General features: G+C 52.4%; 55 protein-coding genes and 2 pseudogenes (1 of these 57 cut by a window edge). 31 read left to right on the forward strand and 26 right to left on the reverse strand.

The annotated features are described in order from the left end of the window. Window positions 1–320 precede the first annotated feature (320 nt). Window positions 321–842, reverse strand: a complete 522-nt coding sequence (locus tag HMPREF1028_RS00345; RefSeq protein WP_009310854.1) for a thioredoxin family protein — start codon at window positions 840–842, stop codon at window positions 321–323. After that, window positions 839–1141 carry a hypothetical protein gene (locus HMPREF1028_RS14280; RefSeq protein ID WP_156798024.1) on the reverse strand — a complete coding sequence of 101 codons (303 nt, stop codon included), beginning with the start codon at window positions 1139–1141 and terminating at the stop codon, window positions 839–841. The genes HMPREF1028_RS00345 and HMPREF1028_RS14280 overlap by 4 nt, the downstream gene beginning before the upstream one ends. On the opposite strand from HMPREF1028_RS14280, the gene HMPREF1028_RS00350 reads away from it, so the two are divergent. Together HMPREF1028_RS00350 and ruvC are read left to right on the forward strand one after the other, a co-directional pair. Further along, entirely contained in the window at window positions 1140–2672 is a 1533-nt protein-coding gene (locus HMPREF1028_RS00350) for a helicase HerA-like domain-containing protein (protein ID WP_009310855.1), read from the forward strand. The two genes, HMPREF1028_RS14280 and HMPREF1028_RS00350, sit on opposite strands and share 2 nt — an antisense overlap. A 265-nt stretch (window positions 2673–2937) precedes the next feature. After that, window positions 2938–3480 carry a crossover junction endodeoxyribonuclease RuvC gene (ruvC, locus tag HMPREF1028_RS00355; RefSeq protein ID WP_003759384.1) on the forward strand — a complete coding sequence of 181 codons (543 nt, stop codon included), beginning with the start codon at window positions 2938–2940 and terminating at the stop codon, window positions 3478–3480. A 170-nt stretch (window positions 3481–3650) separates the two neighbouring features. On the opposite strand, the gene apaG is transcribed toward ruvC, so the two are convergent. The 4 genes and pseudogenes from apaG to HMPREF1028_RS00380 form a co-directional block, all read right to left on the reverse strand. After that, window positions 3651–4019: a Co2+/Mg2+ efflux protein ApaG gene (gene apaG, locus HMPREF1028_RS00360; protein ID WP_003759386.1), complete on the reverse strand. Its 369-nt coding sequence runs from the start codon at window positions 4017–4019 to the stop codon at window positions 3651–3653. A 90-nt stretch (window positions 4020–4109) separates the two neighbouring features. Then, complete coding sequence (locus tag HMPREF1028_RS00365; protein WP_003759387.1) at window positions 4110–4598, reverse strand: phosphatidylglycerophosphatase A; 489 nt, start codon at window positions 4596–4598, stop codon at window positions 4110–4112. After that, window positions 4591–5546 (reverse strand): annotated as a pseudogene (thiL, locus tag HMPREF1028_RS00370) (thiamine-phosphate kinase). The gene HMPREF1028_RS00365 and the pseudogene thiL overlap by 8 nt, the downstream one beginning before the upstream one ends. 364 nt (window positions 5547–5910) lie before the next feature. After that, window positions 5911–6711 carry a competence/damage-inducible protein A gene (locus HMPREF1028_RS00380; protein ID WP_009310857.1) on the reverse strand — a complete coding sequence of 267 codons (801 nt, stop codon included), beginning with the start codon at window positions 6709–6711 and terminating at the stop codon, window positions 5911–5913. Window positions 6712–7155: 444 nt separating this feature from the next. On the opposite strand from HMPREF1028_RS00380, the gene argG reads away from it, so the two are divergent. The 3 genes from argG to HMPREF1028_RS00395 all read left to right on the forward strand — a co-directional run bounded on the left by argG (window position 7156) and on the right by HMPREF1028_RS00395 (window position 9689). Further along, complete coding sequence (gene argG / locus HMPREF1028_RS00385) at window positions 7156–8499, forward strand: argininosuccinate synthase (protein WP_009310858.1); 1344 nt, start codon at window positions 7156–7158, stop codon at window positions 8497–8499. Window positions 8500–8594: 95 nt separating this feature from the next. Beyond that, window positions 8595–9044: a DUF3290 family protein gene (locus HMPREF1028_RS00390; protein ID WP_009310859.1), complete on the forward strand. Its 450-nt coding sequence runs from the start codon at window positions 8595–8597 to the stop codon at window positions 9042–9044. A 12-nt stretch (window positions 9045–9056) separates the two neighbouring features. Continuing rightward, window positions 9057–9689, forward strand: coding sequence for a DUF421 domain-containing protein (locus HMPREF1028_RS00395; protein WP_009310860.1), 633 nt, complete (start codon window positions 9057–9059; stop codon window positions 9687–9689). A 196-nt stretch (window positions 9690–9885) separates the two neighbouring features. Here HMPREF1028_RS00395 and HMPREF1028_RS00400 read toward each other — a convergent pair whose 3' ends face one another. The 4 genes from HMPREF1028_RS00400 to HMPREF1028_RS00415 all read right to left on the reverse strand — a co-directional run bounded on the left by HMPREF1028_RS00400 (window position 9886) and on the right by HMPREF1028_RS00415 (window position 13502). Then, window positions 9886–10257: a DUF488 family protein gene (locus HMPREF1028_RS00400; protein WP_009310861.1), complete on the reverse strand. Its 372-nt coding sequence runs from the start codon at window positions 10255–10257 to the stop codon at window positions 9886–9888. A 121-nt stretch (window positions 10258–10378) separates the two neighbouring features. Next, entirely contained in the window at window positions 10379–11854 is a 1476-nt protein-coding gene (locus HMPREF1028_RS00405) for a malate:quinone oxidoreductase (RefSeq protein WP_009310862.1), read from the reverse strand. Between the two features lie 375 nt (window positions 11855–12229). Continuing rightward, a complete protein-coding gene (locus HMPREF1028_RS00410) occupies window positions 12230–12817 on the reverse strand; it encodes a GNAT family protein (protein WP_009310863.1) in 588 nt (195 codons plus the stop codon). Window positions 12818–12911: 94 nt separating this feature from the next. After that, complete coding sequence (locus HMPREF1028_RS00415; protein ID WP_009310864.1) at window positions 12912–13502, reverse strand: 5-formyltetrahydrofolate cyclo-ligase; 591 nt, start codon at window positions 13500–13502, stop codon at window positions 12912–12914. A 77-nt stretch (window positions 13503–13579) separates the two neighbouring features. Between HMPREF1028_RS00415 and HMPREF1028_RS00420 the strand changes: the two genes are divergently transcribed. The 5 genes from HMPREF1028_RS00420 (at window position 13580) to murJ (ending at window position 18630) form a co-directional block, all read left to right on the forward strand. Next, window positions 13580–13822, forward strand: coding sequence for a hypothetical protein (locus HMPREF1028_RS00420; RefSeq protein ID WP_009310865.1), 243 nt, complete (start codon window positions 13580–13582; stop codon window positions 13820–13822). A 173-nt stretch (window positions 13823–13995) separates the two neighbouring features. Beyond that, a complete protein-coding gene (gene rpsB, locus HMPREF1028_RS00425) occupies window positions 13996–14724 on the forward strand; it encodes a 30S ribosomal protein S2 (RefSeq protein ID WP_003759405.1) in 729 nt (242 codons plus the stop codon). A gap of 123 nt (window positions 14725–14847) precedes the next feature. Beyond that, window positions 14848–15702 (forward strand): translation elongation factor Ts, encoded by an 855-nt coding sequence (gene tsf / locus HMPREF1028_RS00430; protein WP_003765122.1) that lies wholly within the window; start codon window positions 14848–14850, stop codon window positions 15700–15702. Between the two features lie 432 nt (window positions 15703–16134). Then, a complete protein-coding gene (gene pyrH, locus HMPREF1028_RS00435) occupies window positions 16135–16854 on the forward strand; it encodes a UMP kinase (protein ID WP_003712995.1) in 720 nt (239 codons plus the stop codon). Between the two features lie 237 nt (window positions 16855–17091). Beyond that, complete coding sequence (gene murJ / locus HMPREF1028_RS00440; protein ID WP_009310866.1) at window positions 17092–18630, forward strand: murein biosynthesis integral membrane protein MurJ; 1539 nt, start codon at window positions 17092–17094, stop codon at window positions 18628–18630. Between the two features lie 79 nt (window positions 18631–18709). Here murJ and HMPREF1028_RS00445 read toward each other — a convergent pair whose 3' ends face one another. After that, window positions 18710–20572, reverse strand: coding sequence for an RNB domain-containing ribonuclease (locus tag HMPREF1028_RS00445; protein WP_009310867.1), 1863 nt, complete (start codon window positions 20570–20572; stop codon window positions 18710–18712). A 350-nt stretch (window positions 20573–20922) separates the two neighbouring features. On the opposite strand from HMPREF1028_RS00445, the gene HMPREF1028_RS00450 reads away from it, so the two are divergent. From HMPREF1028_RS00450 to HMPREF1028_RS15255, 21 genes and pseudogenes are all read left to right on the forward strand, one after another. Beyond that, window positions 20923–21279, forward strand: coding sequence for an NADH-quinone oxidoreductase subunit A (locus HMPREF1028_RS00450; protein WP_003741940.1), 357 nt, complete (start codon window positions 20923–20925; stop codon window positions 21277–21279). Next, window positions 21270–21752, forward strand: coding sequence for an NADH-quinone oxidoreductase subunit B (locus HMPREF1028_RS00455; RefSeq protein WP_003677002.1), 483 nt, complete (start codon window positions 21270–21272; stop codon window positions 21750–21752). The genes HMPREF1028_RS00450 and HMPREF1028_RS00455 overlap by 10 nt, the downstream gene beginning before the upstream one ends. A 12-nt stretch (window positions 21753–21764) precedes the next feature. Further along, window positions 21765–22358, forward strand: a complete 594-nt coding sequence (locus tag HMPREF1028_RS00460) for an NADH-quinone oxidoreductase subunit C (RefSeq protein WP_009310868.1) — start codon at window positions 21765–21767, stop codon at window positions 22356–22358. Beyond that, entirely contained in the window at window positions 22348–23604 is a 1257-nt protein-coding gene (nuoD, locus tag HMPREF1028_RS00465; RefSeq protein WP_009310869.1) for an NADH dehydrogenase (quinone) subunit D, read from the forward strand. The genes HMPREF1028_RS00460 and nuoD overlap by 11 nt, the downstream gene beginning before the upstream one ends. Then, window positions 23604–24077, forward strand: coding sequence for an NADH-quinone oxidoreductase subunit NuoE (gene nuoE, locus HMPREF1028_RS00470; RefSeq protein WP_009310870.1), 474 nt, complete (start codon window positions 23604–23606; stop codon window positions 24075–24077). Before nuoD ends, nuoE begins: the two co-directional genes overlap by 1 nt. Before the next feature lie 57 nt (window positions 24078–24134). Next, window positions 24135–25436: an NADH-quinone oxidoreductase subunit NuoF gene (gene nuoF / locus HMPREF1028_RS00475; RefSeq protein ID WP_009310871.1), complete on the forward strand. Its 1302-nt coding sequence runs from the start codon at window positions 24135–24137 to the stop codon at window positions 25434–25436. Beyond that, a complete protein-coding gene (locus tag HMPREF1028_RS00480) occupies window positions 25436–25873 on the forward strand; it encodes a hypothetical protein (RefSeq protein WP_036528821.1) in 438 nt (145 codons plus the stop codon). The genes nuoF and HMPREF1028_RS00480 overlap by 1 nt, the downstream gene beginning before the upstream one ends. Window positions 25874–26115: 242 nt before the next feature. Next, entirely contained in the window at window positions 26116–26427 is a 312-nt protein-coding gene (locus HMPREF1028_RS00485; protein WP_009310872.1) for a GIY-YIG nuclease family protein, read from the forward strand. 324 nt (window positions 26428–26751) lie between these two features. Further along, window positions 26752–29013 (forward strand): NADH-quinone oxidoreductase subunit NuoG, encoded by a 2262-nt coding sequence (gene nuoG, locus HMPREF1028_RS00490; protein ID WP_009310873.1) that lies wholly within the window; start codon window positions 26752–26754, stop codon window positions 29011–29013. A 2-nt stretch (window positions 29014–29015) separates the two neighbouring features. After that, the gene (gene nuoH, locus HMPREF1028_RS00495; RefSeq protein ID WP_002218648.1) at window positions 29016–30092 is read left to right on the forward strand and encodes an NADH-quinone oxidoreductase subunit NuoH; all 1077 of its coding nucleotides are present in this window, start codon (window positions 29016–29018) and stop codon (window positions 30090–30092) included. Window positions 30093–30171: 79 nt separating this feature from the next. After that, a complete protein-coding gene (gene nuoI, locus HMPREF1028_RS00500) occupies window positions 30172–30651 on the forward strand; it encodes an NADH-quinone oxidoreductase subunit NuoI (RefSeq protein ID WP_002216341.1) in 480 nt (159 codons plus the stop codon). An 11-nt stretch (window positions 30652–30662) separates the two neighbouring features. Beyond that, on the forward strand, window positions 30663–31334 hold the full coding sequence (locus HMPREF1028_RS00505) for an NADH-quinone oxidoreductase subunit J (RefSeq protein WP_009310874.1): 672 nt from the start codon (window positions 30663–30665) through the stop codon (window positions 31332–31334). Beyond that, window positions 31331–31636 carry an NADH-quinone oxidoreductase subunit NuoK gene (gene nuoK / locus HMPREF1028_RS00510; RefSeq protein ID WP_002215628.1) on the forward strand — a complete coding sequence of 102 codons (306 nt, stop codon included), beginning with the start codon at window positions 31331–31333 and terminating at the stop codon, window positions 31634–31636. The genes HMPREF1028_RS00505 and nuoK overlap by 4 nt, the downstream gene beginning before the upstream one ends. A gap of 78 nt (window positions 31637–31714) precedes the next feature. After that, the gene (locus tag HMPREF1028_RS15250; RefSeq protein WP_009310875.1) at window positions 31715–32167 is read left to right on the forward strand and encodes a hypothetical protein; all 453 of its coding nucleotides are present in this window, start codon (window positions 31715–31717) and stop codon (window positions 32165–32167) included. 318 nt (window positions 32168–32485) lie between these two features. Further along, the gene (nuoL, locus tag HMPREF1028_RS00520; protein WP_009310876.1) at window positions 32486–34510 is read left to right on the forward strand and encodes an NADH-quinone oxidoreductase subunit L; all 2025 of its coding nucleotides are present in this window, start codon (window positions 32486–32488) and stop codon (window positions 34508–34510) included. A 217-nt stretch (window positions 34511–34727) separates the two neighbouring features. Beyond that, window positions 34728–35033 (forward strand): chorismate mutase, encoded by a 306-nt coding sequence (locus tag HMPREF1028_RS00525; RefSeq protein WP_003741955.1) that lies wholly within the window; start codon window positions 34728–34730, stop codon window positions 35031–35033. 224 nt (window positions 35034–35257) lie between these two features. Continuing rightward, on the forward strand, window positions 35258–35578 hold the full coding sequence (locus tag HMPREF1028_RS00530) for a cupin (RefSeq protein ID WP_009310877.1): 321 nt from the start codon (window positions 35258–35260) through the stop codon (window positions 35576–35578). Window positions 35579–35818: 240 nt separating this feature from the next. Next, the gene (locus HMPREF1028_RS00535; RefSeq protein WP_009310878.1) at window positions 35819–37315 is read left to right on the forward strand and encodes an NADH-quinone oxidoreductase subunit M; all 1497 of its coding nucleotides are present in this window, start codon (window positions 35819–35821) and stop codon (window positions 37313–37315) included. Between the two features lie 9 nt (window positions 37316–37324). Further along, window positions 37325–38767 carry an NADH-quinone oxidoreductase subunit NuoN gene (nuoN, locus tag HMPREF1028_RS00540; protein ID WP_009310879.1) on the forward strand — a complete coding sequence of 481 codons (1443 nt, stop codon included), beginning with the start codon at window positions 37325–37327 and terminating at the stop codon, window positions 38765–38767. Window positions 38768–38894: 127 nt separating this feature from the next. Then, window positions 38895–39194: a DUF2818 family protein gene (locus tag HMPREF1028_RS00545; protein WP_009310880.1), complete on the forward strand. Its 300-nt coding sequence runs from the start codon at window positions 38895–38897 to the stop codon at window positions 39192–39194. Next, a pseudogene (locus HMPREF1028_RS15255) lies at window positions 39166–39383 on the forward strand (hypothetical protein); the annotation flags it as partial. The gene HMPREF1028_RS00545 and the pseudogene HMPREF1028_RS15255, both read left to right, overlap by 29 nt. 56 nt (window positions 39384–39439) lie before the next feature. On the opposite strand, the gene dtd reads toward HMPREF1028_RS15255, so the two are convergent. The 15 genes from dtd to HMPREF1028_RS00620 form a co-directional block, all read right to left on the reverse strand. Then, entirely contained in the window at window positions 39440–39943 is a 504-nt protein-coding gene (gene dtd, locus HMPREF1028_RS00550) for a D-aminoacyl-tRNA deacylase (protein WP_009310881.1), read from the reverse strand. 200 nt (window positions 39944–40143) lie between these two features. Continuing rightward, window positions 40144–41484: an SEL1-like repeat protein gene (locus HMPREF1028_RS00555; RefSeq protein WP_094112962.1), complete on the reverse strand. Its 1341-nt coding sequence runs from the start codon at window positions 41482–41484 to the stop codon at window positions 40144–40146. A gap of 759 nt (window positions 41485–42243) precedes the next feature. Next, a complete protein-coding gene (locus HMPREF1028_RS00560; RefSeq protein WP_009310883.1) occupies window positions 42244–44430 on the reverse strand; it encodes a polysaccharide biosynthesis tyrosine autokinase in 2187 nt (728 codons plus the stop codon). Between the two features lie 51 nt (window positions 44431–44481). Further along, window positions 44482–44928, reverse strand: a complete 447-nt coding sequence (locus HMPREF1028_RS00565; RefSeq protein WP_003759455.1) for a protein-tyrosine-phosphatase — start codon at window positions 44926–44928, stop codon at window positions 44482–44484. 162 nt (window positions 44929–45090) lie between these two features. Then, window positions 45091–46224, reverse strand: a complete 1134-nt coding sequence (locus HMPREF1028_RS00570; protein ID WP_009310885.1) for a polysaccharide export protein — start codon at window positions 46222–46224, stop codon at window positions 45091–45093. Window positions 46225–46311: 87 nt separating this feature from the next. Beyond that, entirely contained in the window at window positions 46312–48204 is a 1893-nt protein-coding gene (locus HMPREF1028_RS00575) for a nucleoside-diphosphate sugar epimerase/dehydratase (RefSeq protein WP_009310886.1), read from the reverse strand. 193 nt (window positions 48205–48397) lie between these two features. Next, a complete protein-coding gene (locus tag HMPREF1028_RS00580; RefSeq protein WP_009310887.1) occupies window positions 48398–49573 on the reverse strand; it encodes a DegT/DnrJ/EryC1/StrS aminotransferase family protein in 1176 nt (391 codons plus the stop codon). Continuing rightward, window positions 49566–50348 (reverse strand): formyltransferase family protein, encoded by a 783-nt coding sequence (locus HMPREF1028_RS00585; RefSeq protein WP_009310888.1) that lies wholly within the window; start codon window positions 50346–50348, stop codon window positions 49566–49568. The genes HMPREF1028_RS00580 and HMPREF1028_RS00585 overlap by 8 nt, the downstream gene beginning before the upstream one ends. Before the next feature lie 21 nt (window positions 50349–50369). Continuing rightward, entirely contained in the window at window positions 50370–51080 is a 711-nt protein-coding gene (locus HMPREF1028_RS00590; protein ID WP_009310889.1) for an HAD family hydrolase, read from the reverse strand. After that, window positions 51067–52041, reverse strand: coding sequence for an ATP-grasp domain-containing protein (locus HMPREF1028_RS00595; RefSeq protein ID WP_009310890.1), 975 nt, complete (start codon window positions 52039–52041; stop codon window positions 51067–51069). The genes HMPREF1028_RS00590 and HMPREF1028_RS00595 overlap by 14 nt, the downstream gene beginning before the upstream one ends. Next, window positions 52028–52645 (reverse strand): sugar transferase, encoded by a 618-nt coding sequence (locus HMPREF1028_RS00600; RefSeq protein ID WP_003769146.1) that lies wholly within the window; start codon window positions 52643–52645, stop codon window positions 52028–52030. Before HMPREF1028_RS00600 ends, HMPREF1028_RS00595 begins: the two co-directional genes overlap by 14 nt. Next, complete coding sequence (locus HMPREF1028_RS00605; RefSeq protein WP_009310891.1) at window positions 52638–53810, reverse strand: glycosyltransferase; 1173 nt, start codon at window positions 53808–53810, stop codon at window positions 52638–52640. Before HMPREF1028_RS00605 ends, HMPREF1028_RS00600 begins: the two co-directional genes overlap by 8 nt. 14 nt (window positions 53811–53824) lie before the next feature. After that, entirely contained in the window at window positions 53825–54898 is a 1074-nt protein-coding gene (locus HMPREF1028_RS00610; RefSeq protein ID WP_003776181.1) for a glycosyltransferase family 4 protein, read from the reverse strand. 13 nt (window positions 54899–54911) lie between these two features. Further along, a complete protein-coding gene (locus HMPREF1028_RS00615) occupies window positions 54912–56189 on the reverse strand; it encodes an O-antigen ligase family protein (RefSeq protein WP_009310893.1) in 1278 nt (425 codons plus the stop codon). Between the two features lie 15 nt (window positions 56190–56204). After that, on the reverse strand, window positions 56205–56345 hold the 3' portion of the coding sequence (locus HMPREF1028_RS00620; protein ID WP_003769122.1) for a glycosyltransferase. It continues 1032 nt past the right edge of the window; only the last 141 of its 1173 coding nucleotides appear in the window; its start codon lies beyond the right edge, outside the window — the gene reads right to left on this strand; the stop codon is at window positions 56205–56207.

The following is a 56345-nucleotide window of genomic DNA, read 5'->3' on the forward strand; positions in this document are numbered from 1 at the left end:
GCTGCACGAATTTGATTTTTGCCTAAACTCAGAAGCCACCCCCATCCTAACCTTCCCCCGCCAGACGGGGGAAGGGACAAGTTGCCGTTGCAGCAACAAGTAGCGTGGGCTTTGCCCACGAAACTTGGCGTATGTCAATTCGAAGGATAGCTGTGTTTTTATTCATTCGTGGGCGAAGCCCACGCTACTTGAGTTATCCCAAGCTTGCGTTGATTGAATAAACGAGGTCGTCTGAAACCAAAATTCCATTTTCAGACGACCTCTCTTCATCCTTCCGCAAAATCTCTAACCCTCAAACGGTGCAATCCCAAACGGGCAGTTTACCGCAAGCCGTTTGCGTCCAGCCATTTCTCCAAGTCTTCGGTGCTGATTTTGCCGCCGTTTTCTTCCAAATCAAGTTTGTTGATTTGTTTGCCTTTGCTGTATTTCGCTAGGACGGGCGTGCCGCCGAGTTGGTATTGTTGGCGGAACGCGGTCCATGCTTCTTTGTCTTGGTGCAGGCGGTGGACGTTGACGAAGTAGATTTTGCCGTTCAGGTTGCGGCTGGCGATGTAGCGTTTGAACATGGGTTCGAAGGCGTTGCAGTCGCCGCAGCTCGGGCGGCCGATGTAGGCGTAAACGGTGTCTCCGTTGGCGACGCGTTTTTTGAAGCTTTCGACGGTCAGGCTGTCGAGGTGGAAGTAGATGTCGGAATAGGTGTCTTCCAGCCGCTTGGTGTTTTCGGCGGAAAGGCGCACGGCGGTTTGCGCTTCGGACAGGCTGTTTTTCAGGGCTTCGGTTTCACGGTCGGCGGTGCAGGAACACAAGAGCAGCGCGGAGGTCAGGATGGGCAGGATTTTCATGATTCGGCTCCTTGGTTGCGATAGGGAAAGTATACGCTTTTCGCGGCGGCGGGGTCGTCTGAAACTCGGGAAACGGCTTTTTTCAGACGACCTTTTGATGTATGGCAATGGGCGGGCGAAGTAGCGTTGTGTAGCGTGGGCTTCGCCCGCGGTGGTTGGGGGAGCGTCGGCTTGCTGCGGGTTGAAGCCATCCCCTGCAAAACGGTAGAATGGAGGCAGTTTGACAGACGGTTTGCGCCGATATTCGGACGCGCCGTTTCTATACCGATATAAACCATCCAATCAAAGGAAACCTTCATGACGACATTCCCCATCGCGCGCGCGGGCGATAAGACACTCGAAATCCAAGGCAAAATGGCGAACCGCCACGGCTTGATCGCCGGTGCGACCGGTACAGGTAAAACCGTGACCCTGCGCCGTATGGCGGAAGCCTTCAGCAGCGAGGGCGTTCCCGTATTTTTGGTTGACGTCAAAGGCGATTTGTCGGGCATCGCGCAAGCGGGTGCCGCCAGCGGCAAGGTGGGCGAACGCATTGCCGAGTTTGGCTTGGGCGAACAATGGCTGCAAAGTTTCCCCGTGCGCTTTTGGGATGTTTACGGCGAAACCGGCATTCCGGTGCGGGTAACTGTTTCGGAAATGGGCCCGCTGCTGCTGGCTCGTTTGATGAATTTGAACGATACGCAGGAAGGCCTGTTGAACCTTGTGTTTAAAGTCGCCGACGATAAAGGCTGGCACATTCTGGATTTGAAAGACTTGCGCAGTATGCTGAAACACGTTTCCGACCACGCTTCGGAATACCGCACGCAATACGGCAACGTCTCCGCCGCCAGTATCGGCGCGATTCAGCGTCAGCTTTTGACGCTGGAGAACGAAGGCGCGGAAAAATTCTTCGGCGAGCCGTCGCTCAACCTGCAAGATTGGATGCAGAGCGAAAACGGCAAAGGTGTCATCAATGTCCTCAATTCGGAAAAACTGATGCGCTCGCCGCGTATGTACAGCGCGTTTTTGCTGTGGATGTTGGCGGAGTTGTTTGAAACCTTGCCCGAAGTCGGCGATTTGGACAAACCGAAATTCGTGATGTTCTTTGACGAAGCGCATTTGATGTTCGACAACGCCGCCAATGCGCTGGTGGAGCAGGTCGAACAAGTCGTGCGCCTGATCCGTTCCAAAGGCGTGGGCGTGTATTTTGTGACCCAAAACCCGCTCGATTTGCCCGACACCATCCTCGGACAGCTCGGCAACCGCGTGCAACACGCCCTGCGCGCTTTCACGCCGCGCGACCAAAAAGCGGTCAAAGCTGCTGCCGAAACCTTCCGCAGCAATCCGAATATCAAAGTTGCCGAAGCGATTGCAGAACTGGGCGTCGGTGAAGCGCTCGTTTCCTTCCTCGATGAAAAAGGTATGCCCGAGCCGGTAGAACGCGCGCTCGTCTTGCCGCCGCAATCTTCCTTGACCCCGCTTGCCGCCGAAGAGCGCAACCGATTGTTCCAAAACGATGATTTGTATCCGACCTATAAAGACATGGTGGACAATTATTCCGCGTTTGAAGCCTTAGCCGAAGCCGACAGTCAGGTCGCGGCGGAGAAAGAGGCGGCAGCGGCGGCAAAAGAGCAGGAAAAAGCGCAAAAAGCCGCTGAAAAAGAAGCCGCCAATGCCGACCCCGGCATACTCGGCGGGCTGCTCGGCGGCTTGAGCGGCGGACGCAAAAAGTCAGGACAGGGCTTGGGCTACAACGTCGCCGACGCCATCGGCAGCCAAATCAACCGCCAAGTAACCAACGCCATTTCCCGCAGCGTGATGGGCATCATTAAAAACATGTTTAAAAAATAAGGCGTAAAAAGAAGGCAAAGGTCATCTGAAAGCCTGAAAATCGGTTTTCAGACGACCTTTTATAGTGGATTAACTTTAAACCATTACGGCGTTGCCTCGCCGTAGCTCAAAGAGAACGATTCTCTAAGGTGCTGAAGCACCAAGTGAATCGGTTCCGTACTATCTGTACTGTCTGCGGCTTCGTCGCCTTGTCCTGATTTAGTTAATCCACTATATGCTGGAGGAGACGGGAGGTTGATTGACGATATGGGAATAAGAAACTGAGATGACTGTGCAAAAAAGCGTCCGCATTTTGGGGATAGACCCCGGCAGTCGGGTGACCGGTTTCGGCATCATCGACGTATGCGGCAGGGAACATTTTTATGTGGCTTCAGGCTGTATCAAAACGCCGCCGAATGCGCCGTTGGCGGAGCGTATCGCCGTGATTGCGCGGCATATCAGGGAGATTGTGCAGCAATACCGCCCGCATCAGGCGGCAGTGGAGCAGGTGTTTGTCAATGTGAATCCGGCGGCTACGCTGATGCTGGGACAGGCGCGCGGGGCGGCATTGGCGGTGCTGGTGATGGAAGGTTTGCCTGTGTTTGAATATACGGCGTTGCAGGTCAAGCAGGCGGTGGTCGGGAAGGGCAAGGCGGCAAAAGAGCAGGTGCAGCATATGGTGGTGCAGATGCTTTCGCTGTCGGGTACGCCGCAATCGGACGCCGCCGACGGACTCGCCATCGCGCTCACTCACGCTTTGCGCAATCACGGCTTGGCGGCGCAGTTGGGCAAAGGGCAGATGCAGGTGAAGAGGGGGCGTTTCCAATAAGACTCGACGCGGCATTGCTTCGGTATAGTGGATTAACTTTAAATCAGGACAAGGCGAGGCAACGCCGTACTGGTTTAAAGTTAATCCACTATAAAAAAGGTCGTCTGAAAGCCCCTTAATCTTTCAGACGACCTTTGGTTTTCCCGATCTGTATTGTTTTTGCTCGGTGTTTATTGCAGGGTGAAGCCTGCTTTGAATTCCAGCTTCGGCACGCCGACGATAAAGCGTTCGCCGATGCTGTCTTCAAACTCGTATGCGCCTTCGATGCTGCCCCATGGGGTGCAGAGTTGGGAGCCGCTGTTGTATTCATATGCCTCGCCCGGATAGAGGACCGGCTGTTCTTCAATCAGACCGGAATGGCCTACCGGCTCGGTTGCTCCGTGTCCGTCGGTGATTTCCCAGAAACGCTGGCGCAGCGTGATGACATCGTTGCTGCGGTTGCAGATGGTAATCACATAGTTGAAGGCATAGCGGTCGCGGTAAACATCGCTTTGACCCGCAACGTAGCGTGGTTGAACATTGATTTCGATTTCGTTCATTTTTGTTGTCCCGTAATAGTGTTTTTTGTTTGCACCGATTTTTTCGATGCGTTTGAAGTCTTATGGCTTCGAATAAGTGTGTTGAAAAAATCAGATAATCCAGGCGGCAATGCCTAAAACTATCAAGGTCATGATGGCGGCGATGATGTCGTCCAGCATGATGCCGAATCCGCCATGCACATGCCGGTCAAACCATTTGATCGGCCAAGGTTTGATGGAATCAAACAGGCGGAACAGAATAAATGCCGCCAGCCACCAATTCCATTTAAACGGCGCAAAAGCCAGAATCAGAAGCATCGCTACCATTTCGTCCCAAACGATACCGCCGTAGTCTTGGATGCCGAGTGCCTTTTCGGTGTGGTTGCAAATGCGGATGCCCCACATAAACAGGGCGACACACAAAAAAGCCAGAATCCAGCCGTCGATACCGATTAAAACCAAGAGAAATGCTATCGGCAGCGCCGCCATCGTTCCGAATGTGCCGGGCGCGACGGGCGCGAGGCCGCTGCCGAATCCGAATGCCAACAGGCATAACGGGCGCTGCTTCAACCAGTCGAAAGTAGGTTTAAATTCAGCCAAAGTGATCAAATCCTAATGAAGTCAGTTTTAATTCGCCGCCATTGGAATCTATTATTTTCAGACGACCTGTATTATTTATTTTCCCGATGGGCGTTACTGCTACGCCACATTGTCCGGCTATTGTCTGAATCTCGCTGCGCCGGCATTCGGGGGCGGTGAAAACCAGTTCGTAATCATCGCCGCCTGCCAGTGAGCAGGAGAGCCAGCTTTCGTGCGGTAAGACGTTTTTCAATTCTTCTAAAACCGGCAGCGCATTTGCCGAAATTTCCGCTCCGACCGATGACGCGGTCAAAATGTGACCGAGGTCTTGTGCCAGACCATCCGAAATATCTTGAGCGGCATGGGCAATGGGCAAAAGCGCCTGTCCCAATCCCACTCTAGGCTCCGGACGGAGCAGCCTGTCATGGCAGCGGTCGAACAAATCGGGTGGTAGTGTGTGTGTGTTCAGGCGGCAGTTTAAAGCGGCTGCTGCTGATCCGATTTGTCCCGATACCCAAATATCGTCGCCGTCTTTGGCGGCATCGCGCCGTAGGGCTTGTCCTTGCGGAAGCTCGCCGATAATGGTGACGTTGAAGACCAAATCGCCTTTGGTCGTATCGCCGCCGATCAGGGTGATGCCGAAGCGCTGTGCCAAACTGAAAAAGCTGTCACAAAAACGTTTCAGCCAATTTTCGTCCAATTCGGGCAATCCGGCACTCAATAACACCCATTTCGGGGTTGCGCCCATCGCGGCCATATCGGATATATTGACAGCTAGCATTTTCCATGCCAAATCTTCCGGAGCGGTGTCAGAAAAAAATGTCTGTCTTTTAACAGCATGTCCGCGCTAAAACATAAATCAAATCCGTGACTTGGACGGATAATCGCGGCGTCGTCGCCAATGCCCAAAATCAAACCGCTGCTTTTCTGTTTTTGCAAATATTGTCTGATAAAGTCAAATTCCGTCATATATTGCATCTAAAGTGATAAAGATTGTTATCAATCGAATCGGAATTTTTGATAGACGAATAATGTATATTTATACAATATATATGTTAGTTAATGTAATAAATTGCATTAAACGGTAATATAATCGAGTCGATTGCAAAAGTAAATAAGATTTTTAATCCAAATGATAACGGTCAAAAAAGCGTACTTCTATCAAAAATTATTTCCGAGGGGATAAAAAGTGCCTTAAAAAAGAGTGTCAAGCCGCGCAAGAGGAACGGTAATATAGGAAAGTCTGCAAGTTGATATCAGGATATCGAGGTCGTCTGAAAAGCCGTTTTAGGTTTTTCAGACGACCTTTTTGTCAAAATAAGAACAAAACGGCTTAGGCAGGCGTATCTTTCAACTCCGCGCCCACATCTTTCAAACGCTGCAATACTTCGTCCCAGGCTTTGTCCAAATCGCGGCACGCTTCGCCTTCCGCCTTGATGCCGAATTCGATATGCGGTTTGACCGCCGTTCCGTCCGCATTCTGCCAGCCGACGCTGGGCAGGCTGTAAGAGAGCACGCCCGGGTAGGTGTGTTCGACGTATTCCATAATCGGCGCGACACGCGATTCGGGCTGTCCGAACACATACACGCTGCGGCTGCCGCGTTCGGTTTGGTTGAAACGGTCGGCGTAATAAGTATCCAAAACCCATTCCGCCATCGGGTGCGCCATCACGGGGAAGCCGGGGAAGAAATAATGTTCGCGGATGGAAAATCCGGCGATGTTGTTGAACGGGTTGGGCACAAGCTCTGCACCTACGGGAAAGTCCGCCATTTTCAGGCGTTGGGCGTGTTCGGGGGCGTCAAGCGGTTCGCCGCGTTTAAGGGTAACGGCTTCGATGAACTTGGCGGCTTCGGGATGGCGGACGACGGGCAAATCCAAAGCGGCGGCGGCAGCTTGGCGGGTGTGGTCGTCGGGCGTGGAGCCGATGCCGCCGGTAACGAAGGTCGGCAGGCCGTCTGAAAAGCTGCGGCGCAGTTGTTTGATCAGCAAATCAGGTTCGTCGGGCAGGTATTGCACCTGATTGAGCTTCAGCCCGCGCGATTCCAGCAGGGATTTGAAAAAGGCGAAATGCTTGTCTTGGCGGCTGCCGTGCAGAATTTCGTCGCCGATGATGATGAGGTTGAAAGCGTTCATGGATAGGTTTTCTTTACCGATGCCGTCTGAAAATGTTGATGGCGCTGTAATTTATTCCCTCTCCCGTGGGAGAGGGTTAGGGAGAGGGCTGAGCTTGCGTTTTTTAGGCGGCGTTTGCTTAAGTGCTGCTGTCTGTACCCTCTCCCCAACCCTCCCCCGCAGGGGAGGGAGTCGGGTTGCGGATGGCGTAAAGGTTGTCTGAAAAGATTTTCAACGAAACGGGCAAGGCTCATTTTCAGACGACCTTGACGGCTGACAATGTGTTCTATTTATAAGATAATGTTTCAACACACAGGACTACACACAAAGCGCAGCCCTATGTATCGCCCTGATTTGGAAGAGGTTGCATTTCTCCCAAACAGTCTCTGATTCTACCGCCCTGAAGGGCGGGGTTTCAACCGTTAAGGTATTTTTAATAACCCCTTTTAAGTCCGAAGAATTGTCATGAGCCAAAACAATACTATCCTGCAACACCTCCCCGTCGGTCAAAAAGTCGGCATCGCCTTCTCCGGTGGTCTTGATACCTCTGCCGCGCTGTTGTGGATGAAACTCAAAGGCGCGCTGCCCTACGCCTACACTGCCAACCTCGGCCAGCCCGACGAAGACGACTACAACGCCATTCCCAAAAAAGCGATGGAATACGGTGCGGAAAACGCCCGCTTAATCGACTGCCGCGCGCAGTTGGCACATGAGGGCATCGCCGCCATCCAATGCGGCGCGTTCCACGTTTCCACCGGCGGCATCGCCTATTTCAACACCACGCCTCTGGGCCGCGCCGTTACCGGCACCATGCTCGTTTCCGCCATGAAGGAAGACGACGTCAACATTTGGGGCGATGGCAGCACCTACAAAGGCAACGACATCGAGCGTTTCTACCGCTACGGCCTCTTGACCAACCCAGCGCTGAAAATCTACAAACCTTGGCTCGACCAACAATTTATCGACGAACTCGGCGGACGCCACGAAATGAGCGAATTTCTGATTGCCAACGGCTTCAACTACAAAATGTCGGTGGAGAAAGCCTATTCCACCGATTCCAATATGCTCGGCGCAACGCATGAAGCCAAAGATTTGGAATTCCTCAACAGCGGCATCAAAATCGTCAAACCCATCATGGGCGTTGCCTTCTGGGACGAAAACGTCGAAGTCAAACCCGAAGAAGTCAGCGTGCGCTTTGAAGAAGGCGTGCCCGTTGCATTGAACGGCAAAGAATACGCCGACCCCGTCGAACTCTTCCTCGAAGCCAACCGCATCGGCGGTCGCCACGGCTTGGGTATGAGCGACCAAATCGAAAACCGCATCATCGAAGCCAAATCGCGCGGCATCTACGAAGCCCCGGGCATGGCGTTGCTCCACATCGCCTACGAACGCTTGGTAACCGGCATCCACAACGAGGACACCATCGAACAATACCGCATCAACGGCCTGCGCCTCGGCCGCCTGCTCTACCAAGGCCGCTGGTTCGACAGCCAAGCCCTCATGTTGCGCGAAACCGCTCAACGCTGGGTCGCCAAAGCCATTACCGGCGAAGTAACCCTCGAACTGCGTCGCGGCAACGACTACTCGATTCTGAACACCGAATCGCCCAACCTGACCTACCAACCCGAACGCCTGAGCATGGAAAAAGTCGAAGACGCCGCGTTCACCCCGCTCGACCGCATCGGCCAGCTCACCATGCGCAACCTCGACATCACTGACACCCGCGCCAAACTGGGTATTTACTCGCAAAGCGGTTTGTTGTCGCTGGGCGAAGGTTCGGTATTGCCGCAGTTGGGCAATAAGAAATAAAGCAGCCCAGCCATTTTGAATTGTTTCAAACGGGAAAGGTCGTCTGAAAAACCGTTTTCAGACGACCCCACCTTTTCCTCAAATCATTTGAAATCATGAAATTCTTCACACACTTTTATCTTGAAAACCATATGTATTTCAACGACTACTTGAAATACGTCCTCATTTTTGCCGCGCTCGTCGTCCTGTTGCTCGCCGTGTCGCAATACCTGCGCCACCGCATGGACACCAAATACCGCGACCTGAGCATCATTGCCCTGCTGCTGCTTATCCTCATCAGCGGCATCCAATATCTCTCATACAGCGAACGCCAAAACTTCGCTGCCGACACCTCGCGCATGGTTGGGTTTCTCAATGCTTTGATTGAAAACCAAAAAGTGGAAAAACCCGACATCAGCGTCAACAGCACGCACCTATACAACGGCATGATCGTCGGCATCAAAAACCAATACTACGAAGTCCATTTCAATCAAGACTTCTCCGCCTACACCCTGACCCCCATCAATCTGGTCAACAACAACATCGAACTTATCGACAAAGAATAACAGGACACACTCATGGAAGCATACTCCCTCCTTGCCCTCAAACTCCTTATGGGAATTTTAGGTTTGGTTTTGCAAATCAACCTTTTAGGTAAAGGCAACCTCGCCCCCACCTCCGCCATGGATCAAGTGCAAAACTATGTTCTCGGCGGCATCATCGGCGGCGTGATTTACAGCGACAGCGTCGGGCTTTTACAGTTTTTCCTCGTGCTGATTTTGTGGACGCTTTTGGTATTGAGCCTCAAGTTTGTCAAAAACAACAACCGCTGGGTCAAATCCATCATTGACGGGAAGTCCGTCTGGGTCATCGTTAACGGTGAAATCCAAACCGAAGAATGTATGAAAAACGGCATCAGCGCACACGACCTGATGTTTAAGCTCCGTGCCGCCGGCATCTACGAAATCTCTGCCGTCAAACGCGCCGTCATGGAGCAAAACGGGCAGCTTACCGTCATCCAATACGGCGACGAAAGCCTGCGCTACCCCCTGATTACCGACGGGCAAATCGACCATGACATCTTAGAAATCATCAAACGCGACGACGAGTGGCTGCAACAGGAACTTGACCGCCTCCATCTTGATGCCTCGAAAGTCTATATCGGCGAATACATCGACGGGAAATTGGTGGCACACCCTTATCCTTCTTAATTTATAGTGGATTAAATTTAAATCAGGACAAGGCGACGAAGCCGCAGACAGTACAGATAGTACGGCAAGGCGAGGCAACGCCGTACTGGTTTAAAGTTAATCCACTATAAAAAAACAAAGGTCGTCTGAAACCTAGACTGGATTTCAGACGACCTTTTTGCATCAAACCCGAATGACGCAGGTCTTGCTGTTTTTGTTAATCGCGATATTCAAACGACGTCCCCAAAAACTGCTCTAAGGCAGAAACATGGGAATGATGCGGGTCTTTGACGGCAGTCAGCAGTAAAACGCTGCCGTGTTGCCGTTCCAACTCCAAGAGCTGCCTAATGGCGGTTTGTTCGGTATCGCCGTGCAGCTCCTCATGGTAACGGCTGACGAAACCGTCAAAATGTTCAGCCGGATTTTCATGATACCAGCGGCGCAGGTTTGCACTGGGGGTGATGTCTTTGAGCCAGAGCGCCGTAGCAAAGACCTCTTTGCGGATGCCGCGCGGATAGAGGCGGTCGATAAAGACTGCGGTTTGTTCGGGGTCGGGCCGGTATGCGTAAATGCGCTGTACGGTAAACATTTTTGCTTGTCTCCAATGGATTCAGGTCGTCTGAATGTTCAGACGACCTGATGTTTTATTTTAATGCTTTAATGGTTTGAAAAAAGGCGGGCAAGAACGCCCGCCTTGCAATTTATCTGCCTCAAGCGTAATGGATACCCAATACTTTGGCGTTGTGGCTGATGATTTCTTCGGCAAGCTGCGGGTTGTCGTTGAGCTTGATGCCGAAGCCGGGGACAAGTTCTTTCAGACGACCTTCCCATGAGGAAATGCGGCTTGGGAAGCATTGGTGGATGAGTTTGATCATCAAGGGTACGGCGGTTGATGCGCCGGGGGATGCGCCCAAGAGTGCGGCGAGCGAGCCGTCGGCGTGGGCGACGATTTCGGTGCCGAATTGGAGGACGCCGCCTTTTTCGGAGTCTTTTTTGATGATTTGAACGCGTTGACCTGCGGTGATGAGTTCCCAGTCGTCAGGGTTTGCTTCGGGGTAGTATTCCAGCAGGGAGGCGAAGCGTTCTTCTTTGGTTTTGCGCAATTCGCCCAAGAGGTATTTGGTCAGGGGCATATTCGCCCAGCCGGCGCGCAGCATGGGGTAGAGGTTGTCCAAGTGGATGGACAGGGGCAAATCCATGAGCGAGCCTTGTTTGAGGAAGTTGGAGCGGAAGCCTGCGTAAGGGCCGAACATGAGGTGGCGTTTGCCGTCCACGTTGCGGGTGTCGAGGTGCGGGACGGACATGGGCGGCGCGCCGACGGAGGCTTGTCCGTACACTTTGGCGTTGTGTTGCGCGGCGGTTTCGGGGTTGCTGTTGCGGAAGAACAGTCCGGAAACGGGGAAACCGCCGTAGCCTTTGCCTTCGGGGATGCCGGATTTTTGCAGCAGGGTCAGTGCGCCGCCGCCTGCGCCGAGGAAGAGGAAGCGGGTGCGGAGGGTGAGTTGGCCGTCGGGGTTGCGGGTGTCGCTGGTTTTGAGCACCCATGCGCCGTCGGATTCGCGTTTGATGTCGTCGACGTGGCGGTTGAACTCGGTTTTGACGCCTTTTTCGCGCAGGTATTGCACCATTTGGCGGGTCAGGCTGCCGAAATCGACGTCTGTGCCTTCGGCGGAGTAGTTGGCGGCGACGGGTTGTCCTTCTTTACGGCCGTTGATGACCAGCGGCGCCCATTCGGCGATTTTGGCGCGGTCGGTGGAGAATTCCATCCGTTCGAAGAGTTTTTGGGATTTGAAGGCGTCGTAACGTTTTTGCAGGTAGTCGCAATGGTCGGTGTTCATGACCAGCGACATATGCGGGACGGTATGGATGAAGGAGTTGTCGGTGATTTTGCCTTCTTCGACAAGCGATGACCAGAACTGGCGGCTGATGTGGAATTGTTCGGCAATATTGAGGGCGCGGGTCGGGTCGATGGTGCCGTCTGCACCGAGCGGGGCGTAATTGAGTTCGCATAACGCGGAATGCCCTGTGCCGGCGTTGTTCCAAGCGTTTGACGATTCCAACGCTACGTCTTCCAAGCGTTCGATAAGGGTGATTTCCCAAGACGGTTCGAGTTCTTTGAGCAAAACGCCCAAAGTCGCGCTCATAATGCCTCCACCCACCAAGACAACATCTGTTGCTTCAGCCATGGTTGTACTCCTAGAAACAGGCATATCCTGCCTTTATGATTATCCGTTGTATTACGAACGCCTGTTTCGGCGGTAAAACCTGCTGGCGCGGTGTTTTTGGCGTGGAAGATTGCGCGCGGGTTTTACGTTTTGAACCGATGTTAAACCGTTCATAATATGTTATTGAGAATTTAGTGGATTTTTCTGAGAATTGCAAAGATTTTCTGTTTGGATTTACATAAACGCAGTTTGAAAAGGTCGTCTGAAACATTCAGACGACCTTTATTTATCAGGTGTTTGGCGGGGGTGAGCCTGATTTCATTCACTTCTTAAAGACTTCAGATTGTCAGCAAGATGGACGTGTTTTGATGAAAAAATGAAGAAGAAAACGTTTTTTCAGGACGCGTCATAAGCTGCCGCTTTTTTGAGCAGTTTTGCCCTTGCCTGCGGCCATTCTTCGCGCAGCAGGCTGTATTCCACCGTATCGCGCACGCTGCCGTCTTTCCGCAATTTGTGGCAGCGCAAGATACCGTCTTGGTGTGCGCCCAGGCGTTCGATAGCGCGTTGAGAGGCGGTGTTGAGGTTGTCGGTCTGCCAGCAGGCGCAGCGGCAGTTTAAAGTGTCAAAGACGTAGTCGAGCAACATGATTTTGCAGGCGGTATTGATGCGCGTGCGCCGTGCCGACAGGGCGTACCATGTGAAACCGATGTAGAGGCGGGGGATGGCGGGGTCGATGTGGTAAAGTGAGGTCGAGCCGACGATTTTGCCCGTGTCTTCGTCGATGACGGCAAAGGCGAGGCGGGTTTGCGTGGCGGTGCGGATATAGTCCGCCACTTGGTCGGGTTCGGGCGCGGTGGTTACGTTCAGCTTCCAAATTTCGCCGTCGCAAACTGCTTCGCGCAAACCGGCTTCGTGTGCCGCCGTCAAAGGCTCGAGACGGACGCGGTCGAAGGACAAAACGGGAACAGATGAAAAATCAGCCATGAGATTTCCTTTGTATTTGAAGATTTGAGTTTTCAGACGACCTTTTATAGTGTCTTAACGGACGGCATGTTTGAGGTCGTCTGAAAGCTATTGATTAATGATGTTTGAACACCAGCACGCCCGACTCCGATACAAACCCGTCCAGCGGCAGGTCGTGCGGTTCGCGCGGCAGCGTGTCAACCAGTTGACAAGCGAAGCCTACGCCTATGGTTTTTGCCTGTAAACGGTATTTCATCGCCGCGAGCGTCGCGTCGTAATAGCCGCCAGCCTGCCCCAAGCGGTAGCCTTCGCGGTCCATGCCGACAATCGGGACAAACAATATCGATAAACCGTGTACGCGGATTTTGCGTCCCGAAAACTGCGGTACATGCAGCTTCGCCCTGCCTCGTTTGCGTTCTTGTTTCGCCCCATCGGCAGGATAGGGCGTGAACCACATCCGCCGCAAATGCGGTTCGATATAAGGCAGATAGAGTTTGGCGCCGCGTTTTTGTGCCGCACGCACAAAGCCGTCCAGCCGCAGCTCGCTGCCCATCGGCCAATACACGCCGATCTTCCGCCCCTTCTTGATATAACGTTTGAGCAGGCGGTTAACCGTTTGCCCCGCCGCCAACCGCCCTTGATGTCCCATCTGCGCGCGGGCGCGGCGTAATTCTCGGCGCAGGGCGTGTTTTTCCTCATTCCTCATTTCAGACGACCTTTTGAGTGTTGTTGTAGAATACGGCGATTATAAACGCTCCGTTAACATCAAAACAGGATTCCGCCATGTGGCATATCGTCCTTATCGGCTACCTCTTCGTCGCCGTCATGTATTCCGCTGCCCAGCCCAGCATTGCGCGCGCTTTGATTTATTTGGTTTTTTGGGCAGTCCTACCCGTCGCGTTTACCGTTTTCACCGTCACCATCCGCCGCCGCAACCGCCTGATAAAGCAGCAGGAAAAGGAAGCATTCGAACAAAGCCGCCGCGCATCCGGACAAGAAGGCGGCAAACAGGACGGCAGTGCATAAAATCCCTTTTCAGACGACCCCTTATCCGCTATAATCCGTCAGTTTTCCATTTCGGAAACACACTATTTTTTAAAACTTATGCCCACTTTCGCCGAAGGGTGCTTGACAATAGGCGCAGCCTATCAAGTTCTATGCGATTGAATGTGTGCTCTTAACCCTTTCAAGGAAATAAAATGTCTCAAATTACTATGCGTCAGATGATTGAAGCCGGCGTTCACTTCGGCCACCAAACCCGTTTCTGGAACCCGAAAATGGCACAATACATTTTCGGTGCGCGCAATAAAATCCACATCGTCAACCTGGAAAAAACCCTGCCGATGTTCCAAGAAGCGCAAGAAGCCGTACGCCGTCTGGTTGCCAACAAAGGCACCGTGCTGTTCGTTGGCACCAAACGCCAAGCGCGTGAAATCATCCGCGAAGAAGCTACCCGCGCCGGTATGCCTTTCGTCGATCACCGTTGGTTGGGCGGCATGCTGACCAACTACAAAACCGTTAAGCAATCCATCAAACGCCTGGAAGAAAAAACCGCTGCTTTGGAAAACGCTGCCGAAGGCGGTTTCAACAAAAAAGAAATTCTGGAAATGCAACGCGACGTTGAAAAACTGGAACGTTCTTTGGGCGGTATCAAAAACATGAAAGGCCTGCCTGACGCGATTTTCGTTATCGACACCGGCTACCAAAAAGGTACTCTGGTCGAGGCTGAAAAACTGGGCATCCCCGTTATCGCCGTAGTCGATACCAACAACAGCCCTGACGGCGTGAAATACGTCATCCCCGGTAACGACGACTCCGCCAAAGCCATCCGCCTGTACTGCCGCGGCATCGCCGACGCAGTTTTGGAAGGCAAAAACCAAGCGCTGCAAGAAACCGTAGCCGCTGCCCAAGAAGCTGCTGCCGAGTAATCCGGCAAACCGAAGAGGGGCGTTATGCCCCTTTTCTCAAATCCCGTTCTGAAAAACCTTTTCAGACGACCCCATTCCCAAACACGGATACCCCGTGTTTCCCCAAAATCTAGGAGATTCAAAATGGCAGAAATTACTGCAAAAATGGTTGCCGACCTGCGCGCCGCTACCGGCCTGGGCATGATGGAATGCAAAAAAGCCTTGGTTGAAGCCGAAGGCAACTTCGAAAAAGCCGAAGAAATCCTGCGCATCAAATCCGGCGCGAAAGCCGGCAAACTGGCCGGCCGTACCGCTGCCGAAGGCGTATTGGCTTACGCCATCAACGGCAATGTCGGTGCATTGGTTGAAGTAAACTGCGAAACCGACTTCGTTGCCAAAGACGCAGGCTTCGTAGAATTCGCCAACTTCGTTGCGAAAACCGCTGCCGAGAAAAAACCGGCTACCGTTGAAGAACTGAGCGAACTGGTTGAAGCAGAACGCAAAGCCATCATCGCCAAATTGGGCGAGAACATGTCTGTCCGCCGCTTCCAAGTCATCGACACCGCCAACCAACTGGTTGCCTACATCCACGGCGCATTGGCTACCGAAGGCGTATTGGTTGAGTTCAAAGGCTCTGAAGATGTAGCGCGTAAAATCGGTATGCACATCGTTGCCGCCAAACCGCAATGCGTAACCGAAGCCGAAGTAGATGCCGAAACCATCGAAAAAGAACGCCACATCTACACCGAGCAAGCCATCGCTTCCGGCAAACCTGCCGACATCGCCGCTAAAATGGTTGAAGGCCGTATCCGCAAATTCTTGGCTGAAATCACCCTGAACGGTCAAGCATTCGTGATGAACCCTGACCAAACCGTTGCCCAATTCGCTAAAGAAAACGGCACCGAAGTTATCAGCTTCGTCCGCTACAAAGTAGGCGACGGCATCGAAAAAGCCGTTGTCGACTACGCAGCCGAAGTTGCTGCCGCTGCTAAAGTGTAAGGCACTTATGAAAAAGAAAGCACCTAGATTCCAAACGAATCAGGGTGCTTTTTTTTGAGAGCTACACTGTTTAGAATACTGTTGGAAATAGAATATTTCATCATAATCAACAAATAATAATTTATCCAAACCCATACACCCACGGAAAACGCGTTACCCTGTCAGCCAAACATCCGGAAAGGTCGTCTGAAAAATCAAACGTCCTTTCCCTGAATTGAAGCAGCGCCACAGGGTGAACTGATCATTTGGAACGAGTCGGTTTTTGGTACGGAAAACGGCAGATTCAAGGCAAAAAGCGCAGCAAGATTGGACATCTTGCGAGTATTTTTAACGCAGAATATGCCGTTTTACGGAGCAAAATACCGTCGTTATCGAATGACCAGTTCGCCCTGCATAACTAGCGCTATCCACCTAAAGAAAGCAAGGTATTCCATGACACAGCAAATCAAATACAAACGCGTATTACTGAAACTCTCCGGCGAATCCCTGATGGGTTCCGACCCTTTCGGCATCAACCATGACACCATCGTCCAAACCGTCGGTGAAATCGCCGAAGTCGTCAAAATGGGCGTACAAGTCGGCATCGTTGTCGGCGGCGGCAACATCTTCCGCGGCGTATCCGCCCAAGCAGGCAGCATGGACCGCGCTACCGCCGACTACATGGGCATGATGGCGACCGTCATGAATGCGCTCGCCCTCAAAGATGCTTTCGAAACCCTCGGCATCAAAGCGCGCGTACAATCCGCGCTTTCCATGCAGCAAATCGCCGAAACCTACGCCCGCCCCAAAGCCATCCAATACCTCGAAGAAGGCAAAGTCGTCATCTTCGCCGCCGGTACGGGCAACCCCTTCTTCACCACCGACACCGCCGCCGCCCTGCGCGGAGCCGAAATGAACTGCGACGTCATGCTCAAAGCCACCAATGTGGACGGCGTTTATACCGCAGACCCGAAAAAAGACCCGTCCGCTACACGCTACGAAACCATTACCTTTGACGAAGCCTTGAACAAAAACCTCAAAGTCATGGATGCGACTGCCTTCGCCCTCTGCCGCGAACGAAAACTCAACATCGTCGTCTTCGGCATCGCCAAACAAGGCTCGCTCAAACGCGTCATTACCGGCGAAGACGAAGGCACGCTGGTTCACTGCTGATTCCTATCGGGCAATAATTGAAGTGATTTGATCAAGCAACAGGTCGTCTGAAAACTCGAAAATAGGTTTTCAGACGACCTTTTTGATGGTGGGCAACATAAGGAACAGGCAACGAAGCAGGGGGTGTTCATCCGCTATATGTTTGCCTGTTGGAATACCGATTTACCTAGATTTGCATATTCTGTCGTACAATACGCGCTTTCAGACGACGTCTGGACTTTTGAAGGAATAAAACGGATGAACTTGTTAGGGGCTTTGGCAAGGGTCGGTAGCTTAACAATGCTGTCGCGCATACTTGGTTTTTTGCGTGATGCGGTAATTGCCCGCACGTTTGGTGCGAGCATGGCGACCGACGCTTTTTTTGTGGCATTTAAACTGCCCAACCTGCTGCGCCGTATCTTTGCGGAAGGGGCGTTTGCCCAGGCTTTTGTGCCGATTTTGGCGGAATATAAGGAAACGCGTTCGAAAGAAGCGACGGAGGCGTTTATTCGCCATGTGGCAGGGATGTTGTCATTTGTCTTGGTTATCGTTACCGCGCTGGGCATTCTAGCCGCGCCTTGGGTGATTCAGGCTTCCGCGCCCGGCTTTAAAGAGCCGAAAAAGATTTTGCTTTCCATCGATTTGCTGAAGATAACGTTCCCGTATATCTTGTTTATTTCTCTGTCTTCCTTTGTCGGCTCAATCCTTAATTCCTATCATAAATTCAGTATTCCTGCATTTACGCCGACGTTTTTGAATATTTCTTTTATCGTTTTCTCAATATATTTCATCCCCTATTTTGATCCGCCTGTGACCGCGTTGGCGTGGGCGGTCTTTGTCGGCGGAATTTTGCAGCTCGGCTTCCAGCTGCCTTGGTTGGCAAAACTAGGTTTTTTGAAGCTGCCTAAGCTTAATTTCAAAGATGCAGCGGTCAACCGCGTGATGAAACAGATGGCACCTGCGATTTTGAGTGTGAGCGTGGTACAGATTTCTTTGGTGATCAACACGATTTTTGCGTCCTATCTGCAATCGGGCAGCATTACGTGGATGTATTACGCCGACCGTCTGATGGAGCTGCCCAGCGGTGTTTTGGGTGCGGCGCTCGGTACGATTTTGCTGCCGACTTTGTCCAAACACGCCGTCAATCAGAATACCGAGCAGTTTTCCGGACTGCTCGATTGGGGGTTGCGTCTGTGTATGCTGCTGGCGCTGCCGGCGACAGTCGGGGTTGCGGTATTGTCGTTCCCGTTGTTGGCGACGCTGTTTATGTCCAGTAAGTTTTCACTGTTTGACGCGCAGATGACGCAGCAAGCGCTGATTGCCAATTCTGTCGGTATACTCGGATCTATCATGGTCAAAGTGTTGGCACCCGGTTTCTATGCATGGCAAAACATCAAAACGCCGGTCAAAATCGCCATCTTCACGCTCATCTGCACGCAGTTGATGAACCTTGCCTTTATCGGTCCTTTGAAGCACGCCGGGCTTTCGCTCGCCGTCAGTTTGGGCGCGTGTATCAATGCAGGATTGTTGTATTACCTGTTGCGCAAACACGGCATTTACCAACCCAGCAAAGGATGGGGAATTTTCCTGATTAAAATAGTGCTGTCGCTTGTTGTGATGGGCGGGGGATTATGGGCTGCACAGACTTACCTGCCTTTTGATTGGGTACACGTTGGTGCTTTGCGTAAAGCAGGGCAGTTGTGCATCCTGATTGCGATAGGCGGCGGTTTGTATTTCGTTTCGCTGGCTACTCTGGGTTTCCGACCGAGGGATTTCAAACGGGTGGAAACTCGCTAGAGGCTGTTAAGACGTAAAAGAGGTCGTCTGAAAACCTATATTTCAGGTTTTCAGACGACCTTTTTTCATGACGGTAAACTTACGCAACCGCAGGAGCGACAGCTTTTACATAGTTCAGCGCGATAAACTGCTTTTCGGGGTCAAGCTCGGTGATTTTGAGCAGGACTTGCGTTTTAGGCAGCGCGTCAAACGGGATGCCGGTGGCGCGCGTTACTAGAGGCAGGTCTTCGATGCGGACGAGGTCTTCTTTGAGGATGGTCGCGGTCAGCTCGCTTGTGCCTTGCTGTTGTAGGTACACGAGGCTCCAGTAGGCTTCCATCTGCCGTTGGAAGTCGGCGTAGGCGGTGTAGGCGGTGTCGAAGTCGCGCAGGGCGGCGAAGAGTTCGGCATCGCTTTGCTGGAAAAGCGGCTCGGCGGAGTCGTCTATCAGGCTGAGAAGTTGTTTTTGGTTGATGTAGTCGGCGGCGCGGCGCAGCGGCGAGGTGAACCAGCCGTAATGCTGTACGCCCATGCCGATGTGCGGCTCGGATTTGGTGCTCATGCGCACTTTTCCGGCGGGTTGGACGCGGAAGAGGCCGGGTAGGTCGTTGTCATGGAGCATCTGCGCCCAAGTGCTGTTGGCGAGTATCATCATTTCGCTGACCAGCATGTCGATGGGCGAACCGCGTTCGCGGCGGACGACGGAGACTTTGCTTTCTTCATCCAATTCGATGCTGTAATCGTATTGCGGCGCGCGGTCGGGTTCGTATTTGCCGCGTGCTTTTTGCAGGGCGACGGCGAATTGATAGAACCAAATTAGGTCTTGATGATGGGCGAACATCATTTCGCCGGCTTCGTCCAAGCCTGTTTCGGCGTTGAAATGCGGCTCGATGGTTTGGATGCGCAGGTTTTCGGCGATGTTGACGGCTTCGATTTTGCAGGTCGGCTCGCCGACGTTGAATTCGCTGTCCACATCAAAATAAATGCTGACGGCAGGACGATGCGCGCCCGCATCAAGACTGAACGCGGCAATCCAGTTTTCGGGCAGCATGGTGATTTTGCCGCCAGGAAAATAGACCGTGCTCAAGCGTTCCATGATGTTTTTTTCCATTTTGTCGCCTTGTTTAATGGCGAGCGACGGCGCGGCGATATGGATGCCGACGCGCTTCGTGCCGTTGCCCAAATCTGTCAGGCTTAAAGCGTCGTCCACTTCGGTGGTTGATTCGTCGTCGATGGAAAAGGCGGTAACGTCAGCCTTGGGCAGATCGGGCATTTCGGGTAGGGGGAAGCTGGGGAAATCCGTGCCTTTGGGGAAGTATTTGATTTCAAACCCGTCTTGCAGATATTGGGGAATGGACGTAATGCCGCCCGTCTTTTTCGCCAATTCGTAGGCGGAGGTTTTCAGCGCGTCGGCGGCTTTGGTAAAGGCTTTGTAGGTCAGCGACTGCTTATCGGGCGCGTGCAGGATGATTTTCAAATCCGCCGCAATTTCAGACGGCATCTCGCCGCGTTTCAAGGCTTCCGCCCAAGCGTCGATTTGCGCGTCTTGTTGTTTTTTGCGTTCGATGGCGGCAAGCGCTTGTTTCAAAGTTTCTTCGGGCGCGGCTTTGAACACGCCTTTGGCTTTTTTGTAGAAATACATCGGCGCGGCGTACAGCGCAATCAAGGTCGCCGCCAGCTCGGTTTTGGTCGGCGCATGACCGTAATATTCTTCGGCGATGGCTTCGGCGGAAAATTCTTCTTCGCCGCATACTTCCCACAATAAATCGGTGTCGATGTCCGCCGCCTGCGCTTGCGCGTTCTCCAAAAACGCCGCCATATCGCCGTCGAACTCGGCAAAGACGTTGTTCGCCTTCACTTTGGTGCGCTTGCCGTGTTGGGTATCGACTTGGTAGGTGGCGTCGTTTTTTTGGACGATGGCGGCGACTTTGAATTGGCCGGACTCTTCGTAAAAGATATTCATGTATTGCTGCTGTCAGGTTGAAGTGGGAAACGGACGATTTTAGCAGATTCTTGTTGATAAAGACGGACAAAAGGTCGTCTGAAAAGCGAATCTGGTTTATTGGAAGGGTTTGTTGTGTTTAGGGTTGGCGGTGGGTGATGCATTTTGTGTCCAATTTTATTGGCGTTGATATGGGCAAAGGAATGAAGTTGGGTTGTTATAAAACACAAATAAGAATCGTTATCATAAACTTATTGAATTTATTAAGATTTTTTTGCAGGTTTGCCGACATTTACCTTTTAATGGATTTTGAAATTCGATAAAATAGCAGGATATTAAGATTTGTCTGTCAACCAGTTAGGCATAAACCCATGTTGGCCAGTTACTTTCCCGTCCTAGTATTCATCCTCGTCGGCCTCGCGGCCGGCGTGCTGTTTATCCTGCTCGGCACGATTTTAGGTCCGAAACACCACTACGCCGAAAAAGACGCGGCTTACGAATGCGGTTTCGAAGCCTTTGAAAACGCCAGGATGAAGTTTGACGTACGTTATTATCTCGTCGCCATCCTGTTCATCCTCTTTGATTTGGAGGTTGCGTTTATGCTGCCGTGGGCGGTGGTGTTCAAAGATTTGGGCGCATACGGCTTCTGGTCTATGCTGGTGTTTATCGTCGTTCTGACGGTAGGCTTTGTTTACGAATGGAAAAAAGGTGCGCTGGAATGGGAATAGAAGGCGTTTTGAAAAAAGGTTTCATCACCACCAGCGCGGATACGGTGCTGAACTATATGCGTACCGGTTCGCTGTGGCCGGTTACTTTCGGCTTGGCCTGCTGCGCCGTGGAAATGATGCACGCAGGTATGGCGCGTTACGACCTTGACCGTTTCGGCATTATTTTCCGTCCGTCTCCCCGTCAGGCAGACCTGATGATTGTGGCGGGTACGCTGACCAATAAAATGGCGCCCGCCCTGCGCCGCGTGTACGACCAGCTCGCCGAGCCGCGTTGGGTATTGTCTATGGGTTCGTGTGCCAACGGCGGCGGCTATTATCACTATTCTTATTCCGTCGTGCGCGGTGCCGACCGTGTCGTGCCGGTAGACGTTTATGTGCCGGGTTGTCCGCCGACTGCGGAAGCCCTGATTTACGGCCTGATGCAGCTACAACAAAAAATCAAGCGCACTTCCACCATCGCGCGGGACGAGTAAGGGGAGGACGATATGGCAAGCATTCAAAACTTATACGATACCGTCAGCCGCGTTTTGGGCAATCAGGCAAGCAAAGTCATTTCCGCTTTGGGCGAGATTACCGTCGAGTGTCTGCCCGAACACTATATTTCAATCATGACCGCGCTGCGCGACCATGAAGAACTGCATTTCGAGCTTTTGGTTGATTTATGCGGCGTCGATTACAGCACTTACAAAAACGAAGCATGGCAGGGCAAACGCTTCGCCGTTGTCAGCCAGCTTCTTTCTGTTAAAAACAATCAGCGCATCCGCGTGCGCGTCTGGGTTTCAGACGACGATTTCCCCGTGGTCGAATCCGTGGTTCCCGTTTACAACAGCGCGGATTGGTACGAGCGCGAAGCCTTCGATTTGTACGGCATCATGTTCAACAACCATCCCGACCTGCGCCGCATCCTGACCGATTACGGCTTCGTCGGACATCCTTTCCGCAAAGACTTCCCGATTTCCGGCTATGTGGAAATGCGTTACGACGAAGAGCAAAAACGCGTGATTTACCAACCCGTTACCATCGAGCCGCGCGAAATCACGCCGCGTATCGTCCGTGAGGAGAACTACGGTGGCCAATAAATTAAGAAACTACACCATCAACTTCGGCCCGCAACACCCTGCGGCGCACGGCGTATTGCGTATGATTTTGGAATTGGATGGCGAACAAATCGTCCGTGCCGATCCGCATATCGGCCTCTTGCACCGAGGCACCGAAAAACTGGCGGAAACCAAAACCTATCTGCAAGCCCTGCCTTATATGGACAGGTTGGACTACGTTTCCATGATGGTCAACGAGCAGGCGTATTGCTTGGCGGTAGAAAAACTCGCCGGAATTGATGTGCCTATCCGCGCCCAATACATCCGCGTGATGTTCGCCGAAGTAACGCGTATCCTCAATCACTTGATGGGCATCGGTTCGCACGCCTTCGACATCGGCGCGATGACTGCCATCCTCTACGCTTTCCGCGATCGCGAAGAGCTGATGGACTTGTACGAAGCCGTTTCCGGCGCGCGTATGCATGCCGCCTACTTCCGTCCCGGCGGCGTTTACCGCGACCTGCCCGACTTCATGCCCAAATACGAGAGCAGCAAATTCCGCAACGCCAAAGTATTGAAGCAGCTCAACGAATCCCGCGAAGGCACCATGCTCGACTTCATCGACGCCTTCTGCGAACGCTTCCCGAAAAACATCGACACACTCGAAACCCTCCTGACCGACAACCGCATCTGGAAACAACGTACCGTCGGCATCGGCGTCGTCTCCCCCGAGCGCGCCATGCAAAAAGGCTTTACCGGCGTGATGCTGCGCGGTTCGGGCGTGGAATGGGACGTACGTAAGAAACAGCCGTATGAAGTGTACGACCAAATGGATTTCGATATTCCCGTCGGCGTCAACGGCGACTGTTACGACCGCTACCTCTGCCGCATGGAGGAAATGCGCCAATCCGTACGCATCATCAAACAATGTGCCGACTGGCTGCGCGTCAATCCCGGCCCGGTCATTACCACAAACCACAAATTCGCCCCGCCCAAGCGCACCGAAATGAAAACAGGTATGGAAGACCTGATTCACCATTTCAAACTCTTTACCGAAGGGATGCACGTTCCCGAGGGCGAGACTTACACCGCTGTCGAACACCCGAAAGGCGAGTTCGGCGTTTACATCATTTCAGACGGCGCGAACAAACCCTACCGCCTGAAAATCCGCGCACCCGGCTTCGCCCATCTGCAAGGCATGGACGAAATGGCAAAAGGCCACATGCTCGCCGATGTCGTTGCCATTATCGGTACGCAGGACATCGTATTCGGGGAGGTTGACCGATAATGTTATCCGCAGAATCCTTAAAACAAATCGACATTGAGTTGGCGAAATATCCCGCCGACCAACGCCGTTCCGCCATCATGGGCGCGTTGCGTATCGCCCAAGCCGAAAAAGGCTGGCTCTCCCCCGAAACCATCGCCTTTGTTGCCGACTACATCGGCATCACGCCGGCGCAGGCATACGAAGTCGCCACTTTCTACAATATGTACGACCTCGAGCCGGTCGGCAAATACAAACTGACCGTCTGCACCAACCTTCCCTGCGCCCTGCGCGGCGGCATGGATACCGGCGAATACCTGAAGAAAAAACTCGGTATCGGCTACGGCGAAACCACGCCCGACGGCAAATTCACCCTCGTCGAAGGCGAATGCATGGGCGCATGCGGCGACGCCCCCGTTATGCTGGTCAACAACCACAGCATGTGCAGCTTTATGACCGAAGAGGCGATTGAGAAGAAACTTGCCGAACTGAAATAAAAGGCCGTCTGAAAACAACGGCTGCAACCGATACGAAAACGAACAGGCACACCAAAAATGACTATTTACCAATCAGGCGTGATTTTTGACCAAGTGGATACCGCCAATCCCGATTGCTGGACATTGGACGAATACGTCAAACGTGGCGGCTATACCGCCCTGCGTAAAATCCTGTCCGAAAACATCTCGCAAACCGATGTGATTGACGAAGTCAAAACCTCCGGTTTGCGCGGTCGTGGCGGTGCGGGCTTCCCGACCGGTTTGAAATGGAGCTTTATGCCCCGTTCCTTCCCGGGCGAAAAATATGTGGTTTGTAATACCGACGAAGGCGAGCCGGGTACATTTAAAGACCGTGACATCATTATGTTCAATCCCCATGCTCTGATTGAAGGCATGATTATTGCCGGTTATGCGATGGGTGCGAAAGCCGGCTACAACTATATCCACGGCGAAATTTTCGAAGGCTACCAACGCTTTGAAGCCGCTTTGGAGCAGGCACGTGCCGCAGGCTTTTTGGGTAAAAATATTTTGGGTTCGGATTTTGAATTTGAACTCTTCGCCCACCACGGCTACGGCGCATATATTTGCGGCGAAGAAACCGCATTGCTCGAATCGTTGGAAGGCAAAAAAGGCCAGCCGCGCTTCAAACCGCCGTTCCCCGCCTCGTTCGGCCTGTACGGCAAGCCGACCACCATCAACAATACCGAAACCTTCGCTTCCGTGCCGTTTATCGTCCGCGACGGCGGTCAGGCGTTTGCCGACAAAGGTATTCCGAATGCCGGCGGTACTAAACTGTTCTGCATCTCCGGCCATGTCGAACGTCCGGGTAACTATGAAGTGCCGTTAGGCACGCCGTTTGCCGAAATCCTGAAAATGGCGGGCGGTATGCGTGGCGGCAAAAAACTCAAAGCCGTTATCCCCGGCGGTTCGTCCGCGCCCGTATTGCCTGCCGACATCATGATGCAGACCAATATGGACTACGACTCGATTTCCAAAGCTGGCTCAATGCTCGGTTCCGGCGCGATTATCGTGATGGACGAAGATGTGTGCATGGTCAAAGCCCTTGAACGCCTGAGCTATTTTTATTACGACGAATCCTGCGGCCAATGCACCCCCTGCCGAGAAGGCACCGGCTGGCTCTACCGCATCGTCCACCGCATCGTAGAAGGCAAAGGCCGCATGGAAGATTTGGATTTGCTGGATTCCGTCGGCAACCAAATGGCAGGCCGCACCATCTGCGCCCTCGCCGACGCCGCCGTCTTCCCCGTCCGCAGCTTTACCAAGCATTTCCGTGAGGAGTTTGTGCATTACATTGAACACGGCGGGCCGATGAAAGAGCATAGGTGGGGAGGGTGGTAATGACGGAAGCTAAAATTTTTATTCTATACGGTGCAGCCAACAAAGGTAAGAGTACGACACTCAATACGCTTTTTAATCAGATTTGTCGGAAATTCTCTAAATTTCTAGTCTTTTTTGAAAGACATGGAAACGGCTTAGATTTTGTTGCAGTATTTGATCATGAAGGTCAGAGGATTGGTTTTTATTCATCTGGTGATAATGAATACGAGGTTAGGAGAAATTTATACAAACTTTATTCGCATAATTGTGATTTTATTTTTGGCACGTCAAGGACACGGGGTGGTAGTTGCGATGCAGTAGGATGTTATGCAGAGTTATTGCATGGCGATGTAAATATAATTAATTGGTGTGAAAAGTTTGAGCCTACAGATGAAGACAATGAGCGTGCTGTTAAAGAGTTATTTAAGTCATTTAAAAATATAATAAATGAGTTATAGTTTTAGTTGGTTTTATATTGGTTAAAAGCAAAATGCTAAAAATTTAACTTTGCCGTCATTCCCGCGTAGGCGGGAATCCATAGTGGAATTTACAGAACCCGATATTTGAAAAGCAGTTGCCGAAATTCAAAAAATGGATTCCCGCCTACGCGGGAATGACGGCGGGAGTAGGCAGATGTTTTCAGATGAAAACGGCTGTAAATGATATTGAAAAAAGTTGTTTATATTGCAGGAAACAATAAATGCGAAACCATCCGCTTGCTAGGCAACCTGCCGTATATATTTTGGCAAACGGTAAAAATGGAACACTCTATATCGGAGTTACCATGAATTTGCCGGAAAGGGTTTGGCAGCACAAAAACCATGTCAATGTTGATGGCTTTACTGCCCGATATGATGTGCATGATGTGGCTTGGTATGAGTTTTTTGAGAATATGCCTGAAGCGGTTGCCAAAGAAAAAGCGATGAAAAAATGGCGACGTGAATGGAAGATTAAACTGATTGAAGAACAAAATCCCGAATGGTTGGATTTATCGGGTGTGTTGTTTGTTTAGTTTTATTTCTGGAACTTTAAAAACTGCCGTCATTCCCGCCCCCGCATACGTGAGGACAGGCTACGGCGCAGGAATCACCGCAAAAGTTAAGAAACCGATGTTTGAAAAACAGTTACCAAAACCCAAGAATGGATTCCCGCCTGCGCGGGAATGACGGCAAGGTGGTGGTGTTTTGACAGCGTTAACTACCAACTAAACTCAGAAGGCCGTCTGAAAATGACGGTCATAGAGCGGAACTCAAATTCAAAAGGCCGTCTGCCCCCCATTTTTCAGACGACCTCCATAAAAGATTATTTATCAAATACCCGTAACTAGGAACGAACCATGTTACAAATCGAAATCGACGGCAAACAGGTATCTGTGGAGCAGGGCGCGACGGTGATTGAGGCCGCGCACAAGCTCGGTACTTATATTCCGCATTTCTGTTACCACAAAAAGCTCTCCATCGCCGCCAACTGCCGTATGTGTCTGGTGGACGTGGAAAAAGCCCCCAAACCGCTGCCCGCCTGCGCCACGCCGGTAACGGACGGCATGATTGTGCGCACGCATTCGGTAAAAGCCCGTGAGGCGCAGGAAGGCGTGATGGAGTTTCTGCTCATCAACCATCCGCTCGACTGTCCGACCTGCGACCAAGGCGGCGAATGCCAGTTGCAGGATTTGGCGGTGGGCTACGGTAAAACCACCAGCCGCTACACTGAAGAAAAACGTTCCGTCGTCGGCAAAGACATGGGGCCTTTGGTCTCCGCCGAGGAAATGAGCCGCTGCATCCACTGCACCCGCTGCGTGCGTTTCACCGAAGAAATAGCCGGTTTGCAGGAAATTGCGATGGCGAATCGCGGCGAACACTCCGAAATCATGCCCTTTATCGGCAAAGCGGTGGAAACCGAGCTGTCGGGCAACGTCATCGATTTGTGCCCCGTCGGCGCGCTGACCAGCAAACCGTTCCGTTTCAACGCGCGTACTTGGGAGCTGAACCGCCGCAAATCCGTTTCCGCCCATGATGCTTTGGGCAGCAACCTGATTGTGCAAACCAAAGACCATACCGTCCGCCGCGTATTGCCGTTGGAAAACGAAGCAATTAACGAATGCTGGCTGTCCGACCGCGACCGTTTCGCCTACGAAGGTCTGTATCACGAAAGCCGTCTGAAAAGCCCGAAAATCAAACAGGGCGGCGAATGGATGGACGTGGATTGGAAAACTGCGCTGGAATATGTCCGCAGCGCGATTGACTGTATCGCCAAAGACGGCAACCAAAACCAAGTCGGCATTTGGGCGAACCCGATGAATACGGTTGAAGAACTGTATTTGGCGAAGAAACTTGCCGACGGCTTGGGCGTTAAAAATTTTGCCACTCGCCTGCGCCAACAGGACAAACGTCTTTCAGACGACCTCAATGGTGCGCAATGGCTGGGACAAAGTATCGAATCGCTGGCGGATAACGAAGCTGTATTGGTGGTCGGTGCGAACCTGCGCAAAGAACAGCCGCTCCTGACTGCCCGCCTGCGCCGTGCCGCCAAAGAGCGCATGGCTTTGAGCGTGTTGGCAAGCAGCAAGGAAGAATTGTTGATGCCGCTTCTGTCTCAAGAAGCCGCACATCCCGACGAGTGGGCAGGTCGTCTGAAAAACCTGTCTGCCGATGCGGAACACGCGATTACCGCGAGCCTGAAAAACGCTGAAAAAGCAGCGGTGATTTTGGGCGCGGAAGTGCAAAACCATCCCGATTACGCCGCAATTTACGCCGCCGCACAAGAGTTGGCGGACGCAACCGGCGCGGTGCTGGGCATTCTGCCGCAAGCTGCCAACAGCGTCGGTGCGGACGTATTGGGCGTGAACTCAGGCGAGAGCGTTGCCGAAATGGCAAACGTGCCGAAACAGGCAGTTTTGCTGCTCAACGTCGAACCGGAAATCGATACGGCGGACGGCGCAAAAGCCGTAGCCGCGTTGAAACAGGCGAAAAGCGTGATGGCGTTTACGCCGTTCGTTAGCGAAACGCTGTTGGACGTGTGCGACGTCTTGCTGCCGATTGCGCCGTTTACCGAAACCTCGGGCAGCTTCATCAATATGGAAGGCCGTCTGCAATCCTTCCACGGCGTCGTTCAAGGCTTCGGCGATTCGCGTCCGCTGTGGAAAGTGTTGCGCGTATTGGGCAACCTGTTTGACCTGCAAGGCTTTGAATACCACGATACCGCCGCGATTCTGAAAGACGCGCTGGACGCGGAAAGCCTGCCGTCCAAACTGAACAACCGCGCCGCTTCGACTCAAAAAGATTTTCAGACGACCTCAAGCCGCCTCGTGCGCGTGGGCGGAGTCGGTATTTATCACACCGATGCCATCGTGCGCCGTTCCGCGCCGCTGCAAGCGACCAGCCATGCCGCCGTGCCTGCCGCGCGTGTGAATCCGAACACTTTGGTGCGCTTAGGCTTGCAAGACGGACAAACCGCCGTCGCCAAACAAAACGGCGCAGGCGTGTCCGTGATGGTCAAAGCCGATGCCGGACTGCCTGAAAACGTGGTGCATCTGCCGCTGCATACCGAAAATGCCGCGCTGGGTGCGTTGATGGACACTATTGAACTGGCGGGAGCTTGATTATGCAGGAATGGTTCCAAAACCTCTTTGCCGCAACGCTCGGTCTGGGCGATTTGGGCATCACCGTGGGCTTGGTGGTATCCGTCATCGTCAAAATTGTGATTATCCTGATTCCGCTGATTCTGACCGTCGCCTACCTGACGTATTTCGAACGTAAAGTCATCGGCTTCATGCAGCTTCGCGTCGGCCCGAACGTAACCGGCCCGTGGGGTCTGATTCAGCCGTTTGCCGACGTGTTCAAACTCTTGTTTAAAGAGGTAACCCGTCCGAAGCTGTCAAACAAAGCCCTGTTCTACATCGGCCCGATTATGTCGCTCGCCCCGTCTTTCGCGGCGTGGGCAGTGATTCCGTTCAACGAAGAATGGGTGCTGACCAATATCAATATCGGCCTTTTGTACATCCTGATGATTACCTCGCTGTCGGTTTACGGCGTGATCATCGCGGGCTGGGCTTCCAACTCCAAATATTCGTTCCTGGGCGCAATGCGTGCTTCCGCGCAAAGCATTTCCTACGAGATTGCTATGAGTGCCGCGCTGGTGTGCGTCGTGATGGTATCGGGCAGCATGAACTTCTCCGACATCGTTGCCGCGCAGGCAAAAGGCATCGCAGGCGGTTCCGTATTCTCGTGGAACTGGCTGCCGCTGTTCCCCATCTTCATCGTCTATCTGATTTCCGCCGTTGCCGAAACCAACCGCGCACCGTTTGACGTGGCAGAGGGCGAGTCTGAAATCGTTGCCGGCCATCACGTCGAATATTCCGGCTTCGCGTTCGCGCTGTTTTTCCTTGCCGAATACATTTTCATGATTCTGATTGCCGCGCTGACATCACTGATGTTCCTCGGCGGCTGGCTGTCCCCATTCCCACAAAGCTGGGGCATTGTCGGTACGCCTTCCGCATTTTGGATGTTCGTGAAAATGGCGGCGGTGCTGTACTGGTATCTGTGGATACGCGCCACCTTCCCGCGCTACCGCTACGACCAAATCATGCGCTTGGGCTGGAAAGTGCTGATTCCGATTGGCTTTGCCTATATCGTGATTTTGGGTGTGTGGATGATTTCGCCGCTGAATTTGTGGAAATAAGTTTCAGACGACGTATCGAGGTCGTCTGAAAACGCAGTTTTGAATATTTAACGGAATCCCTGTTTTGAGGGAACAGAATATGGCTAATTTAGTAAAAACTTTCTTGCTCGGCGAACTCGTCAAAGGTATGGGCGTAACGCTCAAAAACTTTTTCGCGCGCAAAGACACGATTTATTTCCCCGAAGAGAAAACGCCGCAATCCGTGCGTTTCCGCGGTCTGCACGCGCAGCGCCGTTATCCGAACGGTGAGGAACGCTGTATCGCGTGCAAATTGTGCGAGGCGGTGTGTCCGGCAATGGCAATCAACATCGAATCGGAAGAACGCGAAGACGGTACGCGCCGCACCAAGCGTTACGACATCGACCTGACCAAGTGCATCTTTTGCGGCTTCTGCGAAGAAGCGTGTCCGACCGATGCGATTGTGGAAACCCATATTTTTGAATACCACGGCGAGAAAAAAGGCGACTTGCACATGACCAAGCCGATTCTCTTGGCAATCGGCGACAAATACGAAGCCGAAATCGCCAAACGCAAAGCCGCTGACGCGCCGTACCGTTAAGGAGCAGACGAATGACTTTTTCCGCGATTCTGTTCTATATCCTTGCCGCCATCGTCTTATACGGCGCGCTGCGTACCGTTACCGCGAAAAACCCTGTCCATGCCGCTTTGCATCTGGTGCTGACCTTCTGCGTGAGCGCGATGATTTGGATGCTGATGCAGGCAGAGTTTTTGGGCGTTACGCTGGTGGTCGTGTATGTCGGCGCCGTGATGGTGCTGTTCCTGTTCGTTGTGATGATGCTGAATATCGACATCGAGGAAATGCGCGCCGGTTTTTGGCGTCATGCGCCTGTTGCCGGTGTGGTCGGCACATTGTTGGCGGTTGCCCTGATTTTGATTCTGGTCAATCCGAAAACCGACCTTGCCGCATTTGGTCTGATGAAAGACATTCCTGCCGATTACAACAATATCCGCGATTTGGGCAGCCGTATTTATACCGATTATCTGCTGCCGTTTGAGCTGGCGGCGGTATTGCTGCTGTTGGGTATGGTGGCGGCGATTGCGCTGGTTCACCGCAAAACCACCAATCCGAAACGCATGGATCCTGCCGACCAAGTTAAAGTGCGCGCCGACCAAGGCCGTATGCGCTTGGTGAAAATGGAAGCTGTGAAACCGCAAACCGAATCTGCCAAAGAAAGCGAAGTTTCAGACGACCTCAAGCCGAAAGAGGAGGGCAAAGCATGATTACCTTGACGCATTATTTGGTATTGGGCGCGCTCCTGTTCGGTATCAGCGCGATGGGCATTTTTATGAACCGCAAAAACGTGCTGGTCTTGCTGATGTCCATCGAGCTGATGCTTTTGGCGGTGAACTTCAACTTTATCGCCTTTTCGCAGCATCTGGGCGATACCGCCGGACAGATTTTTGTATTTTTCGTACTGACCGTTGCCGCCGCTGAATCCGCCATCGGTTTGGCGATTATGGTGCTGGTGTACCGCAACCGACAAACGATTAATGTTGCCGATTTGGACGAGTTGAAAGGTTAGGGCGACGAGGGTCGTCTGAAAATGCAGATCCCCTTCCCAATATGTTTACAAGTGTATGGTCGCCAACCAATATAAAAAATGAGAAATATATCGAATTATGCCAAGCTAGGCTTATTAGCTTTTTTGATCGCTTGCTCTTCTAGCGTTGCGCTGGCTAAAAGCAGCCGTCCGGCAGGGTTATATCTAAATCCGTTTTTGGGGCCTCCTGGAAGAAAAATAAACCATGTGACTGTTGCCTTGTTTCCAAATCGTCAATATTGCATGCAGAGAGAGGGTGAGTCTGGAAAGGTACGACGTGGTACTTACCGACTGGTCAAACAAAAAATATATTTGGATAACGGCATGAAGTTGGCTAAATATAAAGACGATTTTGGCGACCCGAGTCGTGAGTTTTATAGCCTTACACAAAATGGTAAAGAAATAGATATGTTGCTTTATGCTGATGACCAGTTTTTCATTAAAAGAGAGGGTGTTAGCCCAAAAAAATTTTGGCGTTCTCTGAAAATAGAAGTATGTAAAGATTACCGTTAGACAAAAACCGTTAGACAAAAACTGATAGTCAATCTGGAAGAATAGAGGCTGTCTGAAAAGCGATTTCAGACCGTTTCAGACGACCTGATGCGGTAGGTTGGGCTAACCCCGACGAAAAAATAACATGATCAATTAAAGCCCGTTGTCTTGAAGGACAGCTTTATCAGATTTGAGTATTTAGCGTGCAGTATGGGTTGAAAACCCATTAATAAAGATACGAAGGCAGCTTGAAAGTGTCGAATTGGCAAGCCAATCTAAAAAACCTTTCGGGCAGTCTGAAGTTTAGAAAACTCCTAAAATCAAAAAGGTTCATCCAAAATGAACGACATGACTTTATATCTCATCATTGCCCTCGTGCCTTTGGCAGGCTCGCTGATTGCGGGTTTGTTCGGCAATAAAATCGGACGTGCCGGCGCGCATACGGTTACGATACTCGGCGTGGCGGTGTCCGCCGTGCTGTCGGCCTATGTGCTGTGGGGCTTTATCGACGGCAGCCGCGCCAAGTTTGACGAGAACGTCTATACCTGGCTGACGATGGGCGGTTTGGATTTTTCCGTCGGCTTCTTGGTCGATACGATGACGGCGATGATGATGGTCGTGGTAACGGGCGTGTCGTTGATGGTGCATATCTACACCATCGGCTATATGCACGATGAAAAAGTCGGCTACCAACGCTTCTTCAGCTATATTTCTTTGTTTACATTCAGCATGTTGATGCTGATTATGAGCAACAACTTCATCCAGCTCTTCTTCGGTTGGGAAGCGGTGGGCTTGGTATCGTATCTCTTGATCGGTTTCTATTTCAAACGTCCGAGCGCGATTTTTGCCAACCTGAAAGCCTTTTTGATCAACCGCGTCGGCGACTTCGGCTTTTTGCTCGGTATCGGCTTGGTGCTTGCCTATTTCGGCGGCAGCCTGCGCTATCAGGACGTATTCGCCTATCTGCCCAACGTACAAAATGCCACTATCCAGCTTTTCCCCGGTGTGGAATGGTCTTTGATTACCGTAACCTGCCTGTTGCTGTTTGTGGGCGCGATGGGTAAATCGGCACAGTTTCCGCTGCATGTCTGGCTGCCCGATTCGATGGAAGGCCCGACCCCGATTTCCGCATTGATTCACGCCGCGACGATGGTTACGGCGGGTCTGTTCATGGTGTCGCGTATGTCGCCGATTTACGAAATGAGCAGCACCGCGCTGTCGGTCATTATGGTAATCGGCGCGATTACCGCCCTGTTTATGGGCTTCTTGGGTGTGATTCAAAACGACATCAAACGTGTGGTTGCGTATTCCACCCTGTCGCAACTGGGCTACATGACCGTGGCTCTGGGCGCGTCCGCCTATTCCGTGGCGATGTTCCACGTCATGACCCACGCCTTCTTTAAAGCCTTGCTGTTCCTGGCGGCGGGTAGCGCGATTATCGGTATGCACCACGACCAAGACATGCGCCATATGGGTAATCTGAAAAAATACATGCCGATTACTTGGCTGACCATGCTGATCGGTAACTTGTCGCTGATCGGTACGCCATTCTTCTCCGGCTTCTACTCCAAAGATTCGATTATCGAAGCGGCGAAATACAGCACCCTGCCGGGCAGCGGCTTTGCCTATTTTGCCGTCCTCGCCAGCGTGTTCGTTACCGCGTTTTACGCGTTCCGCCAATACTTTATGGTGTTCCACGGCGAAGAAAAATGGCGCAGCCTGCCCGAACACCATTCAGACGACCATGGCGAAGAACATCACGGCTTGGGCAAAAACGACAATCCGCACGAAAGCCCGCTGGTCGTTACCCTGCCGCTGATTCTGCTTGCGATTCCGTCCGTCATCATCGGCTACATCGCCATCGAACCCATGCTCTACGGCGATTTCTTCAAAGACGTGATTTTCGTCAACGCCGACGCGCATCCGACCATGCACATCATGAAAGAAGAGTTCCACGGCGCATTGGCGATGGTGTCGCACAGCCTGCATTCGCCCGTCCTCTATCTCGCTATCGCAGGCGTATTGAGCGCATGGCTTTTGTACGTCAAACTGCCGCACCTGCCCGCCAAAATCGCGCAGGCGTTCCGTCCGGTTTACGTTTTGTTTGAAAACAAATACTACCTCGACGCCCTGTATTTCAACGTCTTCGCTAAAGGCACACGCGCGTTGGGCAACTTCTTCTGGAAAGTCGGCGATACCGCCATTATCGACAACGGCATCGTCAACGGCTCCGCCAAACTGGTCGGCGCGATTGCCGCTCAGATACGCAAAGTCCAAACCGGCTTTATCTACACCTACGCCGCCGCTATGGTGTTCGGCGTATTGGTATTGCTCGGCATGACCTTCTGGGGATTGTTCAGATAAAGGCGGATTTTCAGACGACCTGTCCGTAGCCGGTCTAGAGGTCGTCTGAAAAAGAACATTCAAGTTGTAGGTCGGATACTTGTATCTGACATGAAAAAGAAAATAGTACAGTGTGTCGGATTCGAGAATCTGACTTACGGCATATCGGGATTGTTCAGGTAAGGATGAGATTTTCAGACGACGTTTAGGTCGTCAGAAAAAGGAAACACGAGAAACAATGGTTGAAGACAAATTACCGCAAACCCTAGACGAAGTCCGTGAAGCCATCGACGGTTTGGACAAGGAATTAATAGAATTACTCGCCCGCCGGCAGAAGCTGGTACGGCAGGCAGGCCGCCTGAAACCTAAAAACGATGTACAGGCGGTTTCTGCGCCCGAACGGGTGGCTCAAGTGATTGCCTCGCGCCGCGCCTATGCCGAAAAGGCTGGTTTGTCGCCCGAAGTAGCCGAAGCAGTTTGGCGCAGTATGATTGATGCGTTCATTAAACTTGAGATGGAAACCAACCGTACCGACGGAGCGTAGCCAACATTTCGGTCATAATTGATTTACTTGGATAGATACGGAATTTGCCGACTGCCGTCATTCCCGCGCAGGCGGGAATCTAGACCTATCGGCGCATAAACCTGTCAAGGAAAAAGGTTTCCTAAAATCTACGTTCTGGATTCCCGCCTGCGCGGGAATGACGGGATTTAATAAACAGTTGTATCGATAGGTTTATCTAGATACAGAATCAAAGAGACGCGAAAATGCCCGACGCACATACCATCCGCTCCGCCGAATTTACCGCTTCCCGCGCATGGGGCGCACTCGACATCGCCAATATGAACGGCACCACCGTGCGCCTGCACTGGACGGACCAGCCCTACAAATGGCACGTCAACGACGGAGAGGAAGTGTTTGCCGTGATGGATGGCGAAGTCGATATGCACTACCGAGAAAACGGCGAAGAACACATCGTTCGGTTGAAAAGCGGCGACATCTTCTACGCAGGAATCGGCACGGAACACGTCGCCCATCCGTGCGGCGAAGCGCGGATTTTGGTGATCGAGAAAGAAGGCAGCGTTTGAGGTCGTCTGAAAAAGAAAACCATTCAAGTTGTAGGTCGGATACTTGTATCCGACATGAAAAAGAAAATAGTACAGCGTGTCGGATTCGAGAATCCGATCTACGGCTGGAAGATTCGGCAGAATTAGCTTGAGACAAATAGCAGAAGTCTGAACAAACCTTTTTCAGACGACCTCTTAAAACGTCGTCTGAAAAACCAACCCACACAACTATATTTTTATTTTAACCACAGGTTAACCACTATGTTTTCCAACTACCTACTCAGCTTGGCAATATGGATACCCATCGCTGCGGGCGTGCTGGTTTTGGCGACGGGGCCGGACAGCCGTGCGCCGCTTGCCCGCGTGCTCGCTTTAATCGGTGCGCTTGCCGGTTTCTTGGTAACGCTGCCCTTGTTTACGGGTTTCGACCGTTTGAGCGGCGGCTATCAGTTTACCGAGTTCCACGAGTGGATTCCGCTTTTGCGAATCAACTATTCGCTGGGTGTGGACGGTATTTCGGTGCTGTTTGTCATTCTGAACGCGTTTATCACGCTGATGGTGATGCTGGCTGGTTGGGAAGTGATTCAGAAGCGTCCGGCGCAGTATATGGCGGCGTTTTTAATCATGTCGGGCCTGATTAACGGCGCGTTTTCAGCGCGGGATGCCCTGCTGTTTTATGTGTTCTTCGAGGGTATGCTGATTCCGCTGTACCTGATTATCGGCGTGTGGGGCGGTCCGCGCCGCGTGTATGCGTCGGTGAAGCTGTTTCTCTATACGCTGATGGGTTCGTTACTGATGCTGGTGGCGATTGTGTATCTGTCTTACCAAGTCGGCGGCTTTTCGATTGAGGATTTCCAAAACATCAAACAGATTCCGCTGGGCGTGCAACAGCTTTTGTTTGTGGCGTTTTTCCTGTCGTTTGCGGTGAAAGTGCCGATGTTCCCCGTGCACACTTGGCTGCCGGATGCCCACGTTGAGGCGCCGACGGGCGGTTCGATGGTGTTGGCGGCGATCACGCTGAAATTGGGCGCATACGGCTTTTTGCGCTTTATCCTGCCGATTCTGCCCGACGCGTCGCGCTATTTCGCGCCGGTCATCATTGTGTTGAGCCTGATTGCGGTGGTGTATATCGGCATGGTCGCGCTGGTGCAGACCGATATGAAAAAACTGGTGGCGTATTCGTCCATCAGCCATATGGGTTTCGTTACCTTGGGGATGTTCTTGTTTGTTAACGGGCAGTTGAACGACTGGGCGTTGAAAGGTGCGGTCATTCAGATGATTTCGCACGGTTTCGTGTCGGCGGCGATGTTTATGTGCATCGGCGTGATGTACGACCGCCTGCACACGCGCAATATCGCCGATTACGGCGGCGTGGTGAACGTGATGCCCAAGTTTGCGGCGTTTATGATGCTGTTTGCGATGGCAAACGCGGGTCTGCCGGCGACTTCGGGCTTCGTGGGCGAGTTTATGGTGATTATGGGCGCGGTCAAAGTGAATTTCTGGGTGGGTGCGCTGGCGGCGCTGACGCTGATTTACGGTGCGTCTTACACACTGTGGATGTATAAGCGCGTGATTTTCGGCGCGGTCGGCAATCCGCACGTTGCCGCTATGAAAGACATCAACTGCCGCGAATTTGCGATTCTGGCGATTTTGGCGGTTGCGGTATTGGGTATGGGCCTGTATCCGCAGGCGTTTATCGAAGTGGTGCATCAGGCGGCAAACGATTTGATTGCCCATGTGGCGCAAAGCAAGATTTGAGGTGTGCGAATGAACTTGATTGATTTGAACTTAATGCCTGCCATGCCCGAAATCGTGCTGTTTGCGCTTCTGATTGCCGTATTGCTGGCAGATTTGTGGATTAGCGATAAAAACCGTTATCTGACCCATCTGATGAGCTTGGGAACCGTTATTATCGTAGCGGTTACGCAGCTGGCGGTGTGGGAGCAGGGCAGTACGCTGGCGTTTCACGGAATGTATATCGCCGACGGTATGTCGCGCCTGTCCAAGCTGGTGCTGTACGGGCTGACCTTCGGGCTGTTTATTTACAGCAAGCCCTATAATCAGGCGCGCGGTATTTTTAAAGGCGAGTTTTATACTTTATCGCTGTTTGCCCTGTTAGGCATGAGCGTGATGGTGAGCGCGGCGCATTTCCTGACCGCCTATATCGGTTTGGAACTTTTGTCGTTGTCGCTTTACGCCATGATTGCCCTGCGCCGCGATTCCGGCCGTTCCGCCGAAGCCGCGCTCAAATATTTCGTCTTGGGTGCGCTGGCTTCCGGCCTGCTGCTCTACGGTATTTCGATGGTGTACGGCGCGACGGGTTCGCTCGAATTCGCCACTGTTTTGGCGTCGTCTTATAGCGAACTTGCCAACGAATGGCTGTTGAAACTGGGGCTGGTGTTTATCGTCGTGGCGGTAGCGTTCAAACTGGGCGCGGTGCCGTTTCATATGTGGGTGCCCGACGTGTATCACGGTGCGCCGACATCCGTTGCCGCGTTTGTCGGTACGGCGCCGAAAATTGCCGCTGTGATGTTTGCCTTCCGTATTTTGCTGACCGGTTTTGGTGAAGTGCATCAATACTGGGCGCCTATGTTTGCCGTCCTTGCCGTTGCGTCGCTTGTGGTCGGTAATCTTGCCGCGATTATGCAGACCAATATCAAGCGGATGCTTGCCTATTCGACTGTGTCGCACATGGGCTTTATCCTGCTGGCGTTTATGGCAGGCTCAATTGGCTCTACTGCGGGTCTGTATTACGCCATTACTTACGCTTTGATGGCGGCTGCGGGCTTCGGCATATTGATGTTATTGTCCAACGACAATATCGAGTGTGAAGAAATCAAAGATTTGGCAGGCTTGAACCAACGCCATGCTTGGTTTGCCTTACTGATGCTGCTGGTCATGTTCTCTATGGCAGGTATTCCGCCGCTGATGGGCTTCTACGCCAAATTCGGCGTCATCATGGTGTTGCTGAAATTCCATTACGTTTGGTTGTCGGTCTTCGCGGTCGTTATGTCCTTAATCGGCGCGTTCTACTACCTGCGCGTGGTTAAAGTCATGTATTTCGACGAACCCACCCATGACCAACCCATCGGCAGCAACTATGCCGCCAAATTCTTCCTGAGCGTCAATGCGTTCTTGTTGGTTTTGTGGGGCGTTATGCCGCAAACGATGATTGACTGGTGCGCAAAGGCTTTGGAAAACACTTTGTAAGGCGATAAACCGAAACGGCAGCCGTGTCAGAGGCTGCCGTTTTTGTTAAGATACGCAGCCCAAGATTGTTTTTTCAGACGACCCTTTGAATCAAAGAGGTCGTCTGAAAACAGAAAGACACACCATCATGACCGCATCCATGTACATCCTTTTGGTATTGGCACTCATCTTCGCCAATGCCCCCTTCGTTACCACCAAATTTTTCGGCGTGTTTCCGCTCAAGCGCAAACATTTCGGGCATCACCTCGTCGAATTGGCGGCAGGCTTCATATTGACCGCCGTCCTCGCCTACATCCTCGAATCCCGCGCCGGCGCGGTACAGCATCAAGACTGGGAGTTTTACGCTACTGTAATCTGCCTTTACCTGATATTTGCCTTCCCCTGCTTCGTGTGGCGTTATTTCTGGCACGCGCGCAACCGCGAATAAGTTTTTCAGACGACCTCAGCGTTATAGTGGATTAACTTTAAATCAGGACAAGGCGACGAAGCCGCAGACAGTACAGATAGTATGGAACCGATTCACTTGGTGCTTCAGCACCTTAGAGAATCGTTCTCTTTGAGCTAAGGCGAGGCAACGCCGTACTGGTTTAAAGTTAATCCACTATATTTTTTGCCCTAAGCCTTCGCTGGCTTATCTGAATTTTGGTCAACATGCGGTTGATCGTGTTTGTTTTAAAACAGTTTTTTGGAATCCAGCAACAAGGTGACAGGACCGTCATTGCAGAGTGAAACCTGCATATGGGTTTGGAAGCGGCCGGTTTCTACCGTCAGACCGTGGGCGCGCAATAATTCGGCGGTGCGTTGATACAGGGATTCTGCCTGCCGGGCAGGGGCGGCTTCGGAAAAAGAGGGGCGGCGACCGCTGCGCGCATCGGCGTAGAGAGTGAACTGTGAAACGAGCAAGACTGAGCCGCCCGTGTCTTTAAGCGACAGATTCAATTTTCCGGCTTCATCTTCAAAAATGCGCAGATTGGCTATTTTGTCGGCGATATAGGAGGCATCGGTCTCGTTGTCATCGTGTGTAATGCCTAAAAGAATCAAAAAGCCGTGATTGATTTTGCCGCTGGTTTCTCGGTGTCCTTCGCTCAGGACATCAACTTGGGCATGGCTTACTTTTTGTAATAACGGCGCGCATGGGGTTTCCTCGGATAGGGGTAGTGCAGCAAGGTGGATCATTTCGCTGACTGATGTTGATTTGTCTGGGGGAGGTCGTCTGAAAACGATTGGCTCTAGTCTAACAGAGTATTTCTGTTGGTCTAGAGCCATTTGTTTTATAGTGGATTAACTTTAAACCAGTACGGCGTTGCCTCGCCTTGTCCTGATTTAAATTTAATTCACTATATAAGTTTGGATTTTATAGCGGGATGCCGTCAGGTTTAACGGCTTGCTTCTTTTTGCCATTTTGCCAACAGGGGGCGCAAGGCATCGGGATTTCCGTAACAGCCGCTGATGGCTGCCTGCAACCAGCGGCAGGCGGTAGGGATATGGCTGGAGACGCCTTGCCCGTGGTAATAGAGTCGTGCCAGATAGTATTGCGCTTCGGTATGGCCTTGTTCCGCCGCGATTTCAAACCAGTGGGCGGCAGATTGGAAATAGGTTTCGACGCCTTGTCCGTAATAATACAATTTGCCCAATGCGGCGGCGGCATTTTTGTGATGGAATTCGGCGGCTTCCAGATAAAGTTTTCTGGCGCGGTCGTAATCCACCGCCGTCCCTATGCCGTAATGGCATGCTTCGGCATTGCGGAAGGTTTGTTCTGTTTTTTGGAAGAACAGGGCGGCTTCCCGGATTTGTTCATACTGTTGGGGGTTGTGCAGCGCGGCATCGCTGAGCAGCTTTTGGATGGCGGTGGCGCAGCCGAGTGTTGCGGCACGGTGGTAATAGTCGTGCGCTGCGTGCGGGTCGGCTTTGACGCCGAGTCCGTAGCGGTAGAGGTCGCCCATAATGCGCAAGGCCTCCGGATGGCGTCGGTCTGCGGCGAAACGGGTGTGGCGCATGGCTTGGAGCGGGTCGCGTCCGGTCAGTTTGCCTGTCAGGCTGTGCTGCGCCAAAGCGGCGGCGGCGTCCCCGCTGCCTTTTGCGGCGGCTTTCCGATACCAGGTCATGGATTCCGCCTGATTTTGCGCGGCAAGCAAGTCGCCCAACATAACTTGTGCGGCGATAAACCCAGCTTCCGCTGCCTGCCGTAAATGGATTTCGGCTTGGGCTGAGTCGGCTTTCATGCCGATACCGCGGTAGTACATTTTTCCCAGTTGCCAATGTGCAGGGGCAAATCCTTGTTCCGCCGCTTGTCGGTACAACTTGATTGCGCTTTCAAAATCAGGCTTCAGGCTGTGGCGGTAGGCAAGGCAGTATTGGGCTTCGGCGGAGTTTTGCGCTGAGGCAAGCTGCGCCCAGTGGTACATTTGGGGTTCGTTGCGCTCTTGGTAAAAGCGCATCAGGACGTGCTGCGCTTCCGGCATTCCTGCTTCGGCCAGGCGGGTATAGGCAGATAAGTGGTGTTCGGTCGGAATGCCTTGCTGCTCGCTGTTTTGCAATAGCGAGAATTCTTCTTCAGGTGTCAGTTCGGCAGGTTTGGGTTGCGGCTTGGGCGCTGTTGCCAGGCGTGTCAGACCGGAGGCGTAGGTGATTTTGTTGACTTGATAGGCAGTACCGGCGTACCGATTGCCTGCTGCTTGTTGGGGCAGCAGTGCAGGGCTGACTGTGTCGGCGGTCATTCTGTTTGCCGGCTTGACAGAGAGCGTACGGGAAGAGTCGGGTACTGCAGTCATAAGATGAAATGGGAAAAGGGACTAGGTTGGTTATTATACTGTTTTCTGTAATTTATTGTTAATGATATGACGAGAATATCGGTAGTTATTTGCAATGGCGGTAAATGGAATAAATACAGTTAGTTATATTTTCTCTTAATATTGTGCGGTATGGAAGCCCAATAAAGGCATGGTGGTTTGGATGTGTTGGAAATTTTAAATATAAACAATAAGATAAATTCTTATCGGTTCGGACGGCAACCGGGTGCAGGCGGCGATGGGCAGAGGGTGCGGTCGGTTTGGCGTGGATTGGCAGGTTGTGTCAGTTTCAATGGATTGTAAAGGAAACAGGAGGCTGTCTTTTGTTTACAACAATCTGAAGATTGAAGGGATGGGGTATTGTACAGTGAATCTAGGGGTGCGAACTTTAAATCGGTACGCCATTATAGTGGATTAACTTTAAACCAGTACGGCGTTGCCTCGCCTTAGCTCAAAGAGAACGATTCTCTAAGGTGCTGAAGCACCAAGTGAATCGGTTCCGTACTATCTGTACTGTCTGCGGCTTCGTCGCCTTGTCCTGATTTAAATTTAATCCACTATATCTTGCTTAAACTCAAATAAGATGATTTTTATCGCATCTGTTGAAAGGCATGACAAAAGGTCGTCTGAAACTTGATTTTTCCGTTTCAGACGACCTTTGGGGCAGAAAACAGCTGGTTTCCGGCTTTAAGCTTTGTTTTCCGGCGCTTCTTTTTTAACCGGCTTCTTGCCATCCTGCGGAGAGTGGTAGGCGTAGTAGTCATACATACTGTTGGCTTCGCGCTTCATGCCGTTCAGGATGACGCCTTTGATATTGATCTTGTTCTGACGCAGACGGTCGGCACTGATTTCAAGCTCTCTGGTGGTGGTGTTGCCGTAGCGGCTGACCAGCAGAACCGTACCTGCCAGTTGTCCGACGATGGTTGCGTCGGTCACTGCGAGGACAGGCGGGGTGTCGATAATCACATAGTCGTAACGTTTTTGGGCGTTTGCCAGCAATTCTGTGAAGCGGCTGTCCATCAGCAGCTCGGACGGATTTTTAGGATAACCGCCGTTGCTGATGAGGTGCAGGTTTTCAATCTGCGTTTCACAGACGGCTTTAGCAGGGGAGACATGGCCGGAAAGGATGTCTGCCAAGCCGTATTCGGGCGTCAGTTTGAACAGTTGGTCCAAATAGCCTTTACGCATGTCGGTATCGATCAGCAATACGCGTTTGCCTGATTGTGCCATTACGGTAGCGAGGTTGGCGGAAATAAAGGATTTGCCCGCTTCCGGCGCCGCACCGGTAATCATGAGGATATTGTTGCGCGCATCCAGCATGGAGAAGTAGATGTTGGTACGCAGGGCGCGGATGGCTTCGACGGCGACATCGGAGGCGTCCTCGTTTGCCAGCAGATAATTGGAGCGGCCGGTCAGGGATTTGAATTTGCGTTTCAACAGGTCGCGTTTTTGCTGGGTTTTGGAGTAGGGTACGAGGGCGGCGACTTCGAGATTGAGGTTTTCAATCTCTTCAGACGACGTGATGCCTCGGCGCATACGGCCTTGCAGCATGACCCACATGGAGGCGAGCGCGCCTGCGGCAAGCGCGCTTAATGCGGTAATGACGGCTTTGCGCGGGGCGATCGGTTGTTCCGGCGTGTAGGCATGGTCAACGACTCGGACATTGCCTTGCGCGCTGGCTTTCATGATGTTGAGTTCTTGTTGTTTCGCCAAGAGTTGGACGTAGGTCGCTTGGTTGGTTTCTACGTCGCGGGTCAGGCGGATGACTTCCTGTTGGGTGTTGGGCAGGCCGGCGATTTGCTGGTTGATTTTGCTCTTGGCGCGTTCGAGTACCGCCAGTTTGTCCAAAACGGCTTTATAGGAAGGGTGTTCCGGAGTGTACAGTTCCGCCAAGCCTGCTTCTTCGGTTTTGAGCAGGGTGATTTGGGTTTCGATGCTGGTCAGGCTTTCAAGCGCGCCTTTGGACTCAAGCGGAATGTCGAGCGAACCGGCGCGTTCGCGGTAAGCATTGAGTTTGTTTTCTGCTTCTTGCAGGGTTTCTTTCAGACGAGGCAATTCTTCGCTGATGAACGCCAAGCCGCTGGAGGCGACTTGAATGTCGCGTTCGCGGTTTTGCGCGACGTAGTTGTCGGCGATGCTGTTGAGGACGGCGCTGGTTTTTTTCGGATCAACATCGGTGTAGGCAAGGTTGATGATGGGGCTGGTTTTGCCTTTGCTGATGACCGAGAGTTGGTTTTTGATATTTTCGATGGCGCTGAGCTTGGAAAACTTGGTCAACTCGAAATCCTGCTCTGTTTCGGCAAGGATTTGGTCGACTTTCAGAACGGTTTCGTTATTGATTTTCAGCGGAGTGCCGACGCGGCCTTCTTTGGCTGTACCGTTCGGGAGCGTCAGGATATAGTTTTTGCTGTCTTTGACGGTCAGTTTGAAGGGTTTGTTGATCCATTCTTCGGAAACGGTAAATGTACCGATTTTCAAAATCGGATCGTCGTTGCCGCTGAGGTTGTGAATCATGTTGCCGAAAACCGGGAAGTAGGTGGCTTTGACTTCTTGATCAAGCTGAAGCTCGTCAACGGTTTTGCCTATGACCATGCGGGATTGGACCAATTCGATTTCGGCTTCGGAAGGCGCCGGCTCGTTGGAAAGCATGTTGTTGATTTCGGTCAGAATCTGGTTTTGTTTGGTTTCGATTTCCAACATGGCGTCGGCGCGGTAGACAGGCGTGGACGCAAAGCTGAAAACGGCACCGAGCAAGCCGCCCGCAATCAATGCGGTGGCGATTTTGGATTTGTGCAGCCACAGATTGTGCAGTTGTTGGCCGAAATCGATTTCGTCGTTGTTGGAGGATGCTGATGACGGATATTGTTTATACATCAGTAGGCTTTCTGTTTGGATTTAATTGATTGAATCCGGCGTAAGTGAGTGTTATGCCGGGGTTGGTCCGTTCAATTTTTCAGCCCAAGTCTCGGCTGCGCTTTGTATTTGTTGGAATACGGCTTCAAACATTTCGCTGCTTTGTTTGAACGGGTCGGGTATGTTTTTCTTGGGCAGCCATTGGGCGAGCAGGATGGTTTTCCCGCGCGCGGAAGGCAGGATGTCAGCAACCATATCGATATGGGCCGGCTCCATCACCAAAATCAGGTCTGCTGCGTTGCACATTTCAGGGGTCAGTTGGCGGGCGGTGTGTCCGGCAACGACTACGCCGTGTTTAAGGGCGGTTTTAATGGCTTGGAAGTCGGCATCTTTTCCCGCCAATGCGTTGATGCCGGCCGAACTGACACGGTGTCCGGGCAGCTTTTTCTGCAAGATACGCTCCGCTATCGGGGAGCGGCAGATATTTCCCATGCATACTACTAAAATATTTTGAAACATAAGAGAAGCGGTATTTTTTTCTTGTGTAGGGTCAAATCATGATAAAACGGTTTGAGGTCGGATATTTGGTCGGTCTGAAAAGGTTTTGTTTATATGTCGTCAGACGATAAATAACCGGCCTGCCGTTTTGCCTGACAGCAGGTGCTGTCAGGCGCCGTCAGGTTATTTGAACGTGTTGTCGATGGCGTTGACGTTGCTGACGAAGCTGGTCAATTGCGACACTACGCGGTTCCAACGGGTAACCGGGGCGGCAGTCACATAAACAACGTCGTTCGGACGCAGGTCGAAGTCACTGCCCAAGGCGTAAGCGGTCGCGTCTTTCAGGTTAAGTTGGTAAATGTGGATAGGTTTGGCCGCATCTTCGGGCGCGCGGCGGATGACAAATACGCCGGTGGCGTCTGCCAAGGCTTGGTTCATGCCGCCGGTTTCACCCAAGGCTTGAGTGAGGTTCAGGCCGTGGTTGCCGATAGGCAGGGTGGCTTGGCGGCCGACTTCGCCCATAACGTACACTTTGCTGTTGCTGTTGTTCGGAACGTAAACGATGTCGCCGTTGCTTAAGAGGTGGTTTTGCGACATATCGCCGTACTGCATGATGTTTTGCAGGGAGATGGTGCGGTCAACGCCGTTGTGTGTCCATTTGATGTTGTGGGTGTCGGCATTTTGCGCCACGCCGCCCGCCTGGTTGACGGCATCGAGGATGGTCATGGGGACGTTGGTAATCGGCAGTTGTCCTGCTTGTCCGACGGCGCCGGAAACGGATACGCGTTGCGAGCGGAATTCGGTTACGTTGATGGCGACTTGGGGATTTTTAAGATAGCGTTTCAGACGACCTGTCAGGATGTTTTGCAGCTCGTCTATGGTTTTGCCTTGCGCTTGGATTTTGCCGACCAGCGGATAGGTGATGTAGCCGCCTTCGTCCACCCATGCGCCTCGGCTGACTTGGTTGTTTTGCGGGTTGCTTTGTTGTACGGGCGAATTGAGGTCGGTGTGCGCCCAGACCATGATGTTCAATACGTCGCCTTTACCGATGTGGTAGCGGTAGGCGGCTTTGCTGCGCTCAAGCGCACCGTTGTTTTGTGACAACACCGGCGGTTTGCGCATTTTTTCAACGAGGCCGAAGGTGATCGGATAGATGGCGACGCGCTTGTCGAATTTGGTATCTGCTACGGTTTCGCCGTTTTCGTAAACGATGGTTTTGTTGCGTGTGTTGATGGTGGAGCCGGGAATGACGGTGCTGCTGTTGCAGGCGGTCAGTGCCATCAGGGACAGGCTGATGAGGGCAAGCTGTTTTTTCATGTCGGTATCCTTGTCAGTCTTATCGGGGTCGTCTGAAAATTTTCAGACGACCTTTTTGTGGAATGTTTTGCTTTATCGGTCGGGTATTTAATGTGTCTGCTGCCAAACCAAATCGCAAATATCGTCTTTGGGATTAAAGCCGGCGGGGGCTTCGAGCAGCAGGGCGCGCAGGGTTTGTTGGTCTGAATTTGAGCACGCTAAGTCCATACGCATAATTATGTCATTTAATTGCGCCCATGGCAGCATTACTTCGCTGGCGGTCATAATTCGGGGATGAGTGGTTTTTTGCACTTCGTCTCCGATGAGCAATTCTTCGTAAAGTTTTTCACCCGGACGCAGTCCTGTAATTTTAATTTCGATATCGCCGTCGGGATGTTGGGCATCTTTCAATTTCAGGCCGCTAAGCGTAATCATTTGTTTGGCTAAGTCAATGATTTTAACAGATTCGCCCATATCCAACACGAATACGTCGCCGCCTTTGCCCATCGCGCCTGCTTGAATGACGAGTTGGGCGGCTTCGGGGATGGTCATGAAGTAGCGGGTGATGTCTTGATGGGTCAGGGTGATGGGGCCGCCTTCGGCGATTTGTTTTTCAAACACGGGGACGACGGAGCCGGAGGAGCCTAAAACGTTGCCAAAACGCACCATACAGAAGCGGGTCTGTTGGCCGGGTTCGGCGGCAAGCGCCTGCAGGCAGAGTTCCGCCATGCGTTTGCTGGCGCCCATGGTGTTGGTCGGGCGCACGGCTTTGTCGGTGGAGATAAGCACGAAGGTGCTGACGCCGGATTCGACGGCGGCTTGGGCGCACAAGAGCGTGCCGAAGACGTTGTTGCGTATGCCTTCGACGGTGTTGAACTCGACCATGGGGACGTGTTTGTAGGCGGCGGCATGATAGACGGTTTCAACGCCGTACGCGGTCATGACACTGATCAGGCGTTCTTTGTTTTGCACGGAGCCGAGCAGGGGGACGACTTCGATTTGACTGCCGGCGGCTGCCTGAGTTTCGCGCAATTCTTTGTCTATGCTGTACAGGGAGAACTCGGACAGTTCGAACAGCAGTAATTTGGACGGGCGGCATTTCAGGATTTGGCGGCAGAGTTCGGAGCCGATGGACCCACCCGCACCTGTTACCATTACGGTTTTGCCGGTAATGTCCGCACCCATGAGTTCGGGGCGCGGGGCGACGGGGTCGCGGCCGAGCAAATCGACGACAGAGATTTTTTTCAGCGCGCTGACTTTGATTTTACCGTCCACCAAGTCTTTCATGCCGGGGATGGTCAGCACTTCGCATTTGTATTTTTCGAGGCTTTGAATGATGCGGCGGCGTTCTTCCTGAGTGGAGCTGGGGATGGCGAGCAGGATTTTTTCCACACCGTAGCGGTCGATGAGCGATTGGATGTCTTCAGGACCATAGACGGTCAGGTCGTAGATGACGGTGCGGCGGATTTTGGGGTTGTCGTCCACAAAGGCGACGGCGGAATATTCGTTGACCTGTTTGATGGCTTCCAGCAGTTGGCGGCCGGATTGTCCTGCGCCGTAAATGATGACGGGCACCATTTGTTTTTTGTGGCGGTCGGTCAGGATGGCGCGCAGAATCATGCGCGAACTGGTGATACAGACGACCAGCAGCAAGAAATAAACGACGGGCAGGGCGAGGTGCAGTTTACGTTCGAAAACCAGAGTGGTCAGGCAGAACAAGACTGCCGAAATCAGGCTGCCGAATGCGGCGGCGGTCAGGACGCGGGTGCTGACGAAGCGGGTAACGGCGCGGTACAGCCCCAGTCTGACAAATAGGGCGATGGTCAAAAAGGCGGTCGAGCCGAAGGCAAGCCAGTTCGCCATGCTTGCCCATTCGTCGGAGTATTGGACTCGGAGGCTTTGCGCAAACCAAAAGGCGATAAAAATCATCAAAACGTCGTGGATGACGAAGAAGGTTTTCTTGACGTTGCGGGGCAGGGATAACAGGGTTTCCAAATTCATTTTGGTATGTTCTGAATAATGTTGTGGGTGGGTTTCAGACGACCCCGGTCATGCAAAGGTCGTCTGAAAAGACGTTTGTTGCTACGGAGCATTGGTTTTCCGTATGTGTCGGCTGCTTGCCGGTTCCCTTTTTTATTCGGCTGAAGCGGTAAACCGCCGCCGTCCCGATGATACGGGCGCGGCGGTTTGTACTTTATGCTGTGGCTTCTGCCAACACAGCTTCGATGTGTTCTTTGCAGAACGCGATTTCGTCGTCGGTCAGCGTCGGATGCACCAAGAACATCAGGCTGGTGTCGCCCAGTTCGACGGCGTTTTTCAGCCGCTCTTTCGGCCGCCACGGCGTGTTGTCGAAGGCTTTTTCCAAATAGACTTCGGAGCAGCTGCCTTGATAGCAGGGGACTTTGCGCGCGTTCAGTTCGTTCACGATGCGGTCGCGCGTCCAGCCTTCTTTGAGGTGTTCGGGTTTGACGAAGGCATAGAACTTGTATTGCGCGTGTTCGATGTAGTCGGCGACTTCAATCAGACGGATGCTTTTGAATTTGCCCAGGCTTTCTGCCAGCTTGGCGGCGTGCACTTGGCGGCGTGCCGTCCATTCGGGCATACGTTTGAGCTGGATGCGGCCGATGACTGCCTGCATTTCCATCATGCGCCAGTTGGTGCCGAAGCTTTCGTGCAGCCAGCGGAAGCCGGGGGCGTGTTCGCGGTGGTACACGGCGTCATAGCTTTTGCCGTGGTCTTTGTACGACCACATTTTGCTCCACAGCTCTTTGTCGTTGGTGGTGACCATGCCGCCTTCGCCGCCGGTGGTCATGATTTTGTCTTGGCAGAACGACCATGCGCCGACGTGTCCGATGGAGCCGACGGATTTGCCTTTGTATTTCGCGCCGTGCGCTTGGGCGCAGTCTTCGATAACCCACAAATCATGTTCTTTTGCCAAGTCCATGATGTCGTCCATTTCGGCGGGCATACCGGCAAGGTGGACGACGATGATGGCTTTGGTATTCGGCGTCAGCGCGGCTTTGATGGTTTCGGCGCTGATGTTTTGGCTGTTCAAATCCACGTCGGCGAACACGGGGTTTGCGCCGGCGGTAACGATGCAGGAAGCGGAGGCGAGGAAGGTGCGCGAGGTAACGATGACGTCGTCGCCTGCGCTTATGCCCATTGCTTTAAGCGCGACATCAAGCGCCAGTGTACCGTTGGAGAGGGCAACGGCGTATTGCGTGCCGGCGAAGGCGGCGAATTCTTTTTCAAATTCGCGGCATTCGCTGCCCGTCCAATAGTTGACTTTGTTGGACAGCAGGACTTTGGAAACGGCATCGGCTTCTTCTTGGGTGAAGCTCGGCCACGGGGAGAGGGATGTGTTAAGCATTGGCTTTTCCTGCGAAAAGGCTGGTGGAGTCTTTGGGGGCGACTTCTTCCAGCAGTTGGCGGTTGATCAAGGTGTATTTTTGACCGTTGATTTCGACGTATGCACCGTCGTAAGGCGGGAACCAGAAGGCGCGGATTTTTTTCTCGACGTCGTCGCCGTCGCGGATTTGCTTCATGGCTTCCATTTCGTCGCGGCTGACGTAACGACCACCGATGTTGGGCGTAGTCGGCAGTTTGGCTTGCGCTTCGACGGCGCGGGCGATAATGCGTTGTGCAAACGGCTCCAATGCCTGCATGGTTTTGCGTTCGAGCGATTGGGCGGTTTCGGCAGAAGAATCAATGGGGAAGCGGTCCACTTCGATGATTTCGCCGGTGTCGATGGAGGCATCGACGTAGTGGGCGGTGCTGCCCCATTCGGACAATTCGTCCATGATGGCGAGGTTGTAGCCGCCTGTGCCTTTGTATTCGGGTAACAGGGCCGGGTGGAAGTTGATCGTACCCAAGCGCGGGACGGTCAGGAATTCGTCGCGCAGTTTGCGCCAGTAGAGTACGGACAAGCCCAAGTCGTATTTCAGACGACCTTCTTTCATTGCTTCCAAGGCAGTGTCGAAAGTGTAGAGCGGCAAGCCCAATTCTTTGGCGGCGGCGGCCGTCGGCGAGCCTTGCAGGTGGCTGTCGGTTAGTACACCGACGATTTCGATGCCGTTTTGTGAAGATAAGAGCCGGAGCAGGTTGGCGGAAAGCCGTTTACGTCCCATGAATAATATTTTTGTCATGTAAGAGTCCTTTTTGTTTTATCAGCTAATGTGTGATTTTGTTGAACAGTCCGAAGGGGCAATCAGCTGCGCCAAATCTTGCAGGGAGCTGATCCACGCATCGGGATGGTGTTCTTTGTTAAAGTTTTCGGGTAAGTGGTGGTGAATATTGTGCTCGGACGGATGCAGCCCTATGGTGATCCAGCCCAAAGCGTTCGGCGCGATGAAGTCTTTGGAAAGGTTGTCGCCGATGTAGATGAAACAGTCTGCCTTTTCGGCATATTTGTCTTGTAAATAGCGGAAGCGTTTGCCGTCGGGCTTTTCCGAAGCGCAGGCTTCGGAGACGAGGATGTCGTCAAACAGGGAATACAGCCCCAAGGCTTCCAGTTTCAAGCGTTGGGTCAGGCTTCTGCCGTCGGTAATCAGCGCGCGTGCGGCGAAGGGCGCGGTCAGCTCGGACAGGAAATCATGCGGGGCATACGGCGTCAGCGTCGGGCGGTGCAGCCGGTATTGCCACAGAAGAACCTGTTTTTCCGATTCGTTGAAACCGCAGTGGCGGCACAACTTGTCCAGCCAGTCTTTGCCGTCGGGGTCGATACTGCGCCATAGGTCGTCTGAATCCCAATCGGGATACAGGGTGGTAACGGTATCGACGATTGCACGGATGCCGGAGAGTTTGTATTCGTATTCCGAGTACAGCGTATCGTCCAAGTCGAAGACAATGACGGCGGTTTCAGGATTAATCGTTTTCATGAACTAAGACCTTGGCATCGTAGCGCAGCATGATGAGGTTGTTTTCCCAGTCGTCTGAAAACGGAATTTCTTCGTTGCGGAAGTATTCGTGCATCAGCCAGCCCGGGTAATTGCCGCCTGCGGCATACGTCAGCGGGAAGCCGCCGCCGAAGCGGGGGTTGATTTCCACGCCGTAGAATTCGCCGGTTTCTTCGTTGCAGAAGAACTGCGCCGTAATGCAGCCGCGCGCGCCTTCCAATACCGCCATTTTTTCCAGCAGCGTTTGGTAGAGGCTGTTTTTGCGGGTAACGCCTTTGCTGACTTCGCCGGAGCGTACTTCCAAGCGTTTTCGCGGGATGGCGCATTTCAGACGACCTTCATGGTCGTAATACATATCGACGGTAAATTCGGAAAATTCGTTTTCGATGTCGATAAGCTCGCAGAACATCAGCTTGGGGTCGTCCACGATTTCAGGCGTCAGGCAGGCTGGCGTGTCGATCCGTTTAGCACCGATGGCGCGGCTGCCGTCGTAGGGTTTGGCGAAGCAAGGGAAAACCAGCTTCTCGCGGTCGTAAATTTCGGGCGAGCGTATGCCGTAGCGGGCAAACAAACTGGCAGTTTTCCGTTTGTCGCGGCATTGCGCGATGAAGTCCGAGTCGGAAACGACGATGTGGATGCCTGCCGCTTCGAAGCGTTCGCGCTCGTCTGCCAACTTTTGCAGTTCGGTGTCTATGGTCGGGATGATTAAACCGATGTTTTCGCGTACCGCCAGATCGAAAATGCTGTCGATATATGAATCGGCGCTAATCAGCGGCACTTCAAACGAACCGTCCGAAACGTGGCAGGCGGAGGACATACGCGGCACCAAATCCGTCGTCAAAATCTTGACGTCGTCTGAAAACTTGGCAGCTTCGGTTTGAAAATCCTGTACCAATTCAACGCGCCTTCCCGCGGAAAGGATAAGTACGTTATTTTTTCGCATCAGTGTCATTTCCTGTGAAATAGGGCATGGTGGCTTCTCCCTCAGCCGAAATACCTTCTTTGATAAAGACTTTTTTGACTGTCAGAAACAGGATTTTCATATCCAGCCAAAAACTGTAATGGTCGATATACCAAATATCGTGTGCGAACTTTTCGTCCCACGAAAGCGCGTTGCGCCCGTTGACCTGCGCCCAACCGGTTACGCCGGGCCTCATTTCGTGGCGGCGGTTTTGAAATTCGTTGTAAAGCGGCAGGTAGCTCATCAACAGCGGTCTTGGGCCGACCAGGCTCATCTCTCCTTTTAGAACGTTCCAAAGCTCTGGAAGTTCGTCCAAGCTCGTCGCGCGCAGTTTTTTGCCGAAAGGGGTCAGCCGCTCGCTGTCGGGCAGCGGGTTACCGTCTTTGTCGACCGCATCGCGCATGGAGCGGAATTTGATCATTTTGAACGGTTTGCCGTCTTTGCCCGGCCGCTCTTGGGTGAAGAATACCGGTTCGCCCAAGTTTTTGCGGATGAGGTATATCAAAATCAAAAATACGGGCGAGAGGAAAATCAGTCCTGAGGCGGAGGCGATGATGTCAAACAGGCGTTTGAAGAATTTACTCATGGGCTAATCTTTCAATCAGGTTGACGATTTTTTGATACGCCACGTCGCGCTTGAAGCGGCGGACGATTTCGTCGGATTGAACGGGGTCGTTTTTGCGCGCCAGAATGTCTTTGGCGGCTTGGACGAAGCTGTCCACATCACCGGAACGGTAGTCCGCGTGCGGCAGCAGGGTGAGGACTTCGGCAACTTCGTCGTTGACCTGGCTGTTTAAAATCGGTTTTTGCAATGCCATATAGTCGGACAGTTTGTTGGTAATCGACTGCATGGCGTAGGAATGGATGGCGTTGACGGAGATGTCGCAGCCCTTGGCGACCGACATCATTTCGGCGTAGGGGATGTAGCCGTAAAACTTGATGCCGTCGCAGGCGTATTGTTTGAGCCTGTCCAAATCGGGGCCGCCGCCCATGATGTGCAGCTCTACATTTTCGCCGCCGTCCAACAGTTTCCGAACGCCTTTGCACACGGTTTCCACGTCATAGCTGTAACTGAGCGTACCCAAGTAGAAGAAGCGGGTTTTGTCGTCGCCGAAGTCTTTTGCCGGCGCGGCATCGAGTTTCGGAAAATCCGCACCGATATAGACGACTTCGCCGGGTACGTTCGGATTGGCTTCTTTGGCGCGGTCGAGGTAGGTCTGCGATACGGCGACCAGCGCGTCGGCGTAGCGGTAGGCACGGTTGGCGCGGGAGGAGAAGGGCAGCAGGTTGTGCGGGATTTTTTTCAAAAACGGCACAACCGAGGAGAAAGATTCAGGCCATACGTCCTGCACGTCGATAATCAGCTTGTAGCCCAAACGCGCTTTGTGTTCGCCCAAAAGCAGGTTGGTGGCGATCAGCGGATAGGCGGAAAAGACGACGTCTTGTTCGCCTGGGCGGCAATTGTTCAGCCATTGCTCAAAATTTTTGACGAACACATGATGGCTTTTGACGCGGTCCAGCGATACGTTTTTGCCGTAGCCGCTCTCTTCCAGCAGCATGACTTTCAGACGACCTTGCGAGGCAGATTCGGCATCTTCAGGTCGTCTGAAAGATTTGTCGTAGTGTTTGAAATTGCTGGTAATCAGCAGCACGTCATGAGACTGCGACAACAGCTCGGCAAGATACCAGAAGCGGTTGAAATGCGGCTCGGACGGCAGCGAACAGTAGGGGGCGACGATGGTGATGTTCATATTTTCAGACGACCTCACATATCGTAAGCGGCCATTGTGGTGCGATAGATTTCATCATCGGAACACAAGGTCTCAACGTGTTTATGCAGGGCTTTGCCCATCTTTTCGCGCAGCTCGGGCTGCTTGATGAGTTGATCGACGGCTTCGATAAAGGCTTCGTCTTCGCCGAATGGGAAACAGTATCCGGTTTCGCCGGTAATGACCATTTCGGAAATGCCGCCCATGTTGTAGGTGACGACGGGCGTGTCGTAGAGGCCGGCTTCAAGGATGTTGTTGCCGACGCCTGCGCCGTGGTCGCCGATGCAGTGCGGCGTGTTCACCAAAATATCCACGTCTTTGAAATAGCCGGTCAAATCGCGCACGCCGCCGAGGAAGGTAACTTTGTCGTCTATGCCCAGGCGTTTCGCTTGCGCTTTCAGATTGTCCATTTCTTCGCCTATGCCCGCTACGTTGAGGCGTACGGGCATATTGCGGTCAACCATTTTCTTAAAGATGTCCAGCATCACATGCACGGCGCGGACGGTATCCAAGCGCGACAGCGTGCCGAGCATGACGTAGTCTTTGGCGGTTTTTTCAGGAACGTAATCGGCTTTGTGCAGGGCGTTGTAGGTGTAGGTGATGCGGTTGGCGGGGAAGCCGTGGCGGATGAGTTTTTCCTGTTCGTGCCTGCAGTTGCCTATGATGTATACGCCCAGCTTGTCGAAAAGTTTGGCGATTTTCGGATAAGTTTCGGCATCTAAACCGCGTGCGTGGTAAAACACTTTGGTTTTCGGCGAAGAGATTTTCGCCGCGATGGCACAGGCGGGAACGATACGCGCCATTTGGCAGTGGATGATGTCGGGTTTTTCTTGTTTCAACATTTTCATGTAGGCGAACATGCCTTTGATGTAGCCCAAGATGCCGCCCTGATAAAAATCAATCGGACGCCATTGGATGCCCAAGGCTTGGGCTTCTTTGATGAGCGGGCCATCGGAAGAGGCAAGGACGACCTCGTGGCCGCGCTGCCTGAGCAACCGTCCTAAGCGGAAGGTCGCGTTTTCAGTGCCGCCGAGGCCGGACATGGAAGTAGTCAAAACAATTTTTTTCATATCATGTTTTCTATCAAGGGGTGTATCGGTACGCGTTGTACGCCGTATCGCGCTGCGGCAGGACGCTGTATAGGAAAATCAAAAAGCAGGGCAGCCAGAGGAAGGGCATGCGCAAAATGGTGGACGGGATGAAGCCGCCCAAAATAAACAGGCCGATTGCCGCCAAGCCGATGGCTTTTTGTTTGTTCCGCAGGTTTTGGCTTAAAAAGACGTTCACTGCATACCAAATGATGTAACAGATGAAGCCGATTAAGGAAATCATGCCGAAGCCCAAATACAGTTCGATGATGAAACTGTGCGGGTTTTCAAAACCGAGGCTGTCGCTCAAATGCCCGCCGAAGTATTCCTGAAAGTTTTTAGGGCCGTAGCCGTAAAGCAAAAGCGGCGGATTGCTCCAGAAGTAGTTGTAAATTTCTTGGCGGTAGCCGACCGAGTTGTCACTCTCCAAATTGAACAGGAACAAATACAGGCGGGAAGAAATGTTTTCCAAAAAGGCATTGCCGTGCATCGAGAGCAGGAAATCGGCAATGTACTGTTTCGGAATCATCGACAAGCCTGCGCCTGTAACGCCTATGGTCATCAGCGTAAACAGCCCGTTGTTACGGTAAATCAAGTTCAGGATAAACAAAATAATGTAACTCATCGTCGCCGTACGCGATGCGCTGGCGAAAACAATCGCGCCCAAACTCAAAAATAAAATCCAGCCGAAAAAATATTCCCTCTTGTTGACGCCGATATTGAAAAATATCAACACGGCAGGGGCGAAGAACAGGGCAGTCGTACCCAAGTTGTTGGGGTTGAAGAAAAAGCCTTTAATAACGCCGGCCTCAATCGCCAAAATTTCGTCTGATTTGACAAACTGGATGCCGGTCAATACTTCGATAACGGGCGGGATAATGATAAAGGCGCAAAAGTAAACCAACAGCCTGCGTACGAAGCGCAAGGGGTTTTCGTGTCGGCTCAAAATCAGATACAGCAGGTAAAACAAACCGGCGACCGACAGGAAGAAAAAGGTATCCATGACCCTGACCGAATCCAAGGGCGTGATGAACAGATGGATTGCGCTCCAGCCGGTCATCAGCCCGACCGCCATCAGCATGAGTCCTGCCTTGCTGTTGAATGTTTTGTTTTCTATGAAAAAAATCAGCAGGGTGGCAGGCACCAGCAAGAGGGTCAGCGGATTGTCGATACGCGGAATCCCCAGTTTATACGACAGCATCGGCCCCAGCATGTAGGCGGTAACCATCGTATAAAGCATAGTAATGTATATATTTTGTTTTTTAATTTTCACGTTGCTTCCTGAAATTTAGGTCGTTCCAAGAGCTTTATTATATGCAGAAATGATTTGTTCGGTAACGGGACGCTCTCCAAATTCTTTCAGGCAGTTTTCGCGCAACAGGCGCGGGAAATATTTTTTCCGGTTCCGATAGAGAGAGATAAGTGCTTC

It is taken from the genome of Neisseria sp. GT4A_CT1 (assembly GCF_000227275.1).
Classification (GTDB): domain Bacteria; phylum Pseudomonadota; class Gammaproteobacteria; order Burkholderiales; family Neisseriaceae; genus Neisseria.

Excerpts from the sequence above, each read along its gene's own strand:
- HMPREF1028_RS00345 (WP_009310854.1), bottom strand. The coding sequence starts at position 842 with ATGAAAATCCTGCCCATCCTGACCTCCGCGCTGCTCTTGTGTTCCTGC.
- HMPREF1028_RS00350 (WP_009310855.1), top strand. The coding sequence starts at position 1,140 with ATGACGACATTCCCCATCGCGCGCGCGGGCGATAAGACACTCGAAATC.
- HMPREF1028_RS14280 (WP_156798024.1), bottom strand. The coding sequence starts at position 1,141 with ATGAAGGTTTCCTTTGATTGGATGGTTTATATCGGTATAGAAACGGCG.
- ruvC (WP_003759384.1), top strand. The coding sequence starts at position 2,938 with ATGACTGTGCAAAAAAGCGTCCGCATTTTGGGGATAGACCCCGGCAGT.
- apaG (WP_003759386.1), bottom strand. The coding sequence starts at position 4,019 with ATGAACGAAATCGAAATCAATGTTCAACCACGCTACGTTGCGGGTCAA.
- HMPREF1028_RS00380 (WP_009310857.1), bottom strand. The coding sequence starts at position 6,711 with ATGAACGCTTTCAACCTCATCATCATCGGCGACGAAATTCTGCACGGC.
- argG (WP_009310858.1), top strand. The coding sequence starts at position 7,156 with ATGAGCCAAAACAATACTATCCTGCAACACCTCCCCGTCGGTCAAAAA.
- HMPREF1028_RS00390 (WP_009310859.1), top strand. The coding sequence starts at position 8,595 with ATGAAATTCTTCACACACTTTTATCTTGAAAACCATATGTATTTCAAC.
- HMPREF1028_RS00395 (WP_009310860.1), top strand. The coding sequence starts at position 9,057 with ATGGAAGCATACTCCCTCCTTGCCCTCAAACTCCTTATGGGAATTTTA.
- HMPREF1028_RS00400 (WP_009310861.1), bottom strand. The coding sequence starts at position 10,257 with ATGTTTACCGTACAGCGCATTTACGCATACCGGCCCGACCCCGAACAA.
- HMPREF1028_RS00405 (WP_009310862.1), bottom strand. The coding sequence starts at position 11,854 with ATGGCTGAAGCAACAGATGTTGTCTTGGTGGGTGGAGGCATTATGAGC.
- HMPREF1028_RS00410 (WP_009310863.1), bottom strand. The coding sequence starts at position 12,817 with ATGGCTGATTTTTCATCTGTTCCCGTTTTGTCCTTCGACCGCGTCCGT.
- HMPREF1028_RS00415 (WP_009310864.1), bottom strand. The coding sequence starts at position 13,502 with ATGAGGAATGAGGAAAAACACGCCCTGCGCCGAGAATTACGCCGCGCC.
- HMPREF1028_RS00420 (WP_009310865.1), top strand. The coding sequence starts at position 13,580 with ATGTGGCATATCGTCCTTATCGGCTACCTCTTCGTCGCCGTCATGTAT.
- rpsB (WP_003759405.1), top strand. The coding sequence starts at position 13,996 with ATGTCTCAAATTACTATGCGTCAGATGATTGAAGCCGGCGTTCACTTC.
- tsf (WP_003765122.1), top strand. The coding sequence starts at position 14,848 with ATGGCAGAAATTACTGCAAAAATGGTTGCCGACCTGCGCGCCGCTACC.
- pyrH (WP_003712995.1), top strand. The coding sequence starts at position 16,135 with ATGACACAGCAAATCAAATACAAACGCGTATTACTGAAACTCTCCGGC.
- murJ (WP_009310866.1), top strand. The coding sequence starts at position 17,092 with ATGAACTTGTTAGGGGCTTTGGCAAGGGTCGGTAGCTTAACAATGCTG.
- HMPREF1028_RS00445 (WP_009310867.1), bottom strand. The coding sequence starts at position 20,572 with ATGAATATCTTTTACGAAGAGTCCGGCCAATTCAAAGTCGCCGCCATC.
- HMPREF1028_RS00450 (WP_003741940.1), top strand. The coding sequence starts at position 20,923 with ATGTTGGCCAGTTACTTTCCCGTCCTAGTATTCATCCTCGTCGGCCTC.
- HMPREF1028_RS00455 (WP_003677002.1), top strand. The coding sequence starts at position 21,270 with ATGGGAATAGAAGGCGTTTTGAAAAAAGGTTTCATCACCACCAGCGCG.
- HMPREF1028_RS00460 (WP_009310868.1), top strand. The coding sequence starts at position 21,765 with ATGGCAAGCATTCAAAACTTATACGATACCGTCAGCCGCGTTTTGGGC.
- nuoE (WP_009310870.1), top strand. The coding sequence starts at position 23,604 with ATGTTATCCGCAGAATCCTTAAAACAAATCGACATTGAGTTGGCGAAA.
- nuoF (WP_009310871.1), top strand. The coding sequence starts at position 24,135 with ATGACTATTTACCAATCAGGCGTGATTTTTGACCAAGTGGATACCGCC.
- HMPREF1028_RS00480 (WP_036528821.1), top strand. The coding sequence starts at position 25,436 with ATGACGGAAGCTAAAATTTTTATTCTATACGGTGCAGCCAACAAAGGT.
- HMPREF1028_RS00485 (WP_009310872.1), top strand. The coding sequence starts at position 26,116 with ATGCGAAACCATCCGCTTGCTAGGCAACCTGCCGTATATATTTTGGCA.
- nuoG (WP_009310873.1), top strand. The coding sequence starts at position 26,752 with ATGTTACAAATCGAAATCGACGGCAAACAGGTATCTGTGGAGCAGGGC.
- nuoH (WP_002218648.1), top strand. The coding sequence starts at position 29,016 with ATGCAGGAATGGTTCCAAAACCTCTTTGCCGCAACGCTCGGTCTGGGC.
- nuoI (WP_002216341.1), top strand. The coding sequence starts at position 30,172 with ATGGCTAATTTAGTAAAAACTTTCTTGCTCGGCGAACTCGTCAAAGGT.
- HMPREF1028_RS00505 (WP_009310874.1), top strand. The coding sequence starts at position 30,663 with ATGACTTTTTCCGCGATTCTGTTCTATATCCTTGCCGCCATCGTCTTA.
- nuoK (WP_002215628.1), top strand. The coding sequence starts at position 31,331 with ATGATTACCTTGACGCATTATTTGGTATTGGGCGCGCTCCTGTTCGGT.
- HMPREF1028_RS15250 (WP_009310875.1), top strand. The coding sequence starts at position 31,715 with ATGAGAAATATATCGAATTATGCCAAGCTAGGCTTATTAGCTTTTTTG.
- nuoL (WP_009310876.1), top strand. The coding sequence starts at position 32,486 with ATGAACGACATGACTTTATATCTCATCATTGCCCTCGTGCCTTTGGCA.
- HMPREF1028_RS00525 (WP_003741955.1), top strand. The coding sequence starts at position 34,728 with ATGGTTGAAGACAAATTACCGCAAACCCTAGACGAAGTCCGTGAAGCC.
- HMPREF1028_RS00530 (WP_009310877.1), top strand. The coding sequence starts at position 35,258 with ATGCCCGACGCACATACCATCCGCTCCGCCGAATTTACCGCTTCCCGC.
- HMPREF1028_RS00535 (WP_009310878.1), top strand. The coding sequence starts at position 35,819 with ATGTTTTCCAACTACCTACTCAGCTTGGCAATATGGATACCCATCGCT.
- nuoN (WP_009310879.1), top strand. The coding sequence starts at position 37,325 with ATGAACTTGATTGATTTGAACTTAATGCCTGCCATGCCCGAAATCGTG.
- HMPREF1028_RS00545 (WP_009310880.1), top strand. The coding sequence starts at position 38,895 with ATGACCGCATCCATGTACATCCTTTTGGTATTGGCACTCATCTTCGCC.
- dtd (WP_009310881.1), bottom strand. The coding sequence starts at position 39,943 with ATGATCCACCTTGCTGCACTACCCCTATCCGAGGAAACCCCATGCGCG.
- HMPREF1028_RS00555 (WP_094112962.1), bottom strand. The coding sequence starts at position 41,484 with ATGACCGCCGACACAGTCAGCCCTGCACTGCTGCCCCAACAAGCAGCA.
- HMPREF1028_RS00560 (WP_009310883.1), bottom strand. The coding sequence starts at position 44,430 with ATGTATAAACAATATCCGTCATCAGCATCCTCCAACAACGACGAAATC.
- HMPREF1028_RS00565 (WP_003759455.1), bottom strand. The coding sequence starts at position 44,928 with ATGTTTCAAAATATTTTAGTAGTATGCATGGGAAATATCTGCCGCTCC.
- HMPREF1028_RS00570 (WP_009310885.1), bottom strand. The coding sequence starts at position 46,224 with ATGAAAAAACAGCTTGCCCTCATCAGCCTGTCCCTGATGGCACTGACC.
- HMPREF1028_RS00575 (WP_009310886.1), bottom strand. The coding sequence starts at position 48,204 with ATGAATTTGGAAACCCTGTTATCCCTGCCCCGCAACGTCAAGAAAACC.
- HMPREF1028_RS00580 (WP_009310887.1), bottom strand. The coding sequence starts at position 49,573 with ATGCTTAACACATCCCTCTCCCCGTGGCCGAGCTTCACCCAAGAAGAA.
- HMPREF1028_RS00585 (WP_009310888.1), bottom strand. The coding sequence starts at position 50,348 with ATGACAAAAATATTATTCATGGGACGTAAACGGCTTTCCGCCAACCTG.
- HMPREF1028_RS00590 (WP_009310889.1), bottom strand. The coding sequence starts at position 51,080 with ATGAAAACGATTAATCCTGAAACCGCCGTCATTGTCTTCGACTTGGAC.
- HMPREF1028_RS00595 (WP_009310890.1), bottom strand. The coding sequence starts at position 52,041 with ATGCGAAAAAATAACGTACTTATCCTTTCCGCGGGAAGGCGCGTTGAA.
- HMPREF1028_RS00600 (WP_003769146.1), bottom strand. The coding sequence starts at position 52,645 with ATGAGTAAATTCTTCAAACGCCTGTTTGACATCATCGCCTCCGCCTCA.
- HMPREF1028_RS00605 (WP_009310891.1), bottom strand. The coding sequence starts at position 53,810 with ATGAACATCACCATCGTCGCCCCCTACTGTTCGCTGCCGTCCGAGCCG.
- HMPREF1028_RS00610 (WP_003776181.1), bottom strand. The coding sequence starts at position 54,898 with ATGAAAAAAATTGTTTTGACTACTTCCATGTCCGGCCTCGGCGGCACT.